The sequence below is a fragment of the Planctomyces sp. SH-PL14 genome (genome assembly GCF_001610835.1).
Lineage (GTDB): Bacteria > Planctomycetota > Planctomycetia > Planctomycetales > Planctomycetaceae > Planctomyces_A.
Genome location: NZ_CP011270.1, coordinates 2,974,298 through 3,031,968 on the forward strand (window position 1 = coordinate 2,974,298; position 57,671 = coordinate 3,031,968).

48 protein-coding genes (2 of these 48 running past the window's edge) are annotated in these 57,671 nt (G+C 66.2%); 22 read left to right on the forward strand and 26 right to left on the reverse strand.

Annotation, left to right across the window (positions count from 1 at the left end; genetic code table 11):
• The 6 genes from modB to VT03_RS11595 form a co-directional block, all read right to left on the reverse strand.
• Nucleotides 1-76, reverse strand: partial view of a molybdate ABC transporter permease subunit gene (gene modB / locus VT03_RS11570; RefSeq protein ID WP_075093124.1) — the beginning only. 587 nt of this gene lie to the left of the window's left edge; 76 of the gene's 663 nt are visible here — the first part of the coding sequence; the start codon lies at nt 74-76; its stop codon lies beyond the left edge, outside the window.
• A 3-nt stretch (nt 77-79) separates the two neighbouring features.
• Entirely contained in the window at nt 80-904 is an 825-nt protein-coding gene (gene modA / locus VT03_RS11575) for a molybdate ABC transporter substrate-binding protein (protein ID WP_075093125.1), read from the reverse strand.
• Nucleotides 901-1,941, reverse strand: a complete 1,041-nt coding sequence (locus tag VT03_RS11580) for a substrate-binding domain-containing protein (RefSeq protein ID WP_075093126.1) — start codon at nt 1,939-1,941, stop codon at nt 901-903. Before VT03_RS11580 ends, modA begins: the two co-directional genes overlap by 4 nt.
• Before the next feature lie 470 nt (nt 1,942-2,411).
• The gene (locus VT03_RS35230) at nt 2,412-3,149 is read right to left on the reverse strand and encodes an SLOG family protein (RefSeq protein ID WP_082846140.1); all 738 of its coding nucleotides are present in this window, start codon (nt 3,147-3,149) and stop codon (nt 2,412-2,414) included.
• A 173-nt stretch (nt 3,150-3,322) separates the two neighbouring features.
• The gene (locus VT03_RS11590) at nt 3,323-3,751 is read right to left on the reverse strand and encodes a carboxypeptidase-like regulatory domain-containing protein (protein ID WP_156514432.1); all 429 of its coding nucleotides are present in this window, start codon (nt 3,749-3,751) and stop codon (nt 3,323-3,325) included.
• Nucleotides 3,752-3,985: 234 nt separating this feature from the next.
• A complete protein-coding gene (locus VT03_RS11595) occupies nt 3,986-4,942 on the reverse strand; it encodes a DUF1559 domain-containing protein (RefSeq protein ID WP_075093129.1) in 957 nt (318 codons plus the stop codon).
• A 357-nt stretch (nt 4,943-5,299) separates the two neighbouring features.
• On the opposite strand from VT03_RS11595, the gene VT03_RS11600 reads away from it, so the two are divergent.
• Nucleotides 5,300-5,959: a sigma-70 family RNA polymerase sigma factor gene (locus VT03_RS11600; protein ID WP_075093130.1), complete on the forward strand. Its 660-nt coding sequence runs from the start codon at nt 5,300-5,302 to the stop codon at nt 5,957-5,959.
• Nucleotides 5,960-5,967: 8 nt separating this feature from the next.
• Nucleotides 5,968-7,767 (forward strand): LamG-like jellyroll fold domain-containing protein, encoded by a 1,800-nt coding sequence (locus VT03_RS11605; protein ID WP_075093131.1) that lies wholly within the window; start codon nt 5,968-5,970, stop codon nt 7,765-7,767.
• A gap of 49 nt (nt 7,768-7,816) precedes the next feature.
• Here VT03_RS11605 and rsmH read toward each other — a convergent pair whose 3' ends face one another.
• Complete coding sequence (gene rsmH, locus VT03_RS11610; protein ID WP_075093132.1) at nt 7,817-8,878, reverse strand: 16S rRNA (cytosine(1402)-N(4))-methyltransferase RsmH; 1,062 nt, start codon at nt 8,876-8,878, stop codon at nt 7,817-7,819.
• 318 nt (nt 8,879-9,196) lie between these two features.
• Here rsmH and VT03_RS11615 point away from each other — a divergent pair, with 318 nt between their 5' ends.
• From VT03_RS11615 to VT03_RS11640, 6 genes are all read left to right on the forward strand, one after another.
• Entirely contained in the window at nt 9,197-10,060 is an 864-nt protein-coding gene (locus VT03_RS11615) for a DUF1080 domain-containing protein (protein ID WP_197489305.1), read from the forward strand.
• Between the two features lie 126 nt (nt 10,061-10,186).
• A complete protein-coding gene (locus VT03_RS11620; RefSeq protein WP_075093133.1) occupies nt 10,187-10,501 on the forward strand; it encodes an ArsR/SmtB family transcription factor in 315 nt (104 codons plus the stop codon).
• A 144-nt stretch (nt 10,502-10,645) separates the two neighbouring features.
• A complete protein-coding gene (locus VT03_RS11625) occupies nt 10,646-11,800 on the forward strand; it encodes a redoxin family protein (protein ID WP_075093134.1) in 1,155 nt (384 codons plus the stop codon).
• An 848-nt stretch (nt 11,801-12,648) separates the two neighbouring features.
• On the forward strand, nt 12,649-14,907 hold the full coding sequence (locus tag VT03_RS11630; protein ID WP_197489306.1) for an ATP-binding protein: 2,259 nt from the start codon (nt 12,649-12,651) through the stop codon (nt 14,905-14,907).
• A gap of 15 nt (nt 14,908-14,922) precedes the next feature.
• Nucleotides 14,923-15,378: a response regulator gene (locus VT03_RS11635; protein ID WP_075093136.1), complete on the forward strand. Its 456-nt coding sequence runs from the start codon at nt 14,923-14,925 to the stop codon at nt 15,376-15,378.
• Between the two features lie 18 nt (nt 15,379-15,396).
• Nucleotides 15,397-19,458, forward strand: a complete 4,062-nt coding sequence (locus tag VT03_RS11640) for a PAS domain S-box protein (protein WP_075093137.1) — start codon at nt 15,397-15,399, stop codon at nt 19,456-19,458.
• 35 nt (nt 19,459-19,493) lie between these two features.
• Here the strand turns inward: VT03_RS11640 and VT03_RS11645 are convergent, their stop codons facing one another.
• A complete protein-coding gene (locus tag VT03_RS11645) occupies nt 19,494-21,095 on the reverse strand; it encodes an ABC-F family ATP-binding cassette domain-containing protein (protein WP_075093138.1) in 1,602 nt (533 codons plus the stop codon).
• Nucleotides 21,096-21,577: 482 nt separating this feature from the next.
• Between VT03_RS11645 and VT03_RS11650 the strand changes: the two genes are divergently transcribed.
• A complete protein-coding gene (locus VT03_RS11650; protein ID WP_075093139.1) occupies nt 21,578-22,864 on the forward strand; it encodes a glycosyltransferase in 1,287 nt (428 codons plus the stop codon).
• Here the strand turns inward: VT03_RS11650 and VT03_RS33415 are convergent.
• Nucleotides 22,770-23,630, reverse strand: coding sequence for a DUF2334 domain-containing protein (locus VT03_RS33415; RefSeq protein ID WP_156514434.1), 861 nt, complete (start codon nt 23,628-23,630; stop codon nt 22,770-22,772). The genes VT03_RS11650 and VT03_RS33415 overlap by 95 nt on opposite strands.
• 500 nt (nt 23,631-24,130) lie before the next feature.
• On the opposite strand from VT03_RS33415, the gene VT03_RS11655 reads away from it, so the two are divergent.
• Nucleotides 24,131-25,318, forward strand: coding sequence for an MFS transporter (locus tag VT03_RS11655; RefSeq protein WP_075097069.1), 1,188 nt, complete (start codon nt 24,131-24,133; stop codon nt 25,316-25,318).
• A 1,058-nt stretch (nt 25,319-26,376) separates the two neighbouring features.
• Here VT03_RS11655 and VT03_RS33420 read toward each other — a convergent pair.
• Nucleotides 26,377-26,703 carry a hypothetical protein gene (locus VT03_RS33420; protein WP_156514435.1) on the reverse strand — a complete coding sequence of 109 codons (327 nt, stop codon included), beginning with the start codon at nt 26,701-26,703 and terminating at the stop codon, nt 26,377-26,379.
• 408 nt (nt 26,704-27,111) lie between these two features.
• On the reverse strand, nt 27,112-27,471 hold the full coding sequence (locus VT03_RS11670) for a cupin domain-containing protein (protein ID WP_075093142.1): 360 nt from the start codon (nt 27,469-27,471) through the stop codon (nt 27,112-27,114).
• 261 nt (nt 27,472-27,732) lie between these two features.
• Here VT03_RS11670 and VT03_RS11675 point away from each other — a divergent pair, with 261 nt between their 5' ends.
• On the forward strand, nt 27,733-28,371 hold the full coding sequence (locus VT03_RS11675; RefSeq protein ID WP_075093143.1) for a hypothetical protein: 639 nt from the start codon (nt 27,733-27,735) through the stop codon (nt 28,369-28,371).
• Nucleotides 28,372-28,723: 352 nt separating this feature from the next.
• On the opposite strand, the gene VT03_RS11680 is transcribed toward VT03_RS11675, so the two are convergent.
• Together VT03_RS11680 and VT03_RS11685 are read right to left on the reverse strand one after the other, a co-directional pair.
• Complete coding sequence (locus tag VT03_RS11680) at nt 28,724-29,077, reverse strand: hypothetical protein (protein ID WP_156514436.1); 354 nt, start codon at nt 29,075-29,077, stop codon at nt 28,724-28,726.
• Nucleotides 29,078-29,306: 229 nt separating this feature from the next.
• Nucleotides 29,307-29,621: a hypothetical protein gene (locus VT03_RS11685; RefSeq protein WP_075093145.1), complete on the reverse strand. Its 315-nt coding sequence runs from the start codon at nt 29,619-29,621 to the stop codon at nt 29,307-29,309.
• A gap of 1,313 nt (nt 29,622-30,934) precedes the next feature.
• Here VT03_RS11685 and VT03_RS11690 point away from each other — a divergent pair.
• Nucleotides 30,935-33,016, forward strand: coding sequence for an FAD-dependent oxidoreductase (locus VT03_RS11690; protein ID WP_197489307.1), 2,082 nt, complete (start codon nt 30,935-30,937; stop codon nt 33,014-33,016).
• Nucleotides 33,017-33,100: 84 nt separating this feature from the next.
• On the opposite strand, the gene VT03_RS11695 is transcribed toward VT03_RS11690, so the two are convergent.
• Complete coding sequence (locus tag VT03_RS11695) at nt 33,101-34,486, reverse strand: IS4 family transposase (protein ID WP_075092986.1); 1,386 nt, start codon at nt 34,484-34,486, stop codon at nt 33,101-33,103.
• Nucleotides 34,487-34,735: 249 nt separating this feature from the next.
• On the opposite strand from VT03_RS11695, the gene VT03_RS11700 reads away from it, so the two are divergent.
• The 3 genes from VT03_RS11700 to VT03_RS11705 all read left to right on the forward strand — a co-directional run bounded on the left by VT03_RS11700 (nt 34,736) and on the right by VT03_RS11705 (nt 38,509).
• Entirely contained in the window at nt 34,736-36,202 is a 1,467-nt protein-coding gene (locus VT03_RS11700) for a DUF1501 domain-containing protein (protein ID WP_075093146.1), read from the forward strand.
• A 37-nt stretch (nt 36,203-36,239) separates the two neighbouring features.
• Nucleotides 36,240-36,413 (forward strand): hypothetical protein, encoded by a 174-nt coding sequence (locus VT03_RS33425; RefSeq protein WP_156514437.1) that lies wholly within the window; start codon nt 36,240-36,242, stop codon nt 36,411-36,413.
• Nucleotides 36,414-36,859: 446 nt separating this feature from the next.
• Nucleotides 36,860-38,509, forward strand: a complete 1,650-nt coding sequence (locus VT03_RS11705) for a peptide chain release factor 3 (RefSeq protein WP_075093147.1) — start codon at nt 36,860-36,862, stop codon at nt 38,507-38,509.
• A 534-nt stretch (nt 38,510-39,043) separates the two neighbouring features.
• Here VT03_RS11705 and VT03_RS11710 read toward each other — a convergent pair.
• Both VT03_RS11710 and VT03_RS11715 read right to left on the reverse strand, forming a co-directional pair.
• Nucleotides 39,044-39,364 (reverse strand): hypothetical protein, encoded by a 321-nt coding sequence (locus VT03_RS11710; RefSeq protein WP_156514438.1) that lies wholly within the window; start codon nt 39,362-39,364, stop codon nt 39,044-39,046.
• A gap of 174 nt (nt 39,365-39,538) precedes the next feature.
• Nucleotides 39,539-39,766, reverse strand: a complete 228-nt coding sequence (locus VT03_RS11715; protein WP_075093149.1) for a carbon storage regulator — start codon at nt 39,764-39,766, stop codon at nt 39,539-39,541.
• Nucleotides 39,767-40,541: 775 nt separating this feature from the next.
• Between VT03_RS11715 and VT03_RS11720 the strand changes: the two genes are divergently transcribed.
• On the forward strand, nt 40,542-41,333 hold the full coding sequence (locus tag VT03_RS11720; RefSeq protein ID WP_075093150.1) for an AAA family ATPase: 792 nt from the start codon (nt 40,542-40,544) through the stop codon (nt 41,331-41,333).
• A 1-nt stretch (nt 41,334) separates the two neighbouring features.
• Here the strand turns inward: VT03_RS11720 and VT03_RS11725 are convergent, their stop codons facing one another.
• The 4 genes from VT03_RS11725 to VT03_RS11740 form a co-directional block, all read right to left on the reverse strand.
• The gene (locus VT03_RS11725; RefSeq protein ID WP_075093151.1) at nt 41,335-41,703 is read right to left on the reverse strand and encodes a hypothetical protein; all 369 of its coding nucleotides are present in this window, start codon (nt 41,701-41,703) and stop codon (nt 41,335-41,337) included.
• Nucleotides 41,704-41,744: 41 nt separating this feature from the next.
• On the reverse strand, nt 41,745-43,973 hold the full coding sequence (locus tag VT03_RS11730; RefSeq protein WP_075093152.1) for an FdhF/YdeP family oxidoreductase: 2,229 nt from the start codon (nt 43,971-43,973) through the stop codon (nt 41,745-41,747).
• 472 nt (nt 43,974-44,445) lie between these two features.
• The gene (locus VT03_RS11735; protein ID WP_075093153.1) at nt 44,446-44,781 is read right to left on the reverse strand and encodes a hypothetical protein; all 336 of its coding nucleotides are present in this window, start codon (nt 44,779-44,781) and stop codon (nt 44,446-44,448) included.
• A 127-nt stretch (nt 44,782-44,908) separates the two neighbouring features.
• Entirely contained in the window at nt 44,909-45,139 is a 231-nt protein-coding gene (locus VT03_RS11740) for a hypothetical protein (RefSeq protein ID WP_075093154.1), read from the reverse strand.
• Between the two features lie 297 nt (nt 45,140-45,436).
• Here VT03_RS11740 and dapA point away from each other — a divergent pair, with 297 nt between their 5' ends.
• From dapA to VT03_RS11760, 4 genes are all read left to right on the forward strand, one after another.
• Complete coding sequence (gene dapA / locus VT03_RS11745) at nt 45,437-46,324, forward strand: 4-hydroxy-tetrahydrodipicolinate synthase (RefSeq protein WP_197489308.1); 888 nt, start codon at nt 45,437-45,439, stop codon at nt 46,322-46,324.
• Nucleotides 46,325-46,418: 94 nt separating this feature from the next.
• Entirely contained in the window at nt 46,419-47,180 is a 762-nt protein-coding gene (locus VT03_RS11750) for a hypothetical protein (RefSeq protein ID WP_075093155.1), read from the forward strand.
• On the forward strand, nt 47,177-48,868 hold the full coding sequence (locus VT03_RS11755) for an FMN-binding protein (RefSeq protein WP_075093156.1): 1,692 nt from the start codon (nt 47,177-47,179) through the stop codon (nt 48,866-48,868). Before VT03_RS11750 ends, VT03_RS11755 begins: the two co-directional genes overlap by 4 nt.
• Nucleotides 48,853-50,070, forward strand: coding sequence for an FAD:protein FMN transferase (locus VT03_RS11760; protein ID WP_075093157.1), 1,218 nt, complete (start codon nt 48,853-48,855; stop codon nt 50,068-50,070). Before VT03_RS11755 ends, VT03_RS11760 begins: the two co-directional genes overlap by 16 nt.
• A gap of 11 nt (nt 50,071-50,081) precedes the next feature.
• On the opposite strand, the gene VT03_RS11765 is transcribed toward VT03_RS11760, so the two are convergent.
• Nucleotides 50,082-50,615, reverse strand: a complete 534-nt coding sequence (locus VT03_RS11765) for a hypothetical protein (RefSeq protein WP_075093158.1) — start codon at nt 50,613-50,615, stop codon at nt 50,082-50,084.
• Between the two features lie 271 nt (nt 50,616-50,886).
• The gene (tpx, locus tag VT03_RS11770; RefSeq protein ID WP_075093159.1) at nt 50,887-51,387 is read right to left on the reverse strand and encodes a thiol peroxidase; all 501 of its coding nucleotides are present in this window, start codon (nt 51,385-51,387) and stop codon (nt 50,887-50,889) included.
• Nucleotides 51,388-51,621: 234 nt separating this feature from the next.
• Here tpx and VT03_RS11775 point away from each other — a divergent pair, with 234 nt between their 5' ends.
• The gene (locus VT03_RS11775; RefSeq protein WP_075093160.1) at nt 51,622-51,999 is read left to right on the forward strand and encodes a hypothetical protein; all 378 of its coding nucleotides are present in this window, start codon (nt 51,622-51,624) and stop codon (nt 51,997-51,999) included.
• A gap of 336 nt (nt 52,000-52,335) precedes the next feature.
• On the opposite strand, the gene trmD is transcribed toward VT03_RS11775, so the two are convergent.
• Complete coding sequence (gene trmD / locus VT03_RS11780) at nt 52,336-53,028, reverse strand: tRNA (guanosine(37)-N1)-methyltransferase TrmD (protein ID WP_075093161.1); 693 nt, start codon at nt 53,026-53,028, stop codon at nt 52,336-52,338.
• A 237-nt stretch (nt 53,029-53,265) separates the two neighbouring features.
• On the opposite strand from trmD, the gene VT03_RS11785 reads away from it, so the two are divergent.
• On the forward strand, nt 53,266-53,982 hold the full coding sequence (locus VT03_RS11785) for a metal-dependent hydrolase (protein WP_075093162.1): 717 nt from the start codon (nt 53,266-53,268) through the stop codon (nt 53,980-53,982).
• Nucleotides 53,983-54,048: 66 nt separating this feature from the next.
• Here VT03_RS11785 and VT03_RS11790 read toward each other — a convergent pair whose 3' ends face one another.
• The 3 genes from VT03_RS11790 to queA form a co-directional block, all read right to left on the reverse strand.
• Nucleotides 54,049-55,338 carry a PLP-dependent aminotransferase family protein gene (locus VT03_RS11790; protein ID WP_075093163.1) on the reverse strand — a complete coding sequence of 430 codons (1,290 nt, stop codon included), beginning with the start codon at nt 55,336-55,338 and terminating at the stop codon, nt 54,049-54,051.
• A 66-nt stretch (nt 55,339-55,404) separates the two neighbouring features.
• On the reverse strand, nt 55,405-56,934 hold the full coding sequence (locus tag VT03_RS11795) for an arylsulfatase (RefSeq protein ID WP_075093164.1): 1,530 nt from the start codon (nt 56,932-56,934) through the stop codon (nt 55,405-55,407).
• Nucleotides 56,935-56,993: 59 nt separating this feature from the next.
• Nucleotides 56,994-57,671, reverse strand: partial view of a tRNA preQ1(34) S-adenosylmethionine ribosyltransferase-isomerase QueA gene (queA, locus tag VT03_RS11800; RefSeq protein WP_075093165.1) — the 3' portion only. 399 nt of this gene lie beyond the right edge of the window; only the last 678 of its 1,077 coding nucleotides appear in the window; the start codon falls outside the window, past its right edge — the gene reads right to left on this strand; the stop codon is at nt 56,994-56,996.

Below are 57,671 nucleotides of genomic sequence, written 5' to 3' on the forward strand. Positions count from 1 at the left end.
GCAGCCCGACCGCCGCGAGGATCACGGTGGTCGCGGTTGCCAGTTGGAGCGTCAGCCAGATCGCGGTGAGGTCCAACGCTCACTCTCCCGGCGCGTGGAAGCCGAAGTGGGACAGGGCGGCCCGACCTCGTTCGCTGAGGAGATGGTCGCGGAGCCGCTCCGCCGCCGATCGGTCCGCGGCCCAGTTGAGAATGACGCCCCCCTGCCGGATCGGCTGGTAGGCCGAGGGGGGGAGGATCCAGTACCGCCCCTTTTCGCTCAGGGCGGGGGCCAGGGCGAGCGAAAGGGCGAGGACTCCGATGTCGGCTCCGCCGGATTCGACGAACTGCGCCGTCTGGGCGATGTTCTCCCCCAGGACGAGTTTGGGCTCGATCTCCGTGTACAGGTCCAGGGACTTGAGGGCCTGCTGGGCGGCCCGGCCGTAGGGGGCGTGCTCAGGGTTTGCGATTGCGACCTTCCGGACCGAGGGATCGAGGACCGCTTTGGCTCCCGCCTCTTCGAGATTGATCGGAGAGTCGTTCCGGACCCACAGGACAATCTGGCCGTCCGCGTAGTGGAACTCCGAACCCGCGGCGGCGTGTCCCTGCTCGATCAGCTTTTGCGGGTAGGCGATGTCGGCGGAGAGGAAGAGGTCGAAGGGGGCCTTGTTCGACAACTGGGCGAAGAACTTGCCCGAGGCGCCGTAGGTGACGGTCACCTTGGTCCCAGGGGAGGCCTTCTCGAAGTCCCGGACGAGTTCGTCGAACGCGAACTTCAGATCGGACGCGGCGGCGACGGAGACGGTCGACGTTCCTTTGGGACTGGCGTCCGTGGCTGGCGGTGCGGGTTTGGCCGGGGCTTCGGGGCGACAGCCGGCGAGGCTGACGAGGACCAGAAGCAAGAGACCGCTCAATCGGATGTTCATCCCTTGGACTCCCACAGCGAGCCGGTTTCCGAGGTGTCGTAGCCGGGCAGTTGATCGAGCAGGCGGCGGTAGGCGGGAGAGCGGACGACGCTCACGAGGGCCTTGATGCGGCGGTCGTCTGCCAGCCGGGCCGGATAGCAGAGGTCGTAGGCCTCCTGCTGGACCGGGAGGAAGTCGAGTCCCGCTTCGGCGCTGACGAGTTCGACGCAGACCCCCGCTTCGGCCCAGCCGCTGCGGATCGCTTCGGCGACGCCGCGGTGATCGCGGGCGGTCCGGCGGGGAGCGGGGCGGCCGTCGAAGATCCGGTCGAGGCATTGGCGGGCACCGGAGCCGGTCTCCCGTCCGACCCACTTCACTTTGGGCGCGACGGCGGCCTCGACGGAGCGGAGTTTTGCGGTGGGGGAGACGACGACTCCGTCCTGCCACGTAGCAATCCGGAGGAGGCGGAAGGGCTCGCGGAGGGTTTGGGTGGCGGCCTGGATGTTTGCCTCCGGGGCATCGGCGGTGGCCAGGTGCAGGCCGGCCATGTGGACGAGTCCGTCCCGCAGCAGTTCGAGGCCCTGCCGGCTGGAGCGGGGGATGGCGAGGAGTCGCAATCCGGTGACGGCGGCGAAGCGGCTGGCCAGGAGTCCGGCGGCGGGGTCGCAGCCGGCGACTGCGAGGGTCTCGACCTGGTCGGCCCCGGGAGTCTCCGGGTGGGGTAAGGGGGTCCACATCGGGATCGATGAGGCGGGGTAGCGGACGATGCGGTTGCCGACCGTGGCGGTCCAGGCGGGGCTGGTGGAGGCGGCGGGGGGCCAGGCCCAGACTTCGGTGGATGTGGCGGGGTCGACGGGGCTGAAGAGAGCCTCAACAGTGGTCTGGAGGGCGCGGGCGATGCCGAGGGCGGCTTCGACGGAGGGGACGAGGCGTTCCGCTTCGACGGCGGTGACGGCGGAGCGGGAGATGCCGGCGCGGCGGGCGAGTTCGTCCTGGGTCCAGCCGAGTTCGGATCGGCGTTTGCGGACGCGGTGCCCGGATTGATTGTAGGATGCCATGATTCTGCCCCCGGTTCGCAGGATCGTACCGGATGCTGTGAGGGGGAGGTATGTCGGGGGCGGGGGGTGCTTGTCGACGAAGGCGAAGGAAGGTCTTGTTCTTGCGGCTCGAACCATGTGCTCGCCGGCACGACGATGCTTCCTCAAACCCAATGTGCGACGGCAGCCTGGGGTCAAGGGGGCCACGCCCCCTTGCCGCCGGAGGCAGTCTGGTGAGGAACCGTCGTACACAACGGACGTCCCTTTGTGTCACCGGCGTTGAGGACTCCACGCTCGCTCTGGAATCCCCGCGGGTTGGTGTGGTGGCATACGGCACGGTGTCCGCGTTTGGACACACCCTGCTTCAGACATCTTCCGACGAGAGGGCCTCCGGCGGGCAAGGGGGTGTGACCCCCTTGCATCCCCCACCAGGGGTTGCCCCCTGGACCCCGATCGGGGCGCAATAGCCAGACCGCCATCCAACGAACGCATCAGCCGGTGACCGTCGTTCCATCCGTGCTGGGAGCCGGAGGAGGCGGATTGCGAGGCCAGCGGAAAACCAGAAGGTGACGCTCTGCGGCGAGGCGCGCAAAGTCCTCCGCCTCCGGGCTGCCGGTGAAGACCACAAGGAGACCCGGCTTGCGGTCGAGAATCGCCCGGTTGCGGACAGGACCGGCGGCCCAGCCGTGTTCGGTCCAGTCCGCGGGGATCGTCTCGACGGGGATGCCGCGGGCCGTGGCCCACTGGCGGCAGAGCGTGTCGGCCCCGGCGCGCCCCCCTCGATCAGGAGGTCGATGGAGACTTTGCGGTAGACGACGGTCAGGACAATGTGGACGGTCTGCGCGTCCCGAAAGTCCCGGCCTCCAGTCACGGCAACGATCATCGTCTCCGCGGTCTCCTGTCGTTTGTGGGACGGCTCCAAGCGACCGAAAGCTCTGGAGCCGCCGGAAGAGGGGCACCGTATCGGATGGGGCGGAGGTCGGGAAACCCTGTTTGGGGAGACGGGCGGGGATCGTGGGGCGGGGGGAATCTCCGGGGCGGTTTGGGCCGCCTTTGCGAGGGGGAGGGACCGTGGGGGCTGCTCCGGTGGGGCTGGTTCTCGGGCGAATGCGGGACGGCGCGCCCGGAGAACGGGTATCCAGTGCACATCCCGACGTGGTTCGCTCACGGGGGCCAGCAGGGCCCCTGGCGGAGTTGCGGGCGTCTGGCGTGGTTCCCGAGTGCGGCACCGATCAATCGGCCCACGCTTGTCCTGCCCGTGCGCGCCTCCCCAGTCATCGGCCCGCCGGAACTTGCTGTCGGCGCGGCGCCGAGAAAGCATCGGGAGCGCGAGCCACCGCCGCGGCTCGGCCGGAGCCTCGCCCTCCCGAGGAAGACGCTCAAGAGGGGATTTCGGGAACGGTCACTTCTTGGGACCGGCGGATGTCAGCTCCAGGTCGATCGTGTTGGCCCCCTCGGCGACGTCCCGCGTCAGCTCCGATTTGTCGTTGTACTGACGAGGGACCTTCTCTGTCGTGTGCATCGATCGACCGGTCTTGGGGTTGGCGACCTCCTGGCTCGTCGTGACCCGGACGACGTGCTTGCCGACTTTCGCTCCCTCCTCCTGGCCCACGTAGTTCAGCGCGTATCGGCCTTCCGCGTCGGTCCGGCCCACCGACGTCCTGCCGCCCCCTTCGGGGCTGAAAAAGATCGTCGCGTCGGCGAGCGGCTGACCGTCGAGCCGCACCTGACCGGAAACGACCCCGAGCGCGGGCTGATCGGCGGGACGGCCGCTGCAAGCGGGGAGCAGAAGCAGCAGGGTGGCGAAGACCGTCCGTCGCATCGCAAGCAAGTGTCGACTCCTTCGAAGTGAACGGGAGAGGCCGATGATGAGGTCTCCCTCAACCCACAGCGATCGATTCGTAGTCCCTGCGGGTTGGTGTGGGAGTATCCGGCACGTTGTCCGCGTTTGGACACATGCTCCTTCAGGCCGTTCTCGACGGCCAGGCCTCCGGCGGGCAAAGGGCCAAGAAGACAGCACAGGCCCCTTGCATCTCCCACCAGGGTGCCCCCTGGACCCGGTGATCTAAAACTCGCCGATGATTTTGCCGTCGTCGATCCCCATCAGGGCTTCCGTCAGGCTATCGCACTGGGCGGTGGCGATGTTGTGGTCCAGGTTCTCGCTCAGGAACCGGACCGCGCCGTCCCCCATCACGAAGTTGGCGCCGCCGACATGCATGCTGCTGTAGTTCCGCATGTAGTTCGACGGGCCGCTCGTGCTGGTGGCACTGTTGACCAGCACGTAGCCGCAGCCGAATGCCTGGATCATGCCGGTGTTGTTGGCGCTGACCGCTTCCGTGTTGCTCTGGATCCCGAAAGCGAGGGCCGCGTTGACCGGCGTGGCGCTGAGGACCCAGGCCCGCTCGCCAAGGGCGATCGTGTTGCTCGTCCCGTCGGTGACGTCGCGGATCGAGACGCAGTGGTTGGCGTGAAACATCCCGTTGGAGGCGGTGACGGAGCCGGTGCTGGAGAGCGGTCCCGGATCGAGACGGAGGGAGCGGGAGGCGTTGCTGGCGACGTAGTTCGAGAGCGTGGTCGGGACCGAGTTGATCAGGTGATAGGAGTTGAGCATCGGACCGGTATCCGATGGGCAGCGGTAAACGGCGAGCGGCTTCTGGAGCAGCTCACGCAGCCCCCCCGGCGTCGTGTCGGCGATCGCCTGCGTGAGTCGGAGGTCTCCGACTCGCAGCTTGTTGTACATCCCCGCCTGGTCGACGAACGGGAGCAGATACGAGCCCCAGGACCAGTTCCCCTGCGTGCTCCCGGTCTGCTGGATTACGACGCCGGGACAGAACGCCCCGTGGGTTTCGTGGTAGCTGTGGAGGGCCAGCCCAAATTGCTTGAGGTGATTGCGGCACTGCGTCTGGCGGGCCGCTTCGCGGGCCTGCTGGACGGCGGGAAGCAGGATCGCCACCAGCACCGCGATGATGGCGATGACGACCAATAGTTCGATCAGCGTGAAGCCTCGACGTCGAGCGCGCATCGACGGAACTCCCGGTGGGGACGGCGAATGGAGATGGAAGCGAACGATCCGGACGAAGGGACGGGACCGCGGCCTGGGGCCGGGGATCCCGCGGACCCGGACCGGCGCGTCGCAGAACGCGATCGCCGGCGGGCATAGAAGCTCTCCGCGGCTCGCCGGATTTCCCCTCAGAAAGTTTTCAGATTCCCGCGACCGCAAGGAGACCGGCGCCTCTGTTGCGTGGCGGAGACTTCCGTTAGCGCGCGAATCACGGCTCTGGTTTTGAGGAAGCATTTCGGGAACGGGAGGGGGGAATTCCGGCCGCGTGTGGAGATACCATTCGGATGAATCGCTTCTCTATCGTCGCGGTCATCGCTCATGGACCCGTCCCGCTCGCCCGAACACGCCACCGAAGAACCGTTGACCGATCCCGAAGGCTGCCGCGCGGCGGCGGAGCCCGCCGGCTCCGAGCCGCCGTCTCCCTCCTTTCCGGACGGCGACCCGCCGGGAGGCGCGTTCGCCGGCCTGATCGTAAAGCACGACCGGGCGCTCCTCCGTTACATCATGACCCTCATTCCTCGCCGCGACGACGCCGAAGAGATCCTGCAGAGGACGGCGGCGACGCTGTGGGAGCACTTTCCGCAGTATGACCGGACCCGGCCGTTCCTCCCGTGGGCGCTCCGGTTCGCCTACTTCGAGGTCCTGAATTTCCGCAAGGAGATGGCGCGGGACCGGCTCGTCTTCCGGGAGGATGTGCTGGCCCTGATCGCCGAGACCCGCGGGCAGCTCGAACCGGAACTGGATGCCCGCCGCGCCGCCCTGCGGAGCTGTCTCGATCGGCTCGCTCCCGCGGACCTGAGCCTGCTGCGCCGCCGCTACTGCGATTCCTCGTCGGTCGGGACCCTGGCCGAGGAGGCGGGGAAGACCGCGAAGGCGCTCTACCGCCGCCTGGACCGGATTCGGGAGCTCGTCTGGGAGTGCGTGACGCGCCGGATGGCCCATCAGGCACCCCGTCCGGAGGAAGGACTTTCGACATGAGTCGCGACATGAGCCGTTCCGACGATCCTCGAGGTCCTGCCGCGGGGCGGGCCGTTTTGAGACAACTGGCGGAGGGAACGCTCCCCCCCGCGGAGTTCGAGCGGCTGGAGTCCGCGCTGCGGGACGATGCCGCGGCCCGGGCGGAGTATGTCCGCTACATGGATCATGAGGCGGGGCTGTACGAGGAGATGTCGTTCCGCGGGGAGGATCTCCCCCGACCGGCGGGCGATCCGAACGAAGGGGCGGCCGAAGGGACCGCCCGGCGGCGACGGATGCGTTGGGGACAGGGACTGGTTGCACTCGGCGCGCTGGCGACCCTGATTGTGGCGGGGCTCTCCCGTCTTCCCGGACGGAACGAGCCGACGCGGTTCATGGAGGCCCGGCTCAAGGGGCTCGAGGATGCCGCCGTCGTCACGCACGCGTCCGGGATCGTCCAGTCCCCCGGCGACCGCCCGCTCGTCATGGGGACCCGCCTGAAGCCGGGGATCCTTGAGCTCCGCCAGGGGGAGGTCCAGATCGATTTCCTCTCCGGAGCCCGCGTGCTGCTGAAGGCCCCGGCCGAACTGCATCTGCTCTCCAGCACCGCGGCGACGCTCGTCAGCGGGTCCGTCGGGGCGCGGGTCGCGGACGGCGCTGAGAAGTTCGTCCTCGGGACGCCGGATGCCGCGATCGTCGACCTGGGGACGGAGTTCGCCGTGAACGTCGACCGGTCGGGAGACAGCCAGGTCCGGGTCTATGACGGCGAAGTCGAAGTCTCGCTCCTTGGCGAGGATGGAAGCACGGTCTTCAGCCAGCGGCTCAAGGAAATGGAGACGGTCAAGATCGACCGGTCGACCCGGTCGGTGCGGGCCGTCGATCTCCCGGACTCGATGTTCGTGACGGTCCGCGAAATCGATCGCAGCTCGCTGAACGTGACTCCGGCGTATGCCGCGTCGATCCGCGAGGCGAAGCCGTTCCTCTACTGGCGGTTCGAAGAGTCTCCGGTCGATGCGGCGACGGGGGAACGGCGGCTCCGCAACGAGGCGGGGGACGGCCCGGGGGGACGGATCGTCGTCGATCCCGCGGAGCCGGAGGCGATCCGGATCGAAGACGGAGCGGTGCGGTTCTCGGATGCCCGGAGGTCCCGCTACCTCGTGGCCGACGCGCCGCTGGAGAAAATCAACGAGGGGGCGTTCACGATCGAGCTGTGGTTGAAATCGGAGACCTTCCATTGGGGGTCGATCGCCAGCCTTGTGGTGCCGGGATTCCGGGGCGGGGGCGACAAGCACATGGCCCTGATCGAGCTCGCGCACGGGACGAAGATGGTCCACAAGCCGAGCGTGGTGCGGTTCCTGCACCGGCACCCCCCGGGGGGCCACAACTTCGGCTGGAACCTGTTCGGGCGGGACACCTGCATGCCGGGCGAATGGACTTACGTGGTCGTGGTCAAGGAGCCGGACGAGCTGCGGCTGTATGTGAACGGAGCCCTGGTCCGGAGCATCCGGGGGGCGGAGACGGCGGGGAACGACAGCGATCCGTATGTCTTCACGATGGGGCAGATGGGGTTCCATCCGACGATGCGGAAGTTCCAGGGGATGGTGGACGAGCTGGCAATCTATCGGCGGGCTCTCTCCCCGCAGGAGATCCGCGAGCACTACTGGACGATGATGGCGGGGAACGGCGCGAAGGCGGACGAGGGGCCGGTCGCGAGGAATGCCTCTGAAGGACGCGGGATCCTGCCGGCCCAAGCGGCGTCGGGTTCGGGAACGCCTCCCTCGGGACGACGCGGATCGGGCCTGACCTCGATGGCCTCCGCATCCCTCCGGTAGTGGCGGGAGCGGCGGCGGAAGGGAAACCGGGGCGGGGCATCCTGGCGTGTCATGTCGTGGCGGCGCGGATGGCGTACCGCAGCTTGGCCGGGTTGGAGCGGGGATTGGCGCGGCGCTCCTGCGGGGAGGGGCGGATCACGTCCGGCGCGATCGACGAGTAGAGGCCGCTCTGGAGCCCCTCCTTGAAGGCCTGTTTGACGCGGCGGTCTTCTCCGGAGTGGAAGGAGAGAATCGCCGCCCGGCCCCCCGGCTTGAGGCACTCGGGAAGCCGCTTGAGGAACGTGTCGAGGGTCTTGAACTCTTCGTTCACGGCGATCCGCAGGGCCTGGAAAACCCGCCGGACCGTCGATTCCGGTTCGTCGTCCTCGCCGCGGGGGAGGCGGGCGGCGGCCGTGAAGACGATGTCGGCGAGCGCTCTCGTGGTCGTCAGCGGCGTCCGGCGGTGAGCCTGCAGGATGGCGGAGGCGACCGGAACCGCGAGCGGTTCGTCGGCGTTGTCGGCGAGGAGCCGGGCGAGGCGGTCCGGGGTCAGGGTGGAGAGGAGCTGCGCCGCGGAGGAGCCTTTCGACGGGTTCATCCGCATGTCGAGCGGGCCGTCCGCCTTGAAGGTGAAGCCTCGCGCCGGGTCGTCGATCTGCATCGACGAGAGCCCGAGGTCCGCCAGCAGGAGGTCCGCCCTCTCCGGGGCCGCTTCGGCAATGAACTGCGCCGCGCCGGCATAGTTCATCCGCCGCACGACGAGGGCTTCCGGCGGGAACCCGAGTTCTCGAAGCCGGGCTTCCGTCTTGGGGAGCTCGATCGGATCGGCGTCGATTCCGAGGAGCCGTCCTCCGGGCGAGACGGCAGCCAGGAGGGCGCGGGCATGGCCGCCGTAGCCGAGCGTGCAGTCGACCGCGACCTCGCCGGGCTGGGGGGCGAGGACTTCGAGGATCTCCTCGACGAGGATTGGACGGTGGGTGCCGGCGGGGGTTTTGCCCGATTCGAGGACCTTGGCGACTTCGTCGCCGTACTGGTCGGGATGGAGCTCCTTGTACTTTTCGCCGAAGGCCCTGGGGTGCGTGCCGCGGTAGCGGGGACGGCGCGGGGGGCGGGGAGGTTCGGACTCGGACATGCTGGTGCGTGACGGGATGGGGGATGGCGGAGGGGGTCGAGGGGAGGCGGAGGTCCATCATAGGGGGAGGGGATTCCCGCACTCTATAGATCGGGACGGTATGGATCGTCCGGGCATGGATCGGGACGGCCGCGACGCGGATCGACGCGCGAGATCTCGCCGCGGCTCGCGGGGGCGGGCAGCGCGGTCTCCGCGCGAGACCGGATCCGCTACGATTGAGGCTCCTGTCCGGATCGCCTAAACATTCAAGTGGAAGTTTGACAATCAGCGCTCGACCGAAACGATCCGACTCGGCCTCGTGTTTTGAAAGCGACTGCATTGAATCGACGAATTCGACTCCTTCTCGTCTCCTGCTGTGTCCTGTTTTCGGGGAGCCGCGGATCCGCGGCCCGGGCGGATGCGGCCCCCGGTGTCGCGCCGACTTCGACCGTTCGGCTCGTGAACGGCAAGGACCTCGGCCTGTGGTACACCTGGCTCACCGATGACCGGTACGAGGATCCGCGGGGGGTGTTCACGATCCTGCCCGATGGCATCCTGCGGATCTCCGGCGACGGGTTCGGCGGGCTGATCACGAAGCAGGAGTACCGCGACTACCACCTGGTCATGGAGTACCGGTGGGGGACGGCGACCTGGCGGACGCGGAAGGACAAGGCCCGGGATGGGGGCCTGCTGCTGCACTGCCAGGGGCCCGATGGGAACTTCGGCGGCTCGGCGGCCCAGCCGGGGCCGTGGATGACTTCGGTGGAGTGTCAGATCATCGAGGGGGGCGTGGGGGACATACTCGTCCTGCAGGGGAAGGACGCCGAAGGGAAGACGATGGAGGCGGCCGCCACCAGCCGCGTGACGCGCGACCGTGACGGCGAGCCGGCCTGGGCCGCGGATGGCAAGGCGGAGCGGTTCACGAAGGGGCGGATCAACTGGTTCGGCCGCGATCCGGACTGGAAGGACGCGCTCGGCTACCGCGGGAAGTCCGATCCCGACAGCCCGGGACAGGAGTGGACCACGCTCGAGTGCTTCTGCCGCGGCGACACGCTTGTCTATCGCGTGAACGGCGTGGTCGTAAACCGCGCGTCGGAGGTCCTGCCCCGGCAGGGAAAGATTCTGCTGCAGACCGAAGGGGCGGAGATGTTCGTCCGCAAGCTCGAACTTCGGCCGTTGCCGGCGCCGGACCAGATCCCCTGAAACGGGAACGCGGGGACGGATCGGGGGGATCGTCTCCGGCAGATTGTTAAATGGACGTTTGAGTGTTTTCGGCGGAGCCCCCACAATGGCCGTCACTCCGACACGCGTTGCGAAGGGATCCGCCGGATGTCCGTGGAACGGTTCGACGAAGCCGCGTACTCGCGAATGATGCGGGCCCTGGCGGCCCCCGCCCGGTTCAAGATTCTGGACCTGCTGCGGCATGGCGAGCTGTCGGCGGGGGAGATCGGGAACCGGATCGAGCAGGGGAGTTCGGCGGTCTCCTTTCACTTGCGGACGCTTCTGACGGCGGGGATTGTGCGGCGGACGGAGCGGGGGCGGACGCATCTTTACGGCTTGGCCCCCGCCGTGTTTCGCCCCGGGGATCGTCGGACGCGCCCCGATCGGATCGATCTGGGATACTGCCGGCTGGAGTTCCCCTGATCGACGGATGAGGGAAAGCGAGAGGGGGAGAGGGAGGAGAGAGCGGTTCGGGGTCGGAACCTGGAGTCCGCCGCCGGCCGACGTTCTGTGACTGTGGACTTCCACTGCGGCCTTCCATTGCGGACTTCCTGCGGAGACCAACCCATGCGCTCGGTGTCTGTTCTCGCGATCCTGTGGGCCCTGGCGGGTCTGGTTCCTTCGGCCTCGGTGGTGGCGGTCGTTCGGGCCGCGGACCCGGCGGGATTCCGGACGCTGCAGATCGGCGATCCGGCGCCCGACTTCTCGCTCCCCGCCGTAGACGGCAAGACGTATGCCCTGGGAGACTTTGCCGATCGCCGGTTGCTGCTGGTGATCTTTACCTGCAATCACTGTCCGACCGCCCAGGCCTATGAGGAGCGGCTCGCCGCGCTGCATGCCGACTACCGGGACAAGGGGGTGGCGGTGGTGGCGATCTCGCCGAACGACGATCGGGCGGTGCGGCTGGACGAGCTGGGGTACACCGACGTCGGGGACTCGTTCGCGGACATGAAGCTGCGGGCGGAGGAGCGGGGGTTTGCGTTCCCCTATCTGTATGACGGAGAGACGCAGAAGGTTTCGCTGGCCTACGGGGCGGTGGCGACGCCGCACGTGTTTCTGTTCGATCAGGATCGGAAGCTGCGGTACAGCGGCCGGATTGATGACGGGGAGGTGAAGCCGCCGACGAGTCATGATGCGCGGAATGCTCTCGATGCTCTACTGGCGGGGAAGCCGGTTCCGGTGGAGCGGACGCGGACGTTCGGGTGTTCGACGAAGTGGTCGGACAAGCGGAAGGACGCGGTGGCTTACCTCGAGAAGGCGGACCAGGAGCCGGTCGAGCTGCAGGCGATCGACGAGGCGGGGCTGAAGGCGCTGGTTCGGAACGAGACGGACAAGTTGCTGCTCATCAATGTGTGGGCGAGCTGGTGCGGTCCGTGCGTGACGGAGTTGCCGGAGTTCGTGACCATGAACCGGATGTATCGTCGGCGGGACTTTCAGATGGTGACGATCAGCATGGACGAGCTGGACCAGCGGGAGGATGCGCTGAAGGTCCTGAAGGAGAAGCGGGTGGCGGTGACGAACTACATTGCCGATGTGGGGGACCGGGACCGATTGGCGGAGGCGATTGACGGGGAGTGGTCGGGTCCTGTGCCGTACACGATTCTGGTGGCTCCCGGGGGGAAGGTTTTGTATCGGGAGTCGAATGCGGTGGACTCGTTGAAGTTGCGGCGGCGGATTGTGGATTTTCTGGGTCGGACGTACGCGAAGCGGGCCAGCAAGTAGAGGGGGCTGTCGAATAGAGGGGCGCGCGCCCGGCGGACGGGTGTACTTTGTGCAGCTCGATGTCGTTCGCTCACCGGGTCCAGGGGCACCCTGGTGGGGGATGCAAGGGGGCCTGTGTTGTCTTCTTGGCCCCTTGCCCGCCGGAGGCCTGGTCGTCGAGAGTTGTCTGAAGGAGGGCGTCCCCGAGCGCGGCTCGGTGCGAGATGCCCCCCTCACCTCTGCGCGGCCTGCGGGTTCGTGTTTTGAGCAGAGGGCTCCTCGGTGGCGCGTCGCTGCGGCGTAGGACTGGGCTTGCATCTCTGTGGCGGCGTTCGCGAAGGGGGCAAAGGAATCGCTCTGATTGTCAGGTTTCCCGAGCGGCGGAACCTGATGAGGCTGTTGCGCCCGCCCGTCCATCGGCGCGCCAGCCGATCTCCTCTACTCGGTGATATCTGTGCCTCTGTGTTTCCTTCTTCCGGAAGAGTTTTGAAACACAGAGAAACGGACGACACAGAGAACAGGGAGGGGGAGAGGGGGCCGAGACCGCCGTCCCTGTTCTGCGTCGAGGATTCATCGTCCGCAGGTGCCACTGACGCGGCTCGGCCGGAGCCTCGCCCTCCCGATAGGGAATGCGGTTCCCTTGTACGGAGGACGGCGCTGGCCGCACGATCCTCCCAGGCGGGTACCGGATTCGCTTGCGACCAACCGCGTTTGCCAAGCCGGCAGAAAGGTGCCCCTTAGGGCGATGGAATAGCAAAAGTTATTCCCCCGCAAGAGGTTGCGGATTCTTCCGCAGGAGAGCGTCCGTGCGGGTGGAAGTGGCCGGCCTGACTCGTATGATCGAGAATCTTCGGGAGTCAGGAGTCACCGTGCCCATCCGTCCTGTCGATTCGACGATCGATCTTTCGAACTGTGACCGCGAGCCGATTCGCCTGGCCGGAAGCATCCAGCCCCACGGGGTGCTGTTTGTGCTCCGCCGCGGCGACCTGAAGGTGCTGCAGGTCAGCCGGAACGCCGAGGCGGTGCTGGACCGCGGGGCGGATGAGATCCTCGGCCGCACTCTGGATGAGATCCTGGGGCCTGACCGCGTCGCGCCTCTCCGCCCGGCCCTGCTGGCGGCGCCGCACCGGGCCCGCCCCACGTTCCTGTCGACCCTCGAGGGACTCGGCCGCTCCGAGCACAGCTTTCACGCCATCGCCCACGAGTCGGACGGCGGCATCGTCCTGGAACTGGAACTGGCCGACGGGGAGTTCCGGACGCAGGGATCTCCTTCGACGATCCATGCCCGTACCGACACCTTCACGCTCCGCGCGGAGGAGGTGGCGACGGCGCCCGAGCTCGCCGGGCTCCTCTGCGAGGAGGTGCGGCGGCTCACCGGCTTTGACCGCGTCCTCGTCTATCGCTTCGACGAGGGATGGAACGGGACCGTCGTTGGCGAGGATGGGAACGGGCGGCTTCCGTCCTACCTGCATCACCGCTTTCCGGCGTCGGACATCCCGGCGCAGGCCCGCGAACTCTACCGCATCAATCGGATCCGGCTGATCCCGGACGCGCAGTACGAGCCGGTCCCGATCGTCCCCGCGGTGAACCCCGAGACGGGGGAGCCGCTCGACATGAGTTTCTCGACGCTGCGGAGCGTCTCGCCGATCCACGTTCAGTACATGCGGAACATGGAGACCGCCAGCTCGATGTCGGTCTCGATCCTCAAGGGGGGGAAGCTGTGGGGGCTGATCTCGTCGCACCACCATGCCGCGAAGGGAGTCTCTTTCCCGGACCGGATCACCTGCGACATCCTCTCCCGCGCCTTCTCGCTGCGGCTCTCGGCGATCGAACAGACCGAGCAGGGAGAGCGGAAGGTCCAGGTCCAGTCGACCTATTCCAAGCTCCTGGGGGTGATGTCGGAACGGGGGGACTTTGCGTCGGCGCTGCGGGAGTTTTCGGACGACTTCCTGAGGCTCGTCGACGCCCCCGGGGCCGCGATCGTGACGGCGGACGGGTGTGAGCTCGTCGGTCGGACGCCGGCCGTGGAGATGGTCCGCCGGCTGGCCGCCTGGGCCGCCGACCACGTGGACGAGGAGGTCTACGCGACCGACTCGCTCTCTCAGGTCTGGCCGGAGGGACGGTCCTGTATCGACACCGCCAGCGGCCTCCTGGCGATCCGGATTTCGAGCCGTCATCCGAGCTTCGTCTTCTGGTTCCGGCCTGAGGTGATCCAGACGGTCCAGTGGGGGGGCAACCCGGCGAAGCCGGTGACGGCGGTGGATGGCGAGACGATTCTCCACCCGCGGCGGTCCTTCGAGACCTGGAAGGAGACCGTCAGCCTCCGGGCGACACCCTGGAACCCGAGCGAGATCGAAGGGGCCCGGCAGCTCCGCGATGCGATCGTGGGGACGGTCCTCCGCCGGGCCGAGGAACTCGCGGATCTCAACACGGAGCTGACCCGCAGCAACAAGGAGCTGGAGGCGTTCTCGTACTCGGTCAGCCACGACCTGCGGGCCCCGCTGCGGCATATCGTGGGATACGCCGAAATGCTCCGCGAGAGCGCGGCGGGGCGGCTCTCCGCGACCGAGGACCGCTGGGTAAACAACATTATCGAGTCGAGCGAGTACGCCGGTCAGCTCGTGGACAAGCTGCTCGGCTACTCGCGGCTGGGACGCGCCGAGCTGCAGGTCTCCTCGATTCCGATGGAGACGCTCGTCCGGGAGGTCCAGGCGGGGCTGGCCCGTGAGTCCGAAGGACGTGAGATTGTCTGGACCATCGGTGAGCTGCCGACCGTCCAGGCTGATCTGATGATGCTCAGGATGGCCGTCCGCGACCTGCTGGCCAACGCCGTGAAATACACCCGCCAGCAGCCGCATCCGCATATTGAAATTGCTTGCCGGGACGAGACTTCCGAGCACGTCTTTTTTGTGAGGGACAATGGCATAGGATTTGATATGGCGTACGTCGACAAGCTGTTCGGCGTCTTCCAGCGGTTGCACAAGTGGGAAGACTACGAAGGGACCGGTATCGGTCTGGCGAATGTCCGGCGCGTGATCGAGCGGCACGGAGGACGGACGTGGGCGGAAGGCCAGGAAGGCCGCGGCGCGACGTTTTACTTTACCCTTCCCAGGCAGGACCTTCCCTGAAGGCCAACCCGTTCGATGCTGAAACCGATCCTCCTCGTCGAAGACAATCCCAAGGACCTCGAGCTGACGCTCATGGCCCTCGAGCGAAGCAACCTCGCCAACGAGGTCATCACCGTTCGCGACGGCAAGGAAGCGCTCGACTACCTGTTCCGGCAGGGAGATCACACCGGGCGCTCCATCGGGAATCCGGCGGTCGTGCTGCTCGATCTCAAGCTGCCGAAGATCGACGGCCTGCAGGTCCTGGAACGGATCAAGGCCGAGCCCTCCCTGCAGCGCGTCCCGGTCGTCATGCTCACGACGTCGTCCGAAGAGAGCGACCTGCTGAAGAGCTATAAACTCGGAGTCAATGCGTACGTCGTGAAGCCGGTGGCGTTCAAGGAGTTCATCGCCGCCGTCCAGGACCTCGGAATCTTCTGGGCGGTGCTGAACGAGCCTCCCCCGGGATCGATGAAGCCGGGCGTCCGGAGCTGAACCAGGAGGGTGCCTCGCTTGACTCGCCGCGCCAACAGTCCGCTCGTTGCTGCCGCCGACACCGCCGATTCCCAGGCGGCCCCGGGCGATGGCGCCCCGCCGCGCGTGCTGCATCTGGAAGACAGCGACCTCGACGCCGCGTTCATCCACGATCGGCTCCAGAAGGCGGGACTGGTCCTGGCGATCACCCGCGTCAGCGACCGCCGGGGGTTCCTGGAGGAGCTCGGCGGCCGGCCGTTCGACGTGATCCTGTCCGACTTCCAGATTCCGTCCATGGAGGGGCTCGACGCGCTCGATCTGGCGCAGGAGCACCAGCCGGACGTCCCGTTCATTTTCGTTTCGGGGATCATGGGGGAGGAACTGGCGGTCGAGGCGCTGCAGCGCGGGGCGACCGACTACGTCCTCAAGCAGCGGATCGGCCGGCTCCCTTCCGCTTTTCAGCGGGCCCTGGGCGAAGCCCGGCAGCGGCAGGAGCGAGCGTCCGTCGAGGCGGCGCTGCGGGCGAGCGAGGGGTGGCTCCGCTTCGCCCTCGAGTCGGCCCACATGGGGACCTGGAGCCTCGACCTGCGGACCGGGGTCCTGACCTCCTCCGCGACATGCCGGTCGCTTTACGGGCGGAGTTCCGAGGAGCCGTTCACCTATGAGGACCTGGCGGCGTCGGTCCTCGACGAGGACCGCGAGCGGTGGCGGCAGGTCGTGGACGCGGCGTCGGCCCGCGGGGAGAACTTCGAGATCGAGTACCGCGTCCGCTGGCCCGACGGCACGGTCCACTGGGTGTTTGTCCGGGGGAGCTGCGAGGTCGATCCGACCGGCCGGGTCGCGGTCATGTCCGGCGTTTCGCTGCAGATCGACGATCGCAAGCGGGCCGAAGCGGCGACGCTCGAGGCGCACGACCAGCTGAAGTCCGCGCTGCGAACCGCCCGGTTGTGCGCCTGGGACTGGGATCCGGTGCGGGACTGGATCAGCGCGTCCGAGACCGCCGGCGAGGTGTTCGGGCTCGCGGAGGGGCAGGTGCTCGACAGCACCCGCTTTGGAATGGGGCTGATTCATCCGGAGGACCGCGAGCGACATACCGACTTCGTTCGTCGCGCGGCGAGCCGCGGAGAGAGCTGGCACACGGAGTTCCGCATCGTCCGTCCGCGCGACGGCCGGACCGCGTGGCTCGAAGAACGGGCCACCGCCCGTCGCGATCCGGACACCGGGCAGGTCCGCCTGACCGGACTGACGTGGGACGTGACGGAGCGGAAGGAGATCGAGGCGGAACGGGGGCGGCTGACGGAGACGCTCCGCCTGGCGCTCGACGCCGGGGAACTGGGGACCTGGGACTGGGATCCTCAGACGGACCGCATGCGGCTGTCGTCGCGGGCCGCCGAGATCTATGGGATCGACACGCGGCAGGACTACGGCCGGGAGCAGCTGCGGGTCCTGCTCCATCCGGACGACCGGGACCGGGCCCGCGACGAGGCCCGGCGGGCGGCCCAGGAGCGGGTCGACTACAGCATCGAGTACCGGCTCAGCCCGGCGGTCCATGGAGTGGTCCGGTGGGTGACGGCGCACGGCCGCGGCGTTTACGACCCGTCGGGGGCGCTGCTCCGGATGATCGGCGTCGTTCAGGACATCACCGCCCGCAAGGAGGCTGAAGCCTCGCTCCGGGAGAGCGAGGCGCGACACCGCATCCTGGCTCGGCTGGCCGACGAGACCCAGCCCCTCGCCGATCCGGACGAGGTGATGGCGACGAGCGCACGGCTGCTGGCAGAGCACCTGCGGGTCGACCGGTGCGCCTATGCGGAGGTCGAAGACGAGTCGGTATTCGTGATCACCGGGGATCATTCGATCGGGGTCCATAGCATCGTGGGGCGCTGGCCGGTGGCCGCTTTTGGAAGCGAGTGCGTTCGCCGGATGAGGGCGAGCGAGCCGTACGTCGTGAGCGACACCGAGACCCATCCTTCGATCGGCCCCGACGAACGTCCGGCCTATGCGGCCACGAACATCCGCGCGGTGATCTGCGTTCCGCTTCACAAGGAGGGACGGTTCACCGCCGCGATGGCGGTCCACCAGACGACGCCGCGGATCTGGAAGCCGGACGAGATCCGCCTCGTCACGACCTTCGTCTCCCGGTGTTGGGAGGCGCTGGAGCGGTCTCGCGCGGCGCAGGCGGAGCGGCGGCTCCATGCCGAAGTCCACGCGGAGCGGGCCCGGCTGGAAGAGGTGTTCCGGCTGGCCCCTTCGTTCATGGCGGTCCTCCGCGGGCCGGAGCATGTCTTCGAACGGGCCAACGACCGCTACCGCGATCTTGTCGGCGGCCGGCCGCTGATCGGCCGCACCATTCGCGAGGCGTTGCCGGAGGTCGCGTCGCAGGGATTCTTCGAGATCCTCGACCGGGTGTACCGCAGCGGGGAACCCTACACGGGGGCCGATGCCCGGGTGCTGCTGAAGAACGCGGTCTCCGGCGACCTGGAGGAGCACATCCTGGAGTTCGTCTACCAGCCGATGTGGGACGTCCTGGGGGGCGTCTCCGGAGTGCTGGTGCAGGGGATTGAACTGACACAGCGGTGGCGGGCGGAAGCGAACCTGGTCCGGGTCACGGCGGAGTCGCAGCGTCAGCAGCGGCTGTACGAGACCGTTCTGGCGACGACTCCGGACCTGGTCTACGTCTTCAACCTCGACTATCAGTTCACGTACGCCAACGCCGCGCTGCTGCGGATGTGGGGGAAGACGTGGGACGAGGCGCAGGGCAAGACGTGCCTCGAGCTGGGGTACGAACCCTGGCACGCCGAGATGCACAATCGCGAGATCGATCAGGTCCGCGAGACCCGGCGGGCGATCCGCGGCGAAGTCCCGTTCACCGGGACGGAGGGGCGGCGGGTCTATGACTACATCTTCGTCCCGGTGCTGGGCGCGAACGGTGAAGTGGAAGCCGTGGCCGGGACGACGCGCGACGTCACCGACCGGAAGCGGATGGAGCAGGAGCTGCTGGAAACGGACCGCAAGAAGGATGACTTCATCGCCCTCCTGGCGCATGAGCTTCGCAATCCGCTCGCCCCGATCCGCAACGGCGTGCAGGTGCTGCGGCTGACCCCCGATCGGGATGGTCAGAGCGAGTCGCTTGAGATCATGGACCGACAACTGACTCACATGGTCCGGATCGTCGACGACCTCCTGGATGTCTCGCGGATCGGCCGGGACAAGATGGAGCTGCGGCTCAAGCGGACGACGCTGGAAGAGGTGATCGTCAGCGCCGTGGAGACCGCCCGGCCGCTGATTGACGCGGCGGGGCACGAGCTGACGGTCTCGCTCCCGGCGGAGCCGATTCCGCTCGAAGCGGACCTCACGCGGCTGGCGCAGGTCTTCAGCAATCTGCTGTCGAACAGCGCCAAGTACACGCCGCCGGGGGGGCGGATCGCGGTGACGACGGAGCGGACCGTCGGCGAGGTGACGGTGTGCGTCGAAGACAACGGCATCGGGATTCCGCCGGATTCGCTGGCGACGATCTTTGACATGTTCAGCCAGGTCGACCGGACGGTCGAGCGGCACACGGGGGGATTGGGGATCGGACTGGCGCTGGTGAAGGCGCTCGTCGAGATGCACGACGGGACGGTGACCGCCGAGAGCGACGGACGCGGCAGCCGGTTCTGCGTGCGGTTGCCGATCGCCGCCGACGCGGAGGGGGCGGAGGAGAAGGGGATCTTCCTGGCGAGCCACGACGGCGGGCCGCAGCGAATCCTGGTGGTGGACGACAATCGGGATGGGGCTCACTCGATGGCAGCGATGCTGCGGATGCTCGGGAATCAGGTCGAGCTGGCGTTTGACGGTCTGGACGCGGTGGCGAAGGCGGAGGCGTTTCGTCCGGATGTGATCCTGATGGACATCGGGATGCCGCGACTGAACGGGATGGATGCGACGCGCCGGATCCGGGAGCAGGCGTGGGGGCGGAGAATGCGTGTCATTGCGCTGACGGGGTGGGGGCAGGAGAGTGACCGGGAGCGGTCGCGGTCGGCGGGTTGTGACGGGCATCTGGTGAAGCCGGTGAGTCTGGACGACTTGCGTTTGTTGCTTCATCGGAGCGCGCCAATGGACTGAGCGCGTGGCAGTTCACCGCCGTGGCTCGTCGTCGCTTACCCAGCTGGAGCGGCAGGAGCGGGCAGCTCGAAACGCCGTGTGATGCCGATCGCGTGCAGAAAGGCCTCGTCGTGGCTCACCACGAGGAGTGCCCCGTCGTACGCCCGCAGACCGGCTTCCACCGTTTCGATCGACTCAACATCGAGATGGTTCGTCGGTTCATCCAGAATCAGGAGGGGCGGCAGTTTCTCCCCTCCAAGCACGCAGGCCAGCCCCGCCCTCAAGAGCTCTCCGCCGCTGAGTGTCGAGACGGCCTGAAGCGCCGCCTCGGCCCGAAAGCGGAACCGCGCGAGCGCCGCCCGGCACGCGTTCTCATCCGACTCCGGTTGCCGCTTCCGAAAATTGTCCCGGATCGACAGCGCCGGATCGAGCAGGCTCACCCGCTGGTCCAGCATCGCCATCCCGGTCAACACCTGGACCTCACCCGACCAGGGCTCCAGCTCTCCCAGGATCAGCGACAGCATCGTCGTCTTTCCCGATCCGTTGGGACCCGTCACCGCCACCCGCTCGGGGCCGATCAGGCTCAGCGACAGGTCCCGCAGCACCGGCCGGTCTGGTCGGTAGCCGATGGTCACCTGCTCCAGCCGCAGCACGACCTTGCCGCTCGGGAGTTCCGTCGGTGGGAGTTCGACCGTGAACGGTTGCAGGACTTCGATTCGCTCGCGGGCCGACTTTGCCTCGTCCAGCGCCTCCTCGCGGCGGCGCTCGGCGAGCCGGCGGTTGGCGGCGGTCGTCGTCTCGCCCTGTTCCTTGAGGCCCCCGAGGATGATCTTCGGGATTCCACCGTCCGCCGCCTTCTTCTTCGCCCGGCTCGTCCGCCGCGCCTGCCGCTCGACGGCGGCCTGCGCGGACCGGTTGATGTCGGCCACCCGCTTGTCCGCCTCCGTGAGATCGCGGTGGGCCGCCGCCAGCTCCTGGGCCTTAAGCTCCCGGTAGACGCTCCAGTTTCCGCCATACCGCGTCGCGCCGAGCGTCGTCAGCTCGACGATCTCGTCCATCGTCTCGAGCAGCTCCCGGTCGTGGCTCACGACGATTGCGCCGGATCGCCATCCGGCCAGCAGTTCGATCACCGCCTTTCGCCCCTCCCGGTCGAGGTTGTTCGTCGGTTCGTCCAGCAGCAGGAAATCCGGCTCCCCGAAGATGAGCGCCGCGAGCGCGACGCGCGTCCGTTGTCCGCCCGAGAGGGTGGCGAGGTGAGTCTGCGGGGACGGTTCGAGTCCCACGCGGCCGAGGGCCGTCGACATGCGGGAGTCGAGCGTCCAGTCGGCGTCGGCGAGTTCGGCTTCGGTTGCTTCACCCTGTTCGGCGCGGGCCAGCAGGGCGAGCGACGCGGTTGTGCCGAACAGGTCGGCGACGGTTTCCTCCGGAGCGATCTGGACCGATTGGCGGAGGCGTCCGAGTCGGCCGCGGACGGAGACGCCGCCGGCCTGCGGGGAGAGTTCGCCGGCGATCAGTTTCAGGAGCGTCGTTTTTCCGACGCCGTTCCGACCGACAAGCCCGGTTCGGGACGGGCCGACGTTCAGATTGAGTTCAGCGAAGAGCGGAGGATGGCCGGGAACGGACCACGAGACCCCGGAGAGGGTGATGGAAGCAGGCATGGAGAGGATCCTTCCGACGACGGGACGACAGGGCGGGAAACGCGGCAGTGTCGACAGCGGTCGTCGGGTGAATCATGTCCATCTCGGGGGGAACGAAACGTGGAGTCCGATCCGGACACGTCGATCGCTGTTCCGGTTCGCGCGGATTTCCGGACGCGCCATTTGACTCGTTCGAGTTGACTACGCGATCACGTTCGACGGTGGGTTTCGCTCCGCGACCAACACAGCGACCCAGCCGGTGGACTGATCGCGTCGCGCTGGCCCACCGGGGCCAGACGGATGCTCCGGTAACGCCGCCAGCACGCCCTACGTCACCGGCAAACTCGGGAAAGACGCTACAGCTTTCGGCGTGATTTCCGATCGGGCTTCTCCGGTCCGACATTTTCGCCGCCTCTTTCTGAGGAACGTGATACCGATGTCGTGGCAGCCAGGACGTCATCTCCAGTCCCGATCTGCCGTTCCATCGACGAGGCGTGCGGGTCATGGGCGTTCTTTATACGAATGGGCTGACTGTCCTCGGTTCGCTCGTCGCGGTCGCCTGGCTGGCGATCGTCGCCGTCTATCTGGCGGCCTGCCGCAGCCAGGCGGCTCTCCGGCCGCTGACCGATACTCCCCCCTCGGACGGGCTTCCCAAGCTCAGCGTGATCGTCGCTGCCAAGAACGAATCGGACTGCATCGAAACCTGCATCCGATCTCTGTTCCGCCAGGACTATCCGGATCTGGAAGTGGTCGCGATCAACGATCGCAGCTCCGATGACACCGGGGCAATCATGGATCGGCTCGCTCTCGAGTTCGCCGGTCGCCTGCAGGTCGTGCAAGTCTCGACGTTGCCGACCGGCTGGTTCGGCAAACCCCATGCCCTGGAACAGGGGCTGGCCCGGGCCACGGGCAGCCTGATCTGCTTTACCGACGCCGACTGCGAGTTCCTGGCCCCTTCCGCCCTGCGGACCACCGCGACGGAGATGCTGGGCCGCGACATGGACTTCTTCTCCATCGCCGCCAAGTACACGATGACGTCGCTGCGGGAGTGCGTTGCCGTCCCGTGCTGCTCGGAGGCAATCCTGGCGTGGCTGCGGCCGGAACGGGTGGGTGACCCCCGCTGGCCCGACGCCTTTGCCAACGGGGCCTTCATCATGGTCCGCCGGGCTCCGTTCGAGTCAATCGGCGGATGGGGCTCGGTCCGTTCCAAAATCAGCGAAGACCTCGAGCTGGCCCGCGTGGCGAAACGCTCCGGTCTGCGGCTGGGCGTGGCGCTGGGAGATGGCTTCTACCAGACCGCGTCCTACCGCACGCTGCGGGAATCGTGGAACGGCTGGAGCCGTATCTTCAACGGGGCTCTGACCCCCGCGCAACTGTCCATCACGCTCGCCCGGATGTCCGTCCTGTTCCTGCTGCCGCTCAGCGCCGTGCTGTTCGGCGTCGCGACGGCGATCCGCACGGGAAGCGTGGAGTGGCTGACCCACGGGGCGGGAGCGGGATTCGCGATCGCGTTCACGCTCCGGACCGCCATGGACGTGGTCATGTTCCGGATGGTGGGGGCTCCGATCGTGACGACGCTGTTCGCACCTCTCGGCCGGCTGTTCGTGATGGCCGCGTCGGCCCGGGCCCTCCTGTCCCACTTCGGCCTGGCGCGGACGCATTGGCGCGGGACGACCTATGTCGCCGGGCAGATGACTACGCCGAGGCCCGCTGCGGCGCGGACCCGTAACCCAAAGACTCCAGCAGCACCGGTTGCCGCCCGTCGCGAAGCAGTCGCTGCACGGTCCTGACGATCTGCGGGAGAAACCCGCGTTCCAGATCGAGCGGATGCAGGACGACGCACGGCAGGGCTCGTTTGCGGAACCGGTACTGGATCTGCCCCAGCCGGTATCCCGCGCGGCACAGCAGGCGGATCGGCGAGATGTCCCAGCACCAGCTGGAGAGCGACAGCCGCTCGCCCGTGGACGTGGTGACCTGGCCGTATCCGACCGTGTAGTGGATCCCGAACCGCGCCAGACGGTCCGGCGTGGCGAAGCCGATCTGGTAGGTCGGGGCGATGAACCCGCAGGCCCGGTTGCCCAGCCACCGCTCCAGAGCCTCCTGTCCCGCGGCGAGGCGGCGATCCGTCTCGGCCGGGTCGAGGCCGTTCATCTCGTCTTTGCCGTCGGCGATCTTCGACCGAAGGCCGCGGGGGCCGGGCCGGAAGTGTTCGTAGCCGTGGAGCTGAATGTTCCCGTATTCGGCCAGAACCCGGTCCAGGAAGGGGCGATCGTTGTCGCAGAGCGGGACGCCGGCCCAGCAGGGGACGACGGCGGCCGACATCGCGGTCCCGACCAGCGGGGCCATTGCCTCCGTGAACGTGGCGACGTGCGAGGCGTAGATCGGGGCCACGTCATGCAGCATGACGCAGAACGACTTGGAGACATCCAGCGGGGGGGTGTTGTCGTTCATGGCAGGTCGCGAGTCGGCGGCACCGACGGGCGGAAGACGCTCGCCGTGGGAATTTTCCGTGGGTTTCCGGGACTGCCGCGCGCGGGGACTGTAGTTCTGAGGCATTCCTCGGCTCAAGATCGAAACTCCGCTGCGGCGGACGGCGTGGGGGGCGTTCACTGGGTGGTGGTCGGTTTAAGTGGGAAACTTGAACCACGTCCTTGCCGCCGGAGGCACTTCCCTGAGGAACCGTGGTAAGCAACGGACGTCCCCTTTGTGGTACCGGCGTTGAGGACTAGTCGCTCGCCCTGAGATCGGAGCGGGTTGGTGAGGGGCCCATACGGCACGGGGTCCGCGTTTGGACACGATCTCCTTCAGACATCTCTCGACGGCCAGGCCTCCGGCGGGCAAGGGGGCGTTGCCCCCTTGCATCCCCTACCAGGGTGCCCCCTGGACCCCGGCGGGGGGACTACCACACCCGACACCGTATGTCGCGCCGGTACAGCTTGCAGGGCTGGGCGAGCCCTGCGACAACTCGGACCCGCGTCTTTGCGCTCGGCCGGGACGTCTTCCTCCGAGACGCGTCGACAACCCGGTGGAAGCGCGGCACGAAGGGATTCGTCAGCATGGACCGCCCCGCACGGGCTCGCCCCCACGTCTTCCTGCTCTCGCTGGCCTTCCTTGGTTTCATCAGCCTGGGGCTGCCGGATGCCGTCACCGGGGTCGCCTGGCCCTCGGTCCGGGATACGTTTGGACTCCGGCAAGGGGCGGTCGGGCTGGTCCTGGTGATCTCGGGACTGGGGTACCTGCTCAGCAGCTTTTTTGCCGGGCGGTTGACGCATGCCGTCGGGCTCGGCCTGCTTCTGGCCGTGAGCACCGGCCTCGTGGCCGCCGCCATGTATGGATTCGCGTTCTCGCCAGTCTGGGGGGCGTTCATTCTCAGCGGGTGGGTGCATGGTCTGGGCTCGGGGGCGATCGACTCCGGCCTCAACGGGTACGCCGCCCACCACATGCCGACGCGGCATCTGATCTGGCTGCACGCCTGCTACTGCTTTGGAGCCTTGATCGGCCCGATCCTGATGTCGAGCTTTCTGTCCAGCGGACGTCCCTATAGCGCGGGGTACTCGGCGGTCGGCGGGACGATGCTGGTCATGGCGATCCTGTTCCTGATGACCTATCGATCCTGGGGAGAGACGTCCCCCGCCGCGTCTCCCCACTTGCCCGTCGGAGCGGGGGTGGCGCTGCGGAGCTCGACGGTGTGGCTGCAGATGTCGATCTTCTTTCTGTACACGGGGCTCGAGGTGACCTTCAGTCAGTGGACGTACACGGTGCTGACCGAGTCGCGGCATGTCGGTGCGAGAACCGCGGGGCTGGCGGTTGGCGTGTACTGGGGGTGTCTTGGGGCGGGGCGGGTGCTGTCGGGGTTCATCGCGGATCGGGTGGGAGTCGACCGGCTGCTGCGATATTGCTTCCTGGGGGCGTTGACGGGAGCGATGCTGCTGGCGAGCGGGGTTTCTGGCGAGGCCGCGTTTCTGGGAGTCGCGCTGGCGGGGTTGGGACTGGCTCCGGCCTTTCCGTGCCTGATGTCCCGGACGCCGCGGCGGCTGGGGCCGCAGGTGTCGGCCCATGCGATCGGGTTCCAGGTGGGGGCTGCGATGATTGGAGCGGCGGCTGTTCCCGGGGTGTTGGGCGTGATGGCGGGGCGGGCGGGGTTGGAGGCGGTGCCGGTGGGGGCGGCGGTTCTGTTGGGGACTTTGACGTTTCTCCATGAGAGGCTGATCCGGCTTCCGGATGTTGGTCTCGCAACGGAGTGAATGGCCTCGCGACAACGCGTTTCCCCAAGATCCCCGGGTCCAGGGCGGGAGCCCTGGTGGGGAGTGCAGAGGGGCAACGCCCCTTTGCCCGCCGGAGGCCTGGCCGTCGGAAGATGTCTGAAGGAGTGAGTGCCCGAACGCGGCTCGGTGCGAGATGCCCCCCTCACCTCTTCGCGGCCTGCGGGTTCGAGTCGTGAGCAGAGGTTTCCTCGGTGGCGCGTCGCCGCGGCGTAGGACCGGGCTCGCATTTCGGCGTCGACGTTCGCGAAGGGCGTCGAAGAAATCGCCCCATTGTCAGGTTTCCGCTTTTGCCGCCGGGTGCGGGGTCGGCGGAACTTTGCGGGGTTGTTGGCTTCGAGGAGGCAGATCAGGAGGCGGTCGGAGTAGCGGCGCCGGACGCCGACGATCTGGCGGCCGTAGTAGACCGGTTCGGGGAGGCCCTGGATGGCGATGGTGCGGGCTTCTTCTTCGAGGCGGAGGGCGTGCAGCTTCTGGAGCGAGGCGGGGGCGTGCTGCTCGGCTGTCAGGGGGCCGATTCGGGGCGGAGTCGGTGAGGGACGTCTTGTCTGTGGTCTGCGAGGGGGACGGGCTGTTCGGTGCGGGCGGGAAATCGTCTGAGTGTCAGGTTTGGGGCGGCGGAACTTTTCGGGGTTGTTGGCTTCGAGAAGACAGATCAGGAGCCTATCGGAGAAGCGGCGTTGGAAGCCGACGAGCTTTCGGCCGTAGAAGACCGGTTCGGGGACGCCCTGATTCCGGGCGATGGCTCGGGCCTGTTCTTCGAGGTGGAGGGTGTGCTCTTTCTCGATGGCGGCGAGGGTGTGGCGGTAGGTTTCGGAGATCCGGAGGGCGTTGTAGTGGAGTTCGCGGGAGACGCCCGCTTTGGCGGCGGCGATCCGGACGATGCCGTAGGTCCGGTAGGCTTCGAGGAAGGCCTGCTGCTTGGGGGTGAGGGGCTTGGGCATGGCGTGGTTCCGACCAGGGGGTACCGATCCATCGGTTCGGAGGGCTTCTGGCTCGGTGCGATGTGGGGAAATCGCGCGAGTGTCAGGTGGAGCTGGTCAGTAGAACTTGCCGGGGGCGTTGGCCTGGAGGAGGGCGATGAGGAGTCGGTCGGAGCGGTGCTGGCGGGAGCCGACGACTTCGCCGGCGTGGTAGACGGGGGTTTCGGTGCCGACAAGGGCGCGGTGCCGGGCCTGTTCTTCGAGGGAGAGGGCGGAGTCCCGCTGGGCGCTGGCGAAGGCTTCGCGGTAGGTCTCGGAGGTCTGGAGGGAATCTTCGTGGAGGGTGGGGGGGACGCCGGCGAGCGGGGCGGCGATGGAGATGAGGCCGGTGGCTCGGTAGGCGGAGAGGAGTTTTTGCTGGTCGGGGGTGAGTTCGGGGTTCATTTTGTGTGCCGATGGAAGGGGAGTGAGCTTGTCATTCCCGGTCTATCGGCGCGCGGGGCTCACGGCAGGCGCGCGTGAACGGAGTCGAACGGCGCGCCCGGCGGCTGGGTGTCCATAGCGCAACCCATCGTGAATCGCCCGCCGGGGTCCAGGGGTTTCGACCCCTGGCCGCCGGAGGCACTTTCATTCTGGATCGTGGAAGACAACGGGTGTTCCTTTGTGGGATGGCGTTGAGGATCCCCACATCAAGAACGCGTCCCTGAGCAATCCCAGCGTCAGAGGTGAGGGGAGTCCTCAATACGTCTCTCGAAAGGCAGGCGTCTGCTGCTTCCTGTCACCGCAACGAACGACCGTCGCCTCAGCCCGAACCACGCCCTTGCGCAAAGCCTCTGCGGGACGACGACCGCGTCAGATCCGTTCGAGCTCGCTGACGGTCCGGTCGTCCTGAATGTTTCCGGTGTTCACCGTCGAGGCGGGCTCGAACAGCAGGACGTGCGCCTCCTCGTCCGCCACGGGGCGGTGCTCCACGCCTCTGGGGACGATCAAAAACTCTCCTTCGGCCAGCCAGACATGCCGGTCGCGGAATTCCATCCGCAGCCGGCCGCTCACGACGAGGAACAGTTCGTCCTCATGCTCGTGGTGGTGCCACACGAACTCGCCCAGAAACTTCGCCAGCTTGACGTGCTGGCCGTTCAGCGCGCCGACGATCCGGGGACTCCAGTGGTCGGCGAAGAGGGCGAATTTCTCTCGCAGGTTGACGCGGTCCATCGACGGTCTCTTCCAGAAGGGGTCTTTCACTCGACGGCGTCGAAGCTTCGACGCCGAATGAGGGCTCGCCCTTTCGGGCATACAGGTACCCCAACCCCGCGAGCAGTGCCACTCCGCGGGACGGCGACCGCCAGGCCGGGGACCTTCGCCCGGCCACTTTTTCCACGACAGACGGGAAGAGTCCCGCGGCAAGTCCGTTTGGAAGTGCGGAAGCGTCGTCCCCTGCGCCGCCGCTTTCGCTTTCCACCATTGGACTCACCAATGTCTGACGCCGTCATTTCGCAGGGCTTGCCGCCCGATCCCACGAATCGAACGTTGACGGTCGCGCAACAGAGCTGGGAAACTGGTTTGGAACGCGTTCGCGAACCGACGACTTGGCAGGACGGCTCGGTTGGCCCATTCGGCGACCACATGACGATGTCCCCGTTTCCACTCCCTGAGCATCTGCGGCAGCGACTCCCCGCGCCATCGCGAGATGGAAACCACTACGTGGATGTCTTGGTCGCCGGGACGTGGAATGGAATTCTGGTCGTCAATGCCGCCGGCCTCTGCATCGGCGTTTCTGTACGCCGCCGTATCGAGGAGTCTCCCCTCTCCTTCGCGGCGGATCAGATTGAGGACGTTCGCCGGGCATCGGCGTTGAATCGCCTTCTCGCCGCATTGCCAATGGATCTTTGGGATGGTGCGGTGCTGACGATCGTCGTCCTGTCGCCGATGGCCTTGTTGATGTCTTTCTGGATTTCGCCGCTGTTTGCCACGTTTTCCGTGGCTGCGTGTGGCGCGTCGATTTTCCTCATGTACCTTGCCCCCGGGTTCCCGCTCATTCGGCTCCCGGTGGCGGTTCTGGGCTTAGGGCAGATTTTGTCAGGGATTGTTCTATTGGTTCGCTCGCTTTCGTGAACGCCTGGGGCCATGAATGCGCGTGCGAGGGGTGATCTAACTTTCATGCCCATGCAGAGCCATGGGCATGGCACCCAAGTCTGGCCCCGGCGGCCATGCCACCCCGCCGCCCAGCGTTACTCGCCACGGGCTCACAGAGCCGTGCCACGCGGCCGTCAGTGCCACCCCGCCGTTGCGAGCCTTCATGCGCTCCAGCGTCCTTGCTTCGGGAGTGTGCCGCGGACCTGCGGCACTCCGTGAGAGTGCAGGGTTACACCCTGCACTCTGTTTCTATCGCAGTGCGAGATTCCCACTCTGCCGGACCGACCCCCGCGAACTGGCGTCTCGCACGGGCCCAACCGGAAACCGGTGGTCAGGGAACCCAGAGGCTAGTGCCCGGCGCATTCCAATGGACACAGTCGTGCTTCGCACCGTTCGATGTGTGATGGGTGTTACAAACAAACGTCCGCTGAAGCGGCTTAGGATTGGGAACGCCGGGCACGAAGGAAGGCGGAGGCAGACGGGTTGTCTCGTGAAGCGCGTCGTAGATTGAATAGGCGCTGAGGCAGATAAAACTGTCGAAAGCGGTGAACTTCTTCGGAAAGACGATGACGTCGTTGGCCTCAATCACAACCGGGCGGACATCGCCCGGCTGGACGCAGCGGATATAGAGGGTCAGCGAATCGTTCGTCTTCTTCTTGTTGTCCACGTCATAGAGCTGCGCCATGTCGGCCCCGAAACAGTGTCGCCGCTGATTCTGGAGCGATGAGATCTCCAGATCATGGGGATCAAAAAAGACGGGGAGCGATCCCTGCGAGTGAGGGGGATGAGGATATAAGGCCCATACGACGTAAAGCGGTCCCCAGGCCGGCCCGGCCGCCTTCGACTCAAACGCTGTAACGTCTGGCATTGATTCCGATATCTCCGCTAGCAACACCACTCGTGTCGGAACAGTCTCAAGGGAATCTTGGACCCTCTCCCCCCGCGATCCGATTTCGGAAGCCCTGGTATCCTTCTTCGATCTCTTTCAGCGGAGCAGGACCGGGATAGACCCCATACTCGTGCATCGCTGCTTGGAGATTAGCAGGGGCGGAATTCAGCAGATCCTCCCGCCCTCCCTTTCGGATCGCACCGACGACGGTGTTGTCTCGCAGCCGGACCAGTAACTGGGAGAAACCGTCGTACTTCGAAAGGAAGTCGTCTCGCGACATCTCCCCGAGCGACTTCTCATTACCGAGTTCGATATAACCGCTATCGTGACTGGAAACCATCGCTGTACCTCTCCACTTGAGGTACCCAGGCTCGATGAATCGTCTGGACGGCTCGTGGCCCCATTCTGGTTGCCCCATCAAATTCCCTCAGTGGCCAAGTGAGAGTCCAAGTGGGGGCGAATGGTGACCCAGACGTTGCGGAATTGCAACCCATACGCATCATCGTGCCGAGTACGGTGACCTTCCGTGGTCAGACCAGCGCTGGTCTGCCGACGTAAGGTCGTATGTGATCAATTTTGCCGTCAATCTCATTTACCCTCCCGAAACCGTTGCGAGTCCCCCGCAAGAAGAGCCGGAAAAACCGCAACAGGCTGATGTTTCAGCCATATACGGCAAATTCGGGTCCGCTGCGAAAACTTCAAGCGATCAGGAAAACAGGCAGAAAACAGACACAGGCTTGATCGGCACGGGTTCAGACAGTGACGGCCGACCCGCCATGCGTCGCCTGTCGCTCTTGCCTCGCGCAACGTCCCTCACCCTTCGCCGGCCTAATTCCTGAGACTGCGGCGGCGCTAACGGCCAAGGCCGCCTCATCCCAAGACCACGTCGCACGACACTGCCGGAATCGACTGAGAAGCCGCCTGGTCAGTCTCATCGGAAGTGGGACGAGGCGCCCCGCAGCGGTCACCGCACGGCACCAGCGTGACTCAGCCGACTTGACTCACACACACGCTTCTCAGCCGATCGAAGCGACGGAGTCGAGCTTGCTGAAGAGGACCTAAAAAGTAGGAACTCAGGAAACCGGAACCTTAAAAACTCAACAACGCTGTAGTTCGTAGTTGCCCCCGCCATATCCCGCTCATGGCGACGGCTAACGATTATACCGTAAGGAATGACAGTGACCTCCGTAAACCGGTTGCCGCTTCGATTTTCGTGGCGACAAGTGGCAGTGTTGACTCCCCGGCTTCACTCCATCCAGTCCTGAGTCGCACCACTCGCTCAATGATAGCCGACAGACCCACGGCGGGGCGCGAGAGAGCCCTCGCCGGCAAGTGACACTTCTGACAGCTTGCAGGTTCAAGGGCAGCGGCGCATCAACGACAACAGGATGCTGCTCGTCCAGCCTCGGCGACCAGCGTCCTGATTGCGGGGTGCCTTGTGGATCTTCCCTCGGCCTGCGGACTCCATCGTGGCTTGGACCGTTTCGCAAGAGAGTGCCTTCGGCGGGCAGGGTTCCACCCTGCAGCTGACTCCTCTCGCCACCATCGAAGCGACGTGGATGGTCGGGATTGGGACGAGTAGCATGGCGGCCCGGTTTGTCCGGCTCGCACGCCGATGTGCCGCTCGATCCCTTGTGAAGGTTTCCTCGATCCATGATGCGATTGCTGCTCGCTGCCTCCTTGTGGCTCTCTCTGGGGAGTCCAGTCCTGGCAGCGGAACCGGTTGCCGCCGATGTGGTGGTGTACGGCGCGACGCCGGGCGGGTTCTGCGCCGCGATTGCCGCGGCTCGTGAGGGGGCTTCGGTTGTTCTGCTGGAGCCGAGCGGGCATGTCGGCGGGGTCAATACGGGCGGGTTGAGCTTCAGCGATTCCAACCAGACCGTCCGGAGTACCGTTCGGGGACTCTTCGAGGAATGGCATCGGCGGGTGGAACAGGACTACAGGGCGCGGGGCGTCACGCTTCCTTACAGCGTGGCGGTGAAGGACCAGGCGGTCTGGACGTATGAGCCGCACGTCGCAGCCCGGGTGACGCGGGAGATGCTGGAGGAAGCCGGGGTCCGGGTGCTGCCGGAGCGGGTGCTGAGCTCCGTCGTGAAGACGGGGCCGCGGATCGACCGGCTGATCACGACAGGGGGCGAGTTCGCGGCGCGGGTCTTTATCGATGCGACGTACGAAGGGGATTTGATCGCCGCTGCCGGGGCGAGCTGGACGATCGGCCGGGAGGGGCGGCGCGCGTTCGGCGAGTCCTACGCGGGGAAACAGTATCCCAAGCCGCCGATGGCGTTCTCCGGACTCGATGCCGGTGGTAAGCCGCTTCCGCTGCTGACGACGCAGGATGCCGGTCCCGCTGAGGACGGGGACTCGATGGTGATGGTTTACAGCTTTCGCCTGTGCCTGACGAAGTCTCCCGCCAACCGCGTTCCGTTCCCGGCCCCCGCGGCGTATGACTCGGCGCGGTTTGAGGCGGTCCGTCGGTACTTCGCCCAAGAGAAGAAGCCGCACCTGCTGTGGGACCTGTATCCCCTTCCGGGGGACAAGTTCGACGCGAACAACGGGATCGGCAAGCAGTTCTCGATGGGGCTGGTCGGGGGATGCAACGGCTGGAGTGAAGCGGACGCCGCCGGCCGCCAGGCGATCTGGGAGGCGCACAAGCAGTACACGCTGGAGCTGTATCACTTCCTCACGACCGATCCGGCGGTTCCCGAGGCTTTGCGGCGGTCGATGGCCGAGTACGGGCTGTGTCGCGACGAGTTCGCCTCGCAGGGTCACTGGTCGCCGCAGCTTTACGTGCGGGAGGGACGCCGCCTGAAGGGGGAGTACGTCCTCAGTCAGAAGGACATCCTGGATGAGCCCGGGAAGGACGATCCGATTGTGGTCTCTTCGTTCCCGATCGACTCGCACGACGTGCAGCGCGTGGCCCTGCCGGATGGTACGGTGGTCAACGAGGGGACGATCTTTCCGGTCCGCATGCCGGGGCGGCGGCACGGGTATCCGTATCACGTTCCGTATCGGGCGATTGTTCCCCGGCGGGGGGAGTGCGACAACCTGCTGGTTCCGGTGCCGCTTTCCTGCACGCATGTGGCTCTCTCGTCCCTGCGGGTCGAGCCGACCTGGATGATCCTGGGGCAGAGCGCCGGGGTCGCCGCCGCGCTGGCGGCCCGGGAGGACGTGGCCGTTCAGGACCTCAGTTATCCTCGGTTGCGGGAGCGGCTGAAGGCCCAGGGGCAGGTGCTCGATTTGCCGGAGCTGCCGCCGTTGCCTCCTCCGCCGTCGGGAGAAGCGGCAGGGGCGGGGGCGGGGATTGATCCGCGTACGCTCTCCGGGATTGTGCTGGACGATGCGTCGGCGGAATTGAAGGGGGCGTGGTCGACTTCGGTGAACTTCAAGCCGTTCATCGGTCGGGGTTACCGCCATGACGACCGGCGGGGGGATGGAGAGTCGGGGGCCACCTTTCGGTTCACCGCTCCGAAGGGGGGGCGGTATGAGGTGCGGATGGCGTACTCTCCGCATCCGACCCGGGCCACGAACGTGCCGATTGTCATTGCCAGCGGCGGGGGGCGGACGGAGTTGAAGGTGGACCAGACGCGGCCTCTTCCGGCCGGTCAGTCCCTCCGCGCGGTGGGGGCGGTCGAGTTGGCGGGGGGAGAGGAGTCGACACTGACGGTGGGGAATTCAGGGACGGATGGGTTTGTGATTCTGGACGCGTTGCAGCTTGTGCCCGTTGAAGGCAAGTGAGCTCAAACCGCGTCCTTGCCGGAGCGGCTGTGCTACGTCAAACCCAACGTGCCACGGCAGCCTGGGGTCAAGGGGCTACCCCTTTCAAGGTCGTTTGCGTTTGCGTTTCTCAAGGAGTCTGGCGGTCGAGAGGTGATCGTTGCGGCGTCCTGTTTTCGCGGGAGGCGGGTGTTTCGGACCTCGCTTCCGCTTGGGATACCGGGACAACTTCACCCTCTTCGCCAGACGAACCAGCTCCTTCGCCAGCCCCTGGGGGCACAACCCCTGGTGCCAGCACCACGCCGAAGCCTCCACAGCGATCTCCAGGCCGCAGTGCGTCAGCAGCACGTCATGCATCAGGTGATAGTCGGACAGCGTCGCCTCGATCGTCTCCCAGCCGTGAACCGACTTCAGCGCCCCCTTGACCACCGCATACGTGTTCCAGGCCACCACCGCCACGGCAAACGAGAACAGGGCCGCCCGCGGATAGCCCAGCGTTTCCACCTCGCACCGCAGAACCTCCGTCAGACACTGGAACGCCTCTTCGATCGTCCACCGCAGGCGGTACGCCTCCACCACCTCGCCGGGCGGGACCGTTTCAGCCGGAAGATTCGTCAGGATGTGGACTTCGCTCTCCCCTTGGTTCGTCGGTCCGTCCAGTTCGATCGTCAGCCGCCGGACCGGCAGCGTCTGGCCCTCATAGTTCAGGTCCAGGGTCTGCTCGAACATCATCCCCGTCGCCGTCCGGCCGATCCGCCGCCGCTTCCCCTCCCGCTCCCAGGAGAGCGTCGAGCGATGCTGGCGGATCACAAAGCTGGCCGCGTGTTCCACGATTCCGAACAGGATCCGGCTCGTGCAGAAGTTCCGGTCGGCGACGAGCACCATCCCCTTCCGCAACCGCTCCAGCAGCTCCGGGACGAGCGAGCGTTCCTGGGCATGGCCATCCTCGCCGGGAACAAGTTCCGTGATCAGCCCCCGACGAAGGTCCAGCAGGGCCAGCGTCTGTCCGGGGAGGGCCGCTTCGCGGGTCGTCCGCAACTCGGCAAGCCGGTGCTCCGTGCTGGTCAGGTGATTCCCGTCGACACAATAGACGTCGTACGTCTTCAGTCCCCCGGTCAGCACGGGTGGCCGCAGGCCCGGCAGAGCATCGATGGCTCGTGCGGCATCGCGGGCGGTCTCGCGGACCAGGGCGGCCGTGACGGCCGGTTCAAGCCGTCGAAGTTTGTCGTACAGGGCCTGGGGTGAGATGTCGAGTTTGTCCTGAGCCGCCAGATAGGCGGCATGGACAGACGGCTGCGAACGGGTGGCGACAGCCGACATGATCGCCACGAGCTGCGAGAACAGGAGCTGGCGGCTGTACTGCCGCTGGGCGGCCCGCTGGAAGACCTCATCCAGCCGCTCGGGCCGCAGCAGGTTCTCCAGAACGGCCCGCACCATGACCGCGGCGGGACAGCGTTCGACAAAACGCTCCAACACTTCGGCTGGCAACATCCCTGTTGTCCTCTCCAGGAGTCCGTCGCAACCTCCAGACAGAGACAGGGTAAGGACTGACTCGCTCACCTTTAAAGGGGTACCCCCTTGACCCCGGCCGCCGTCGCACGTTGGGTTTGAGCAAACAGAGCCGTGCCGGCAAGGACGCGGTCAGCGGCCGGTCGTACCTCTGGCTGGACCCTCCCCGGTGAACGTTGCATAATGAAATGTCGATGTGTCGGTTCGCGTCCGGATTGGTGAGGCAGGGTGATGGCACCGTTTCTCGATGACATGCAGTTCCACACCCGCCGGTACTTCTTCAATCGCGCCGCGGCAGGATTGGGTGGAGCGGCCCTCGCGTCGTGCCTCAACCCACAAGCGTTTGCAAACACCGCCGCCCCACCGCCAGTCGATGCCGCCGGCGCCCTGAAGACCTTCCACCACAAACCGACCGCCAAGCGCGTGATCTGGCTGTTCATGGCGGACGCTCCGTCGCAGCTCGATCTCTTCGACCACAAGCCGAAGCTCGCGGAATACTTCGACAAGGACCTCCCGGACAGCATCCGCAACGGCCAGCGGATCACGACCATGACCTCCGGGCAGACGCGGTTTCCGTGCGCCCCGTCGGTCTTCAAGTTCGCCCAGCACGGACAATCCGGGGCGTGGCTGAGCGAACTGCTGCCGAACATCTCGAAGATCGTCGACGACATCACGATCGTGAAGACGGTCAACACCGAGGCAATCAACCACGACCCGGCGATCACCTATATCCAGACCGGCAGCCAGATCCCGGGCCGCCCCAGCATGGGGGCCTGGGCGTCGTACGGAATCGGCAGTCCCAACGAGAACCTGCCGTCATTCGTGGTCCTGGTCTCTCGGCTCTCGAACGGGGCGACACCGCAGGCTCTCTTCTCGCGGCTGTGGGGCTCGGGCTTCCTGCCGACGCGGCACGCCGGCGTCAGCCTGCGGTCCTCGGGGGACCCGGTCCTGTATCTGAGCGACCCGGCGGGGGTCGACAAGGAGACGCGGCGGCGGATGCTGGACGGCCTCGCGGAGCTGAACCAGCAGCGGTACGCCGAGATGGGAGATCCGGAGATCGTCTCCCGGATTGCGCAGTACGAGATGGCGTTCAAGATGCAGACGTCGGTGCCGGACCTGACCGACATCTCGAAGGAACCCAAGGAGGTCCTCGATATGTACGGGCCGGACGTCACGTCCCCCGGGACGTTCGCCTACAACTGCCTCCTGGCCCGGCGGCTGGCCGAACGGGGAGTGCGGTTCACGCAGGTTTTCCTCCGCGGGTGGGATCACCACGGCAGTCTGCCGGGGAACATCCGCAACCTCGCCCCGCAGTCGGACAAGGCGAGCGCCGCCCTGATCTGGGACCTGAAGCGGTTGGGGCTGCTCGACGACACGCTGGTTGTGTGGGGGGGCGAGTTTGGCCGGACGGTGTACTCGCAGGGGACGCTGACGAAGGACAACTATGGCCGCGACCATCATCCGCGGAACTTCACGATGTGGATGGCGGGCGGCGGAGTGAAGAAGGGGCTTGTGTACGGCGAGACGGACGACTTCAGCTACAACGTGGTCGACAAGCCGGTGCACATCCACGATCTGAACGCCACGATCCTGCACTGTCTGGGGGTCAATCACGAACAGCTGACGTACAAGTTCCAGGGACGGGATTTCCGGCTGACCGATGTTCATGGCAAGGTCGTTTCCGACATCCTGGCCTGATCTCTTTGATGAGTCCTGGAAGAGAGTTCTCCGCTCGATGGACAAGAAGCAGCGCAAGCAGATTGAGGTGATCCGGACGCGGTTGCAGCGGCTGCAGCAGCAGTTGTCGGGAGCGCTCAAGCAGCGGGATGACCAGGCGGAGGTCGACAGGCTGAGGAAGGATGTCGCGACAGCGCAGGCGGAGCTTGATCGGTTAAAAATCGCCCCATAGCCGGGTCCAGGGGCACCCTGGTCAGGGGATGCAAGGGGGAGAATCCCCCTTGCCCGCCGGAGGCCTGGCCGTCGAGAGATGTCTGAAGGACTGAGTGTCCAAACGCGGACAACGTGTTGTATGCCCCGTCACCAACCCGCGGGGTTGCAAAGCGAGCGATGTGATGTGAGGGAGTCCTCGACGCTGATCCTATAAAGGGGACGTCCGTTGCTTACCACGGTTCCTCGTAGAAGTGCCTCCGGCGGCAAGGGCCTGTGTTGTTTCTCTGGGCCCCCTTGACCCCAGGCTGCCGGGGCACGTTGGGTTTGAGCTATCGAGCCGCGCCGGCGGGCGCGCCGGGTTCGCCGCTTTTTCCCGGAAAGCTGTTATCATTCCCGGCTTTCCCCATCGCATCCCCTCGTCCGCACTGCCTCGTCCGCACCCTCCACCGGACGAACTGCCCTTCCATGAATCAATCCGTCGAGACCTCCGCCGCCGCATCCGAAGCCGGTGAGGAGCGCGTCAGCCCTGAAGTCGCCGAGATCCGCCGCGAGGTCCAGCGCCGCCGCACGTTTGCCATCATCTCCCACCCCGACGCCGGTAAGACGACCCTCACCGAAAAGCTCCTGCTGTACTCCGGCTGCGTCGCCGAGGCCGGCGCCGTCCGGGGACGGAAATCGCAACGTGCCGTGACGTCGGACTGGATGGCGATCGAGCGCGAGCGCGGGATCTCGATCACCTCGACCGTCCTCTCGTTTGAGTACGAGGGCTTCCTCCTCAACCTCCTCGACACCCCCGGTCACGAGGACTTCAGCGAAGACACCTACCGGACCCTCACCGCCGCCGACTGCGCGGTGATGGTCATCGACGCCGTGAAGGGGATCGAGGCCCAGACCAAAAAGCTGTTCAAGATCTGCTCCGACCGCCGGATCCCGATCCTGACGTTCATCAACAAGGTCGACCGCCCCGGCTGCGATCCACTCTCGATCCTGAGCCAGATCGAAGAGGTCCTCGGCATCCACGCCATCCCGCACAACTGGCCCGTCGGGACCGGACGGGAGTTCACCGGCGTCGTCAACCGACAGAAGCGGGAACTCCTGCTGTTCAAGCCCGTGGCGCACGGCTCGAACAAAGTGCCGACCGACGTCCGGACGTTCGAGACCGCCGGCGACGTGCTGGACGCCGACCTGCTCGCCAAGGTCCGCGACGAGGTCGACCTGCTCGACTGCGCGGGGGAAGAGTTCCGCCAGGAGGACTTTCTGGCGGGCAAGGTGACGCCGGTTTTCTACGGCAGCGCTCTCAACAACTTCGGCGTCGAGGCGTTCCTGGCCGGGTTCCTCGCGCTCTCCCCGCCGCCGACGCCACGGATGTCGGACGCCGGACCGGTCCCGACCGATGGGCCCGACTTCGGCGGCGTGATCTTCAAGATCCAGGCGAACCTCGACCCGAGGCACCACGACCGCGTCGCGTTCATGCGGGTCTGCACGGGGAAGTTCAGCCGGGACATGGAAATCGTCCTCTCCCGCACGGGGGAGAAGATCCGCGTCAAACGGGCCCAGCGGGTCTTCGCCCAGGAACGCGAGACGATGGATGTCGCCTTTCCGGGGGACGTCCTGGGGGTCGTGATCCCCGGACAGTTCCGGCTGGGAGACACACTGAGCGAGGGGGAGCGGATCCGCTTCTCAGGACAGTGGCTCTTTCCGCCCGAATGCTTCGGGATCCTTCGCTGCACCGAGACCCTCCGCCGCAAGCAGTTCGACAAGGGGCTGTCGCAGCTCGTGGAGGAAGGAGCGATCCAGCTGCTGCACGAACCGTCGGCGATGTCCCGCGAGCCGGTGCTCGCCGCCGTCGGGCAGCTGCAGTTCGACGTTGTTCAGTACCGCCTGGAGGCGGAGTACAACGCCAAGACGACGCTGCAGCGGCTTCCCTATCAGTTCGCCCGCTGGATCTCCGGCGACGAGCAGGACATGGCGAACATCCGCATTCCGTCGACCTCCCGCGAGTTGCGGGACGAGGACGGCCGCGTCGTTCTGCTGTTCGAGTCTGAGGGGATGCTGCGGTACTGCCGCGATATGAACCCCAAACTGACGTTTACGGATACGCGGCCGGCGGGCTGAGCGGGTGCGTTTGCCGGATGGTGGCAGCGGACGAACAATCCATTGCACGACCCAACCGGGTCCAGGGGCACCCTGGTGGGGGGATGCAAGGGGGGCAACGCCCCTTTGCCCGCCGGAGGCCTGGCCGTTGAGAGATGTCTGAAGGAGCACGTGTCCAAGCGCGGGCGACGTGTCGTATGCCCCCTCACCAACCCGTGGCGTCTTCAGAGCGAGCGGTGAGTCCCCAACGCCGGTTCCACAAAGGGGACATCCGTTGTGTCCCGCGGTTCCGCGACGAAAGTGCCTCCGGCGGCAAGGGGTTACCCCCTTGACCCCGGCTGCCGTCGCACGTTGGGTTTGAGCAAGCAGAGTCGTGCCGGCGAGGATGTGGTTGGAGCGATCCGAATCGCTCGACCGACCACCATCCGGCGAATGCACCCGAACCGCACCATCGGGCTCAGGAGCCGCTGAACGAAAAAAGCCGCGCGGCGATCACTCGCTCACGCGGCTTCCGAAGGATTTCCGCTGAAGGGACACCTCACAACGCCCGGCAACCTACCAGTGGTAGTGGCCGGTGTTGTGAAAGTGATAGTGCCCCGGGACGACGTGGTAGTGGTTCCGGTGCGGGATCACCTCGGTCGGGTGGTAGTCCCAGTGGCTGGTGTCATGGTAGACCCCGCCGCGGTTCCACGATGATCCGTAACCGTATCCCGTTCCGTATCCGCCCCGGAAACCGGTTCCGTATCCGTACCCGCCGTAGTAACCGCCGCCATACCCGTGGTTGTGATGGTTGTGACCAGAGTGACCATGCCCGGCGTTCGCAGCGGTGGCTCCCGTCAGGATGATCGCCAATCCCAAAGTCAGTGCTCGAAACATCGTGATTCTCCTCATCAATCTCGATCAGTCCGGGGAGAGCGAAGTGCCAACCTCCCTTGTTACATGACGAGAATGCAAGGTCCGGGCCAAACGGCAGAAACTGCCGAATCCCAGGAGTTTTCGGCAAAGTTTCCCCAGACGGTGCCGCCGGAATGAGACGCCGCGCCGTCCAAATTAGGACACTTCCCGGAGCCGCGGAGCGGACAGGGCCGATCCGCTGACCGCTTCGTGCCCCGTGAGGATCTCGGGAGAAAAGTCGAAAGCGATCTCGGACCGCACGATCTGGACGTCCGCCGGGGCTTCGATGCCGATGCGGGCGCGGGAGCCGCAGCCGAGAACGGTGATCCGGATGCGGCCGTCGATGAGCAGGGACTCGCCGGGCTTACGGGACAGAACAAGCATGAGACTCTCCAGGTGTCGGGGCGCGGCGCTGCCGGCCCCGTGTGTTCGATGGTGTGGAAGAGGATTCCGGGAAGCGGCGGATCGACTCCTTCGCCGCGGGTCGCCAGACCGGGACGGGAAGCGCACAGACCGCCGCCACAAAAGCCGCGGCGTGCACGACGATCGAGCGCCCTCGCCAAGGCCCTCGATCGATCCGGCTCGAATGTCCCGCCGCATCACGCGGACGGAACCTCGATCCGGTCAGATCCAGTTCGTTCGAGATTGAGGAAGAAGACGCCGTGCCAACAGCATCACGGCATGCGCTCTCAGAAACGCCAGACCGCGACAGAGCGTCGGGTCCGTTCTCCAGTCGGTGATCGCCTCATCCACTGGCCGCTGCATCATCCTGATGAGCTCCTCGAAAGGAAGGGGGCGGAAGGAGGAACGCGGAAGGCAGAACCGGCTTCCACGCCGGGCGTGCGGTCCAACCCGCAACGCGATGCGAAGTCTAATTGGCGATGCCGGCCTGTCAAGAACAATCGTTCACTACTGTTGTTTTCTACAGGCAGCCGCGTGGGAGCCAGATAATTTCCACGCCGGGCGGTGGCACGCTCGCTCAGGGCGTCCGCAGAGCGCCATCGGCCAATTCCGCCGTCGCGATCGAGAACCTCCGCCGTCGACCGCCCCGATCGGGATCTCGATTGAACTCCCTGCCACGGGAGAACCGATCCAATCCCTACAACCGGACGCCGCGCTGTCGTGTCCGAAGAGCTGTGTCCGGACCGGAGACCGCGCGATGTCGTACGCCGATGAAACCTCGATTCCGAATCCGTTCGAGGCGGAAGAACTCGGCTGGGTCTTCGCCAGTCCGGAGCACGACGAAGCGCTTGCCCGCATGCACTTCGTGATCGAAGGGCGCCAGTCCTGCGGCATCCTGACGGGCCCGCCGGGAAGCGGAAAGTCGCGGCTGTTCCAGAAGCTCCTCGGAGACATCCGCCGCACCGGCCGCCAAGGAGCCCTGATCGATCTCTCCGGCCTCAACGCCGCCCGCCTGCTGGTCCGTCTCGACGCCGCACTCGGCCTCAACGGCGGGCTGCCGGCCGACTCCCTGTCGCTCTGGGACGCCGTGATGAACGGGATCGGCGGGCTCGACATGGCGGGCCTGGAGCTGGTCCTGCTTCTCGACCACGGCCAGCACGCCCATCCCGATGTCTGGCCCCTCCTCGATCAGCTCCTGACGCAGGGGACGCACGGCCTGACGATCCTGCTGGCGTCGCCACAGCCGCCGACCGGACTCTTCGCGGAGTTTGTCCGTCGCCACGGAGCGCTACGGATCGAGCTCAGCCGGTTTTCCCTGCCCGAGACCGCCCGGTTCATCCGCGCGGCGTTCGAACGGGTCGGCGCCGACGGCACTCCGTTTGACTCGGACGCGGTCCGCCGGATCCATGAGCTGACCCGCGGCGAGCCGCGACTGGTGAGCCGGCTCTGCCGCGTCGCCATGCTGGCCGCGACCGCGGACGGCGCGACAGAGATTCACGCTTCGCTCGTTGACGCGGCCGCGGAGGAAGTGCTGCTCGTGGCGACTTGAGTCAGGCGATTCGGCGGAAGCATTCTCCGAATCGGGACGTCGCGTTCGTCACCCAGTAGCGATCGCCCTCAAAACGAATATAGGCCAGCGTCCAATCGTCCCTCCACTGACAAGAGGTTCGGACGACGACGCTTGAGGAGTCGCTCGCAACGACCTCGTAGGGCTCCTCACTGAGCTCGCTGGGATCAAAGCCGCTGAGAATCTGCTCCGGCGTCCAGCGGACGATCATTTTGCCAAACAGGCTCTTGAACTTCCGGAGCTTCGCCGGAGGCATTCCCCGGTCAGGCTTCCAGTTGCGGAACGTCCTCCGAGTATCGGACTTCCAGGTTCCGAGCAGCCGCTTGTCGTACGTCGCCGCTTTCGCCGCCATATCGAGTTACCGCCCGTTGAGAAACCACAGCCGCCAGACTCTCAGTGCGTGAGCGCGACAGTCGCGGTCTTCTCCAGGGCTGGCATCTCGACCTCCGGTTCGATGCTGACGAGCACCGACTTGAAGGCGGGCGTCTTCGAGAGCGGATCGACCGCGTGCGGGACCAGGACATTCGACTCGGGGTAATACATCGCCGCATTGCCCGGACGGATGTCGATCTCGCGTACGAGAATGTACCGCATCTCCCCCGCCTCGCTGCGGATCGCGACCCGCTGGTCGACCTTGAGGCCGAGCCGGCGGATGTCCTCGCCGCTCATCAGGATCACATCCCGCCGCTCCTGGCCGCGGTAGAGGTCGTAGTCGTCGTAGACGACGCTGTTGAACTGCCCTTCCGAGCGGAGGGTCATCATCCGCAGGTGGCCGTTCAGCGGCGGACGCTCCGGCAGCGGGACGGCGTGGAACTTGGCTTTGCCGCTCGCCGTCGGGAACTTGTACTCGGAGACGGCGCGGCCGGGGACGTGGAACTCCTTCTTCTTCTCCCCAAGCCCCTTGAGGTCTTCATAGCCGGGGATCAGTTCGGCGATCAGCTCGCGGATCGCGGCGTGGCTCTCCATTTTTTTCCAGTCGAGCCGCGTGTCGCCGGCGAACAGACGCTGGCCGATCGTCGCCAGGATCGAGACCTCGCTCCGCGGGCTGCTGAACCGCTGGATCCCGCCGTCGCTCAGGCGGACGTAGCTGAACATCGACTCCTGCGTCGTCGGCTGCGTTTCCTCGTCGCGGGGGAGGACGGGGAGGATGATCGTCTCTTTGCCGGTTCCCCAGGCGTGGCCCGTGTTGAGGGTCGTCGAGAGGTAGATGATCGTGTCGATCTTCTGCATCGCCTCCAGGGCGTGCTTCGCATCGGGGTTGCTGCCGTAGAGGTTTCCGCCGAGGCAGAACGCCACGTCCATCTCGCCGCGGTGGGCCGCTGTCATGCAGGCCATCGTGTCGAGGCCGGGGCTCTTGGGGACTTGGATCCCGAGCCGCCTCTCGAGGCGTTCGAGCATCGAGTGCTTGAGAGCCGGCGTAACGCCGACCGAGCCGAGCCCCTGGACGTTGCTGTGGCCGCGGATCGGCATGAGGCCCGCGCTCTTGCGGCCGACCATTCCCCGCAGCAGCGCGAGGTTGGCGATCGTCAGGACGCTCCGGGTGCCGTGGAGGTGGTGCGTGATCCCCATGCACCAGCCGATGACCGCGTTCTTGGCGGCGAGGTACTGCTCCGCGATGTCCCGGATCTCCGCCCGGCTGACGCCACTTTCCTCCGTAATCCGCTCCCAGGGTGTTGCCTGGACCTGGGCGACGAACTCCTGGAAGTTCTCCGTGTGCTGTTCGATGAACGCGGTGTTCTGGGCGTTCCGTTCCAGGATCTCTTTGGCGATCCCGGTCAGCATCGCCAGGTCGCCGCCGATGTGCGGCTGGACGAACGTGCTGGCGATGTCGGAGCCGAAGAGCATGCTCCGGACGTCGCTCGGGACGCGGAACTTCGTCAGGCCGAGTTCTTTGATCGGATTGACAACGATGATCTTGCCACCCCGCCGCCGGAGGTGGGCGAAGGTCTTCATCAGCCGGGGGTGGTTCGACGACGGGTTGGCTCCGATGAGGATGTAGAGGTCCGCTTCGTCGAGGTCGTCGAGTTTGACCGTTCCGGCTCCGGTGCCGATGGCCATTCCGAGGCCGACGCCGCTGGCCTGGTGGCAGTAGTACGAGCAGTTGTTGACGTAGTTCGTGCCGAACAGGCGCGACAGGAGCTGGAGCAGGAACCCCGCTTCGTTCGAGGCTCGGCCGCTGGCGTAGAAGAACGTCCGCTGGGGACCGGCGGTCTGGAGCTTGGCGGCGATCTTGTCGAGGGCTTCGTCCCAGGAGATGACGCGGTAGGTCTTCTCGCCGGGGGCGAGGTAGAGCGGTTCGGTGAGGCGGCCGGACTCTTCGAGTTGTTTGGGGGTGAGGGCGCGGAGCTGGTTCAGGGGGGTTTTCTGGATCCAGTCGAGGCGCATTCCTCCCTGCATGTCGGAGGCCATGGCCTGGAACGACTTTTTGCAGACCTCGGGGAAGTAGCCCCCCTCGTTGACCATGCCGCCGAGCTGGCCCCCCATGCCGACAGCGCAGGTCTTGCAGGCGTTTTTGGACCGCATGGCGGTCCACATTTTCCACCAGCCGACTTTGTGGCTCAGCTTGAGGCTGTAGAGGATGGCTCGCCAGCCGCCGCCGTGTTTGGGTGCCTTGAGCGCCACGCGTTGTCTCGCAACGAAACTAGAGAAACGGGTCGACGAAGGCGCTTTGCTGTCCGAGCGTGGGGCGCTTTCGCATCGGGGTCATCTGATTCAAGTATCGGCCAGTGGGGCCGGTGAATCAATGTTGATGCGATTTGCGCGTACGACGTCCTTGCCGACACAGCGTTGATAGCTCAATCCCATCGTGCGACGGCAACCGGGGTCAAGGGGGCAACCCCTTGCCGCCGGAGGCGCTTCCATGAGGAACCGCGGGACACAACGGACGTCCGCTTTGTGGGAGCGGCGTTGAGGACTCACCGCCCGCCTTGCAATCCCCGGGGGTTGGTGAGGGGGGGCATCCGACACGATGTCCGCGTTTGGATACTGACGCCTTCAGACATCGTCCGACAAGACAGGCCTCCGGCGGGCAAAGGGGCGTTGCCCCTCTGCACTCCCCACCAGGGTGCCCCTGGACCCGGTGAAAAAGAGTTCGCTACCGCAGCTCCACGGCTTCCGGATACTGCGTGGTCGGTACCGGTGGCGGTGCGAACGGATTCCCATACCGCTGCTTCTGCACCGCAGCACCAAACCGGTCCTTCGAGATCTGGACCTGCGATCGCTGCTGCACAAACCCCAGCGGACGCGACTGCGTGTCCGGCCCCATCCGCGAATCGGGATACGGATCCTGAACCTGCGCTTCCCGCCGCTGATACTCCGAACCCATCCACGTGCAGGTCGGGAACCGCGTCGTCGCCGGCGAACACCCCGTCACCACCGCGGAAACCGCGATCAGCGCCAGACACACGGCGGCAGGAGGACGGGTGAACACCAGAGACTCGCGGCAGATTCGGTAAGGAATCGGTCAAAGACCGGCGGAATCTACCGCAGAACGTGAAAACGAGACCAGACGAGTTTTCCCGCCCCCGCCGGCCTCCCGCGAGACCCCCGCCCGAGCACTACAGCTCATCGTCCGGAAGCCGCGGCCCCGTCGTCACGAGCAGCCCGAAGCCCGTCACGAGCATCGTGACGAACGAAGTCATCATCAGATATTCCCAGGCGCCCGGCTGCGCCGCGTTGTCACGCCCCACGAGAGCGATCGTGCCGGCCATCCAGACCAGACCGGTCAGACCGCTCAGCGTGGCCATCGTTCCAAGGGCCGTCAGGCTGAGATTCCGGATCCACCGCATGTGTGAAACTCCTTGTGTGAGGACAGCAGCGAAAACGGATTCCCTCCGCCAACGGATCAATCCCAACCGCGCCGATTCTCCGGAACCTCAACTCGCCGCGGGAGTTAACGGAGCCAACGCCCGCCGGAGGAGTCTCAGGACCCTCGCCGATTGGGAAAAGCCTGCGGCCGCGCCCCGCCGCCGGTCGTTATCCCTGCGAACAAAACGGATGAAGGAATGTCCTTCCGGCGGTAACATGCCCGTTTCGCCGAACGAAAGTCGCCAGTCGGCGCGTTGAGAACGACCCAGGAGTGAAAGATGTCCCGCAAGGGTGAGATGTTTGCCGGTCTGACCGTGGCCCTCGTCACGCCGTTTCGCGATGGCAAGGTCGATGAGGCCGCCCTGCGGAAACTGGTCGACTGGCAGGTCGAGCAAGGGACCAACTGCGTCAGCCCCTGCGGGACGACCGGCGAAAGCCCGACCCTGACCCACGACGAGCACGAGCGGGTCATCAAGATCGTCTGCGAACAGGCCAAGGGACGCGTCCGCGTCATGGCCGGCACCGGCTCGAACAGCACCCTGGAAGCGATCCGCCTGACGAAGGCGGCCAAGGCGGCCGGAGCCGACGGGGCCCTGATGGTCGCCCCCTACTACAACAAGCCGATGCAGGACGGCTTCTACCGGCACTTCGCCGCCGTCGCCGAGGCGTGCGACCTGCCGATCGTCCTCTACAACATCCCCGGCCGCACCGCCAAGAACATGGAGCCGGAAACGATCTGCCGGCTCGCCGAGATCCCGACGATCGTCGCCGTCAAGGAGTCGACCGGCTCCATGGACCAGGCGTCGCAGATCCTCTCCGGCAGCCGCCTCACCGTCCTCTCCGGGGACGACAGCCTCACCCTCCCGCTCATGTCGATGGGTGGCAGCGGCGTCGTGTCGGTCGTCGGCAACATCGTCCCGAAGGACGTGCTGGCGATGATCGCCGCCTGGAAGGCGGGCAACATTGCCGAAGCCCAGAAGTCGCACCACAAGCTGTTCCCGCTCTGCCGCGACATGCTGAGCCTCGCCACGAACCCGATCCCGCTGAAGGCCGCCATGGCCCGCTTGGGTCGCGACACCGGCGAGGTCCGCCTCCCGCTGACGCCGCTCTCCGAGCAGGATCAGGTGAAGCTGGAGAAGACCCTCAAGACGTACGGGCTCCTGTAGGACGAGGGACCAGGATCGAGGGAATAGGGTCGAGAGACTAGGGACGGGCGGACAGGACGTGTTCGCCCATCCCGAAAGAGGAAAGGAGGAAGCGATGCTCGATCGATGCGCTACGCTGCGTCGGCGATGCCGTTTCCTCTCCCTGACCTCGCTCCGCGGCCTCGTTGCGGCGAGCGCTCTCGCGGGATGGGTGTCGACCACCGACGCCCAGGAGACCGCTCCCGAGAAGAAGGCCAAGCCGGCCGAGACGGTCGAGCCCGGTGGCATGACGTCCCCGGATGAAAACCCCTTGCAGCAGATCGCCCGGGGGATGCGCGACGCGGGGACCCGGCTGGAGAAGGGGCAGCTCGACGAAGAGACGCGCCAGCTCCAGCGGAAGATCGTCGCCGATCTGGAGAAGCTGCTGAAGCAGCAGGGTTCGTCCTCCTCCGATTCGCCCCCCTCGGGTGGCTCCTCGCAGTCGCCCGAGTCCCCGCAGGACGGGCAGCCGTCCGATCAGTCCCCTTCGGATCAGAAACCCTCCGGCAATCCCCCCTCCGCGGCGGGCGGCTCGGGAGGGGGCGGGAACCAGCGGCGCTCCGATCAGGAGAACGCCGCCGAGTCTCAGGAGCGGACCGAAGGGGGGATCCCGAGCGACGCCGAGCGGAAGCGGCAACGCCAGGTGCTGACCGACGCCGTCTGGGGGCACCTCCCGCCGGCTGTCCGCGAGCAGCTCAACCGGTCCTTCAACGATCGCTACCTTCCGGAGTACGACGCCCAGATCCGCCGCTACTACGAGGCGCTCGCCACCCGGCGCCGCAAAACCTCGTCCGGGATGACCGCCCCCGCCCCTGACGCGGAGTCACGACAGCCGTGATCGGGTCCCTGCTGGGTCCGCTCCGCCGCTTCCCTCCCATCCATCTGCTGCGGGTGGGAATGTTCGTTCTGGTTATCGCGCTGATCCACGGGCAGCACCGGAAGTTTCTGGCCCGGACGCAGTCGCAGTCCCTTCACGCCATTCCTCTCGAACGGACGCAGCAGTTCTTTCCCGCCGCGGCCCAGTACGGCGACGCCTCCGCCGAGGGTGGACTGACGGTTCTTTCCGCGGAGAAAGAGCTGCTGGGCCAGATCCTCCAGACGTCGCCGACCAGCGACCGGTTCGTCGGGTTCTCGGGCCCCACCAATGTCCTGATTGCCCTGGCCCCGGATGGCAAGGTCCTGGGGGCGGAGATCCTGAGCAGCCGCGACACGCGGGAGCATGTCGGCCTGATCTCCCGCGATGCCGCGTTCTGGAATCAGTTCCGGGGACGCAGTCCCACGGCCGTTTCTCAAGGTCCCCACCTCGACGGAGTCACCGGCGCCACGCTGACCACGATTGCCATCCTCCAGGGATGGGAGGCCCGCTTCGGCGGGGCTGTCCAGACATCGAAGTTCCCGGATCCTCCCCGGCTGGCGGACGTTCAAAAACTGTTTCCGGAGGTGACCGAGGTCTCCCGGCTCGATGCGAGCGCGATGTGGTCCGTCCAGAAGGGGCCGCAGACGATTGGAACCCTGCTGCGGTCGAGCCCCGCCGCGGACGAGATTGTCGGCTACCAGGGACCGACCGAGACGCTGATCGGAGTCGACTCGGCGGGCAGGATCACCGGTGTGGCGCTGGGCGTCACTTATGACAACGAGGAGTACGTCGCCTACATCCGCGGGGACGACTACTTCCGCGAGATCTGGAACGGCCGGACGCTCGCCGATGTCGCGCAGTCGGATCCGCTCGAGGAAGGCTTCGAAGGGGTGTCGGGCGCGACCACGACAAGCCTCGCCGTCGCCCGCACGCTGATCGAGGCCGCCAGGGTGACCCAGGCTGCTCCCGCGCAATCGGAGACCGCCAAGGCCACCGTTCCCTGGAACACGGTCGGATCGCTCACCGTCATCGGCTGGGGTCTGCTCGTCGGCCTGACCTCTCTTCGACGCCGATGGTGGGCACGGCGTCTCCTGCAACTGGCGATCGTGGGATACCTCGGCTTTACGAACGGCGAACTGCTGTCGCAGGCGATGCTCGTCGGGTGGGCGCAGAGCGGCGTCCCCTGGTCGAGTGCGACCGGCCTCGTGGTGCTGACGGTCGCGGCTTTCCTCGTTCCGCTCCTGACGCGGCGCAACGTCTATTGCAGCCACCTCTGTCCGCACGGAGCGATCCAGGAATGGCTCCGCCCCTCGGGCCGCCGCACGTGGCATGTTCCCCGCGGCGTGGCGCGGTGGCTCGGCCTGATCCGCCCGCTGCTCCTCCTCTGGATCCTCGCCGTCGCACTCCTGCACTGGCCCTACAGTCTCGTCGACATCGAGCCGTTCGACGCCTATGTCTGGCGGGCCGCGGGCTGGGCCACGGTCGCGATCGCGATCGCGGGGCTCGTCGCCTCGGCCTTCGTTCCGATGGCGTATTGCCGCTACGGCTGCCCGACGGGGGCGGTCCTCGATTACGTCCGCACGCATGGGACGGCGACGCAGTGGACCCGCCGCGACACGCTTGCCCTGACCCTCTCGCTGGCCGGAGCGGCGCTATGGCTCTGGAGCTGAGATTCCATCGCTCGCCGATCGCTGCCGTCCTCCGTCGGCCGGTTCTTCTGCTCGTCGCGTTCCTGGTCACGATGGCGAACACCACGACGAGTCGCGGGGATGACGTCGTCCTGGAAGGGAGGACGATGGGAACAACCTGGACGATCCGCCTCGCCGACGGCGTGCGTCCTCAAGAAAACGCCTCCCTCGCCGAGCCAAGCGAACTCCGCGAGACCGTCCAGCAGGAACTCGATCGCCTCGAAGGGATCTTCAGCCTCTACCGCGCGGATTCGGAGATCTCGCGTTGGAACGACCAGTCGACGACCGACTGGATCGACGTCTCGGAGGACTTCGCGCAGGTCACCCTGTCCGCCCTCGACGTCGCCGCGCGAACCGGGGGAGCCTTCGATCCGACGATCGAGCCACTCGGTCGGCTCTGGGGGATCCGCGAACTTGTACCGATCTCGCCACCGGCTCAGTCGCTCTCAAGAACGGACCTTCCGCAGGTCGGGTTCCAGCTGATCGAGGCTGCGCTCACGCCGCCCCGGGTTCGAAAATCGCATCCGGCGGCGCGGCTAGATCTCAATGCCCTCGTCGAGGGGTATGCGATCGACCGCCTCGCCGAGATACTGCAATCTCGGGGAGTCGATTCCGCGCTGGTCGGCCTCGGGGGAGAGTTCTGCGGCATTGGACAGACCGTGCGGGGCGAGCCCTGGCGGATCGCGATCGAGTCGCCGCACGATCCCAAGGCAATCCTGGCGCGCGTCCCGCTGCAGGACGGAGCGGTCTCGACGTCGGGCACCTACCGACAGGAACGGCAGCAGGCCGACGGCGCAGCGACGTCGCACATCTTCGACGGCCGGACGCTCTCACCGGTCCGTCACGACACGGTCTCGGTTACCGTCGTTGCCGAGACGGCTCTCGAGGCGGATCGCTGGTCGACAGCGCTCCTCGCTCTCGGAGCGACGGAAGGCCGCGCGGTTGCGGACACCGAGAACTTGGCGGCCCTCTTCGTTCACCGCACTCCTCCCGTTGTGGAGCTCAGCACTCCCGGACGCTCCCGCATCCGGCTGCCGATTTCCGACACCCCGGAGGGAGAGTCGCCACCGCCGCCCGAGCGCTCGTTCTCGTGGGGGTACGCCTACGTGGCGGCGGTGCTGATTCTCGTCGTAGCGAAATCCTTCTCGCGCTGGAGACCCCGCGGGACGACTGGCAGCAACTGAGAGGCAATGCGTTACGAAAGCGGCGTGGAGATTTCCAGGAGGTCGACGGCCGGGCGGCGGTTGCAGAAGATCGTCGCCATGCGGCCGTACGTCCATGTCCCCGGCTCAAAGTTCATGACCTTCGCCAGCCGCGGCGCGGCCTGGACATGCAGGATCGCCCCCAGGTCGATGTGCCGGAGGACGTTGTGCTGGATCAGCACGCGCCCCAGCGGCGTCTGGCCGCGGATGATCTCGTCTTTGACCGCCTGAGTGACGAACTCGAAGTTGAACTGGACCAGTCCGTACTGGACCACGCGATCGGTCCCTTCGCGGGTCAGGAGGATCTCGCGGCTGTAGGTCTCCCCTTCGCTCTTGTTCTGGAGGACATGGACGTCGACCCGGCAGTGATGGAACTCCTCCATCGTGACGGTCATGTGATGCTCATGGACCAGCAGCCGCTTGTAGGGCTCGGGCGTCGTCGACGAGGGGATGTGCTCGACCGACTGAAACAGCTCTTCGCCTTCGAACAGGTGGGTCAGCTTCCGGAGTTCGTCGAAGGGATTCATAGGCGGGACTGCGACGGAAAAGGCCGGGTGGGGACGAGCGCGGGGGTCGGGGATCGAATCGGGACGTGAGACTTCTGTGGTGGAGGCGGGCAGGATGTCGGAGGCGGGGAGGCAGGCACGCGGCGGCGCGGCGTGCCCCATCCGGTCGTCGAGGCGACCAGATGGGGACGATCACGACAGCGAATCGGCACGGGACGTCACGGTTCGAACGCGTCTCCGCCGGATGCACACGGGGCGTTCGCAACCGATGCGGTCGACCGGCGGATGGTGACTACTTGGCGGCGGCGAGGACGGCGTCGTAGTTCGGGTGCGTCGAGATTTCGGAAACGTACTCGACGTGCTTCAGGGTTCCCTGGGGGTCGACGACGAAGATCGCCCGTGCGAGGCAGCGGTCGAGCTTTCCGCCGTCGATCAGGACGCCGTAGTCCTTGCCGAACTGGGTGGTCCGGTGATCGGAGAGGGTCGTGACCTTGTCGCATCCTTCGGCGCCGCACCACCGCTTCTGGCCAAAGGGGAGGTCCGTGCTGACGACAAGGACGACGGCGTTCGGCAGGTTGGCGACTTCGTCGTTGAACCGCTTCGTCTCGGCGTGGCAGACCGAGGTGTCGAGGGACGGGATCGTGGCGATGATCCGGGTCTTCCCTGCGCTCTCGGCGAGTGTGACGTCTTCCAGGCCGGAGGACTGCAGGACGAAATCCGGGGCTTTCTGCCCCACCTTGAGTTCTGTTCCCGAAACCTGAACGGGGTTGCCTTTGAGCGTGATCGTCGGCATTGCAATCTCCTTGCAGACCAGTGGGCCAGCCCAAGTATTGCGGCTGAAAGGAAGCGTGCAAAGTGTCGCGGATGAAGATGGTCTAAACGTCAGGAAGGGTTTCGGCCGTGTGGAGCGGACCTGGCAGGACGCTTTCCGTTGTCGCCCCCTTCGCTCACAATCGGCCGCACGGGTTACGATGCGGATATCAGCGTGTGCGTCGGCCACTTCGGTCAACCGGGGAGTGAGAGAACGATGTTCGGACTGTTCGGTGGGAAAGACCTCAATGTTGTGGCGGTCCTTTTCGAGCGGGCGGACCTCTATACGGTGACCGGTCAGCGGGCCAAGGGGGGGGCGGCGGACAAGGCCCGGGACGGCGCGAAGGGTCATCCGCGGACGATCTACTGGGCCACCTTTGATCAGAAGGGGGTCCTCAAGGAGGGGGGCGAAGGTCCGGGGGCGCGGAGTGTGGCGGCGGATGCGGTGAAGCGTCTGGAGAAGGAGTTGCGGACGAATCGGACGGTGCAGGATGTCCTGAAGGCGCTGGAGACGAATCAGTCGGACAAGGTGGCGAAGCCGTTGTCGTGGGGTGGCTATCCGCGGAAGGCCCCCCCGCCGAAGGACGACGTGTAATACGTCCTCGCCGGCAAAGCGCCGATAGCTCAAACCCAACGTGCGACGACAGCCTGGGGTCAAGGGGGCCACGCCCCCTTGCCGCCGGAGGCATTTTCTTAGCGGAACCGTTGTGCACAACGGACGTCCCCTTTGTGGGACCGGCGTTGAGGACTCACCGCTTGCTCTGGAATCCCCGCGGGTTGGTGAGGGGGCATACGGCACGGTGTCCGCGCCTGAACACGCACTCCTTCAGATATCTCTCGACGGCCAGGCCTCCGGCGGGCAAGAGGGCCAGAAAAACAACACAGGCCCCCCTTGCATCCCCCACCAGGGGTACCCCCTGGACCCCGGTGATTAGCTTTGCTCCTGATCGAACAGGTCCCGACGGCGCTGCTGCGTTCTCAGAATACTCTGCTCACGACGCCACCTCTCAATCTCCTGATGGTTGCCACCCAGCAACACCTCCGGCACCGCCATCCCCCGGAACTCACGCGGCTTCGTGAACTGCGGATACTCCAGAAGCTGCTTGTCCGAAAATGAGTCGTACTTGCTGCTCGTCTCGTCCCCCAACACCCCCGGAACCAGACGGATCACAGAATCGATCAGCAGCATCGCCGGCACCTCACCCCCATTGCAGATGAAGTCCCCCACCGAAATCTCCAGCGGCCTGAGCCCCTGCACGATCCGGTCATCAAACCCCTCATACCGACCACACAGCAATAGCAGCCGCTGGTGCGCCGACAACTCCTTCACGAGCGTCTGATCCAGTCGTCGCCCCTGCGGCGTCAACATCACCAGCTGCCCCGGCGCCGGTCCCTCGGCCTGCACGGCCTCGACGCAGGCATAGACGGGCTCGCAGCGGATCAGCATCCCCGGCCCCCCGCCATACGGAGGGAAGTCGACCGACTTGTGCTTGCTCTCGGACCATTCGCGGAAGTTCCACAGCCGGATGTCGACCAGCCCGGCATCGATCGCCTTCTTGAGCAGGCTCTGCTGCAGGTAACCGTCGAAGAGACCGGGAAAGAGAGTGAGGACGTCGAACCGCATGGAGACTCGTGGGACAGAGAGCTTTCAGCCACTTTAACGGATTGCCCCCGGCCGGCGTACGAATGCGGCAGGAATTGCCGGGTGAGGCCACAGATTCCGCAAAGACGGCAGACTTCCCAGCACTCCGCCCGCCGCGATTGCCGATGACACCAGTGGAGCATTGCGACCGGGGGACGGCGTGGACCGACATCGCCTTCCGGTCCCTGGTCTCTCGTCCCTGGTCCCCAGTCCCCTCGCATGGCCGCCTTTCACCAGCATGTCACCGGCAGCACGTTGCTGGGCATTGCCTACGGGGCGGCGGCCTGGCATCAGCTCGGCTTCACGCCGGTCCAGGGGGCCCTGGCGGCCGCGTTCACCGGGGTCTCCGGGATGCTCCCGGACATCGACTCCGACTCCGGCCGACCGGTCCGCGAGGTCTTCGGGCTCCTGGCGGCGATCGCGCCGCTCCTGCTCGTCGGACGGGTGCTGCACTGGCTGCGGCTCCCGCCGGACCGCGAGACGGTCATGCTGACGCTCATGCTCCTGTACCTGCTCATTCGGTACGGGCTGTCGGCAATGGTGAAGGCGGTGAGCGTTCACCGCGGCATGTTCCACAGCATCCCGGCGATGCTCATCACGGGCGAACTGGCCTTCCTGGCCTACCCCAGCGAAGACCGCCGCGCGAAGCTGCTCATGGCGGTCGGAACGATGGCCGGATTTCTGTGCCACCTCCTGATGGACGAGATCTGGAGCGTCGAGGTCAAGGGGCTCAAGGTCGGCCTCAAGTCGTCATCGGGAACGGCGATCAAGATGACCGGGACCGACTTCGGGGCGAACGTCGTCACCTACGCGATGCTCGCGACCTCCTCCTTCATGCTGCTCGACTCGATGGGGCTCGTGAACTACACGGGCGTCGAGCCGACGACGATTCAGGCGCAGCGGATTCCCGACGAGGTCCCGACTCCGCCGCTTTGAGATGATCTGTGGCAGAAAAGACAATCAGCCACAGATCAACACAGATGCACACAGATCAGAAGCGGACTATCGGCCGCTCATGATCTTTCGCACCGCGCGAGCCAGCCGCTGCATCCCCTCGCGGATGCCGTCGACGCCCTGCACGCCGAAGCTGAGACGCATCTGATTCCGCGGGACGCTCTCCCGCGGACCGGCGTAGGAGAGCTCGCCGGGAACGTACATGACCCCTTCGGCCACCGCGGTCCGGAACAGCTCGGAGCTGAAGCCGGTGTGGATGTGGGCCGGGAGCGACATCCACACGTAGAGTCCGCCGTGCGGGCGGACCCAGCTCACTCCTTCGAGGTCCGAGAAGAACTCGGAGGCAGCGGCCAGCATGGCGTCCCGCTTGGCGCGGTAGGCGGCACAGACCTGGTCGACGTGGGAGCGGTACTCGCCGGACTCCAGGACCATCGCCAGCAGGTGCTGGTTGAAGTTCGGCGAGCCGAAGTCCTCGTTCCCCTTCCGGTCGCAGACCGGCTTCACGAGATCCGCCGGCAGGACGGCGAATCCGATCCGGACCCCCGGGGAAAAACTCTTCGAAAAGGTCTGGGTGTAGAGGACGCTGGAGCGGGTCGCGTCGTAACCCCAGATGCTCGGATGAGCCGGGCCGTCGTATCGCAGCTCGCGGTAGGCGGCGTCTTCGAGAACACAGATGCGGTGCGACTTCGAATACTTCCGCGCGAGCTCGACGATCCGCTTCCGCCGTTCGTCCGCGAGACAGATGCCGCTCGGGTTCTCGTAGTAGCTGACCGAGTAGATCAGCTTCACGCGCGAGAGCTGGCCCGCCTGCTCCAGGATCTGAAGGGCGGATTCGAGCTTGTCGGTGTCCATCCCGTGTTCATCGGCCGGGATGACGATCGGCTCGGCTCCGACGCCGTTCAGGTTGCCGCAGAAGACGAAGTACGTCGGCCCCGAGACGAGGCAGATGTCGCCCGGGTCGAGGAGGACTTCGCAGGCGATCGAGAGGAGCTGCTGCGAGCCGGTCGTCAGAACAATCTGCTCGGGCGTGATCCCGAGGTCGGCCGGGGATCGGCCTTCGAGTTCGGCAAACAGGTTGAGAATCTGCCGCCGCAGCCGGACGGCCCCCGCCGTCGTGCCGTACTGCAGGGCGTTGCGGGCGGCGAGGTCATCCGCGAGCAGACGCTCGCAGGCGTGCCGCGTTTCGGCGACCGGGAGTGAGTCGGCGTCGACAAGCCCCGCCGCCAGCGAGATCACCTGCGGGTTCTCGACCGCCTGCTGCATGAGGAAGCTGATCGCCTGTTCCTTGGCGTAGTGCCAGCGTTGACTCAGTTGCAGCGGAGGAACGGGAGCCGTCATGGGATCGAATCGTTCGGAGGAAAGTGGACAATGGTCACGCGGGGACACGCCGTGTCCCCGGCGGGTTCAGGGCATCTTCTTGGCAGCAGGGGCGGCGGGCGGGTCGACGGCCGGGAGGCGGAAGTCTTCGGAGAACGCGTGCTGCTCCGCCATAACCTTTTCAAGTCGCGCCAGGACGTCCGGATGGGAGGCCGCGACGTCTTTCGATTCCGTGGGGTCGGTACCGAGGTTGTAGAGCTCGGTCGAAATGGCCCCGTTCTTCACCTGCCGAAGGTTCTGCCGCACAGCCTTCCAATCGCCGATCCGCACCGACTGCTGGCCGCCGTAGCTGCGGAACTCGCGGTACAGAAATGGACGTGGCTCCTGGCCTTCTCCGAGGAGCGTGGGGGCGAAGCTGATGCCGTCGAGACCGGCCGGCGTCAGCTCCGGCTTGCCGACGAGCGCCAGGATCGTCGGCAACCAGTCCTCAAAGCCGGTCACCCGGCGGGAGGTGTTGCCGGGGGCGATCTTTCCTTTCCATCGAACGAGGAGCGGCGCGACGATTCCCCCTTCGTAGAGCGAGCCTTTGCGGCCGCGGAGGTTTCTGCACGACTCGAAGAAGTCGGTGTCGGTCCCGCCGAGCCGGTCGTAGAGCGGGCCGTTGTCCGAGGTGAAGACGAAGATCGTGTTGTCGTCGAGCCCCAGTTGCTCGACCGCCTGCATCAGATCGCCGACGTGCTTGTCCATCCGGGTCACCATCGCGGCGTAGCAGGCCCGCGGAGTCGCATGGGGGAGATAGCTGCGATCGCCGAGGTAGGGCTCTTCCTCGAACGCGCCGCGGTATTCGGCGAGGGCGTCGTCCGGGACCTGGAGGGCCAGATGCGGGATCGTGGTCGGGACGAACAGGAAGAACGGGCGGTCCTTGTTGTCATGGACGAACTTCACCGCCTGGGCGGCGATGAGGTCGGCGGAGAAGTCCGGACCGGAGTAGCCGGCGTAGCTCTCCGGCTTCGTCGGATCGACGCCAGCAGGGAGCTTCTGATGGGCGGAGAAGGGCGGGTTCCGGAGTTCGACTTTCTCATCGTTGCTCCAGAGGTACGTCGGGTAGAAATTGTGCGCGACCGCCTGGTCGTTGTAGCCGTAGAAGGTGTCGATCCCCTGCCGCAGCGGCGCGCCGGTCGATGTCGGGCCGCCGAGCCCCCATTTGCCAAACGCCCCCGTGACATAGCCCGCCTTCTTCATCAGCTCGGCGAGCGTGACGGTCTCATCGAGGATCGGGAACTGCCCTTCGGGGATTCCCTTCGCTTCGTTCTTCATCCCGACGTTGTCGCGGACGACCGCGTGGCCGGGGTGCATCCCCGTCATCAGCACACATCGCGACGGGGCGCAGACCGCGTTCCCGCTGTAGTGCGCGGCGAACTTCATTCCCTCGACGCCGATCCGGTCGATGTTCGGAGTCCGGATCTTCTTCTGACCGTAGGCGCCCAGATCGCCGAAGCCGAGGTCGTCGGCCAGGATGAAGACGACGTTCGGCGGTCGGTCGGCCGCTCCGGCGACACTGGCGATCAGCAGGATCGCGGCGAGCGTCAGAATGACCTTTGAGCCGTTCCTCCCCATTCCGGTCTCTCCTTCTCGATGGGGCGTTTCCTTCCGCTGCGGCGCGGGCGACGGGGTCATCACTGGATGAACATGGCGTCGCCGTAGCTGAAGAACCGGTAGCGGTTCTCCACCGCCTCGCGATACGCCTGCATCGTCAGATCGTAGCCCGCCCGTGCGCAAACCAGAACGATGAGGGTCGACTTCGGGAGGTGGAAGTTCGTCAGCATCGCGTCGACGACCCGGAACCGGTACGGCGGCCGGATGAAGAGCCGCGTGTCGCCGCTCCAGGGGGCGAGCTCGCCGGCATCGACGTTCTGGGCGGCAGCCGCAGACTCCAGCGTCCGGACGCTCGTCGTCCCGACCGCGACAACTCGGCCTTCCGCGGCTCGGGTCCGCTGGATGAGGGCAGACGTCTCCTCGGGAAGCCCGCACCACTCGGAGTGCATGGCGTGATCGGCAAGCTGCTCGGCACTGACCGGACGGAACGTCCCCAGGCCGACATGGAGCGTGACGTAACCGATCTCAATCCCCTTCGCGCGGATCGCGGCCAGAACGTCGTCGGTGAAGTGGAGTCCGGCGGTCGGGGCGGCCACCGAGCCGGGATGCCGTGCGAAGCGGGTCTGGTATCGCTCCCGGTCCTCGGCCCGCTCTTCAGCCCGCTCGATGTACGGCGGAAGCGGCACCGCGCCGTAGCGGTCGAGGAGAGACAGAAACGAGTCTGTCGAATGCGGTTCGGCGAGCCACTCACCGCCATC

Excerpts from the sequence above, each read along its gene's own strand:
- trmD (WP_075093161.1), bottom strand. The coding sequence starts at position 53,028 with ATGCGGTTCGACGTCCTCACTCTCTTTCCCGGTCTCTTCGACGGTTAC.
- VT03_RS11795 (WP_075093164.1), bottom strand. The coding sequence starts at position 56,934 with ATGGGGAGGAACGGCTCAAAGGTCATTCTGACGCTCGCCGCGATCCTG.
- VT03_RS11595 (WP_075093129.1), bottom strand. The coding sequence starts at position 4,942 with ATGCGCGCTCGACGTCGAGGCTTCACGCTGATCGAACTATTGGTCGTC.
- VT03_RS33425 (WP_156514437.1), top strand. The coding sequence starts at position 36,240 with ATGGACAAGAAGCAGCGCAAGCAGATTGAGGTGATCCGGACGCGGTTG.
- VT03_RS11790 (WP_075093163.1), bottom strand. The coding sequence starts at position 55,338 with ATGACGGCTCCCGTTCCTCCGCTGCAACTGAGTCAACGCTGGCACTAC.
- VT03_RS11650 (WP_075093139.1), top strand. The coding sequence starts at position 21,578 with ATGGGCGTTCTTTATACGAATGGGCTGACTGTCCTCGGTTCGCTCGTC.
- VT03_RS11775 (WP_075093160.1), top strand. The coding sequence starts at position 51,622 with ATGTTCGGACTGTTCGGTGGGAAAGACCTCAATGTTGTGGCGGTCCTT.
- VT03_RS11675 (WP_075093143.1), top strand. The coding sequence starts at position 27,733 with ATGTCTGACGCCGTCATTTCGCAGGGCTTGCCGCCCGATCCCACGAAT.
- VT03_RS11690 (WP_197489307.1), top strand. The coding sequence starts at position 30,935 with ATGATGCGATTGCTGCTCGCTGCCTCCTTGTGGCTCTCTCTGGGGAGT.
- VT03_RS11680 (WP_156514436.1), bottom strand. The coding sequence starts at position 29,077 with ATGGCGCAGCTCTATGACGTGGACAACAAGAAGAAGACGAACGATTCG.
- VT03_RS11720 (WP_075093150.1), top strand. The coding sequence starts at position 40,542 with ATGTCGTACGCCGATGAAACCTCGATTCCGAATCCGTTCGAGGCGGAA.
- dapA (WP_197489308.1), top strand. The coding sequence starts at position 45,437 with ATGTCCCGCAAGGGTGAGATGTTTGCCGGTCTGACCGTGGCCCTCGTC.
- VT03_RS11655 (WP_075097069.1), top strand. The coding sequence starts at position 24,131 with ATGGACCGCCCCGCACGGGCTCGCCCCCACGTCTTCCTGCTCTCGCTG.
- VT03_RS33420 (WP_156514435.1), bottom strand. The coding sequence starts at position 26,703 with ATGAACCCCGAACTCACCCCCGACCAGCAAAAACTCCTCTCCGCCTAC.
- VT03_RS11605 (WP_075093131.1), top strand. The coding sequence starts at position 5,968 with ATGAGCCGTTCCGACGATCCTCGAGGTCCTGCCGCGGGGCGGGCCGTT.
- VT03_RS11740 (WP_075093154.1), bottom strand. The coding sequence starts at position 45,139 with ATGCGGTGGATCCGGAATCTCAGCCTGACGGCCCTTGGAACGATGGCC.
- VT03_RS11645 (WP_075093138.1), bottom strand. The coding sequence starts at position 21,095 with ATGCCTGCTTCCATCACCCTCTCCGGGGTCTCGTGGTCCGTTCCCGGC.
- VT03_RS11705 (WP_075093147.1), top strand. The coding sequence starts at position 36,860 with ATGAATCAATCCGTCGAGACCTCCGCCGCCGCATCCGAAGCCGGTGAG.
- VT03_RS11620 (WP_075093133.1), top strand. The coding sequence starts at position 10,187 with ATGTCCGTGGAACGGTTCGACGAAGCCGCGTACTCGCGAATGATGCGG.
- VT03_RS11695 (WP_075092986.1), bottom strand. The coding sequence starts at position 34,486 with ATGTTGCCAGCCGAAGTGTTGGAGCGTTTTGTCGAACGCTGTCCCGCC.
- VT03_RS11635 (WP_075093136.1), top strand. The coding sequence starts at position 14,923 with ATGCTGAAACCGATCCTCCTCGTCGAAGACAATCCCAAGGACCTCGAG.
- VT03_RS11600 (WP_075093130.1), top strand. The coding sequence starts at position 5,300 with ATGGACCCGTCCCGCTCGCCCGAACACGCCACCGAAGAACCGTTGACC.
- VT03_RS11785 (WP_075093162.1), top strand. The coding sequence starts at position 53,266 with ATGGCCGCCTTTCACCAGCATGTCACCGGCAGCACGTTGCTGGGCATT.
- VT03_RS11700 (WP_075093146.1), top strand. The coding sequence starts at position 34,736 with ATGGCACCGTTTCTCGATGACATGCAGTTCCACACCCGCCGGTACTTC.
- VT03_RS11750 (WP_075093155.1), top strand. The coding sequence starts at position 46,419 with ATGCTCGATCGATGCGCTACGCTGCGTCGGCGATGCCGTTTCCTCTCC.
- VT03_RS11725 (WP_075093151.1), bottom strand. The coding sequence starts at position 41,703 with ATGGCGGCGAAAGCGGCGACGTACGACAAGCGGCTGCTCGGAACCTGG.
- VT03_RS11580 (WP_075093126.1), bottom strand. The coding sequence starts at position 1,941 with ATGGCATCCTACAATCAATCCGGGCACCGCGTCCGCAAACGCCGATCC.
- VT03_RS11760 (WP_075093157.1), top strand. The coding sequence starts at position 48,853 with ATGGCTCTGGAGCTGAGATTCCATCGCTCGCCGATCGCTGCCGTCCTC.
- VT03_RS11715 (WP_075093149.1), bottom strand. The coding sequence starts at position 39,766 with ATGCTTGTTCTGTCCCGTAAGCCCGGCGAGTCCCTGCTCATCGACGGC.
- modA (WP_075093125.1), bottom strand. The coding sequence starts at position 904 with ATGAACATCCGATTGAGCGGTCTCTTGCTTCTGGTCCTCGTCAGCCTC.
- VT03_RS11670 (WP_075093142.1), bottom strand. The coding sequence starts at position 27,471 with ATGGACCGCGTCAACCTGCGAGAGAAATTCGCCCTCTTCGCCGACCAC.
- VT03_RS11685 (WP_075093145.1), bottom strand. The coding sequence starts at position 29,621 with ATGGTTTCCAGTCACGATAGCGGTTATATCGAACTCGGTAATGAGAAG.
- VT03_RS33415 (WP_156514434.1), bottom strand. The coding sequence starts at position 23,630 with ATGCCTCAGAACTACAGTCCCCGCGCGCGGCAGTCCCGGAAACCCACG.
- VT03_RS11765 (WP_075093158.1), bottom strand. The coding sequence starts at position 50,615 with ATGAATCCCTTCGACGAACTCCGGAAGCTGACCCACCTGTTCGAAGGC.
- VT03_RS11625 (WP_075093134.1), top strand. The coding sequence starts at position 10,646 with ATGCGCTCGGTGTCTGTTCTCGCGATCCTGTGGGCCCTGGCGGGTCTG.
- VT03_RS11710 (WP_156514438.1), bottom strand. The coding sequence starts at position 39,364 with ATGTTTCGAGCACTGACTTTGGGATTGGCGATCATCCTGACGGGAGCC.
- tpx (WP_075093159.1), bottom strand. The coding sequence starts at position 51,387 with ATGCCGACGATCACGCTCAAAGGCAACCCCGTTCAGGTTTCGGGAACA.
- rsmH (WP_075093132.1), bottom strand. The coding sequence starts at position 8,878 with ATGTCCGAGTCCGAACCTCCCCGCCCCCCGCGCCGTCCCCGCTACCGC.